Source organism: Streptomyces sp. NPDC002779, from assembly GCF_042888685.1.
Lineage (GTDB): Bacteria > Actinomycetota > Actinomycetes > Streptomycetales > Streptomycetaceae > Streptomyces.
The window spans coordinates 474,269-529,320 of record NZ_JBIAQC010000005.1 but is presented as its reverse complement, the minus strand read 5'-3'; the positions used below and the strand labels follow the sequence as shown (position 1 = coordinate 529,320).

Annotated in this window: 53 protein-coding genes and 3 pseudogenes (2 of these 56 running past the window's edge); 24 read left to right on the top strand and 32 right to left on the bottom strand. The window is 73.6% G+C overall.

Annotation, left to right across the window (positions count from 1 at the left end):
• Positions 1–1,061: the 3' portion of a serine hydrolase gene (locus ACFYW5_RS17860; protein ID WP_389417936.1), read on the top strand. It extends 703 nt beyond the left edge of the window; 1,061 of the gene's 1,764 nt are visible here — the last part of the coding sequence; its start codon lies beyond the left edge, outside the window; it ends in the stop codon at positions 1,059–1,061.
• A gap of 19 nt (positions 1,062–1,080) precedes the next feature.
• On the opposite strand, the gene ACFYW5_RS17855 is transcribed toward ACFYW5_RS17860, so the two are convergent.
• From ACFYW5_RS17855 to ACFYW5_RS17835, 5 genes are all read right to left on the bottom strand, one after another.
• A complete protein-coding gene (locus tag ACFYW5_RS17855; protein WP_250072661.1) occupies positions 1,081–1,296 on the bottom strand; it encodes a hypothetical protein in 216 nt (71 codons plus the stop codon).
• Between the two features lie 125 nt (positions 1,297–1,421).
• Positions 1,422–2,999, bottom strand: coding sequence for a phytoene desaturase family protein (locus ACFYW5_RS17850; RefSeq protein WP_389417935.1), 1,578 nt, complete (start codon positions 2,997–2,999; stop codon positions 1,422–1,424).
• Between the two features lie 59 nt (positions 3,000–3,058).
• A complete protein-coding gene (locus ACFYW5_RS17845; RefSeq protein WP_389417934.1) occupies positions 3,059–5,293 on the bottom strand; it encodes a tetratricopeptide repeat protein in 2,235 nt (744 codons plus the stop codon).
• Positions 5,294–5,400: 107 nt separating this feature from the next.
• Positions 5,401–6,579, bottom strand: a complete 1,179-nt coding sequence (locus ACFYW5_RS17840; protein ID WP_389417933.1) for an acyl-CoA dehydrogenase family protein — start codon at positions 6,577–6,579, stop codon at positions 5,401–5,403.
• Between the two features lie 115 nt (positions 6,580–6,694).
• The gene (locus tag ACFYW5_RS17835) at positions 6,695–7,069 is read right to left on the bottom strand and encodes a ferredoxin (protein WP_389417932.1); all 375 of its coding nucleotides are present in this window, start codon (positions 7,067–7,069) and stop codon (positions 6,695–6,697) included.
• Positions 7,070–7,140: 71 nt separating this feature from the next.
• Here ACFYW5_RS17835 and ACFYW5_RS17830 point away from each other — a divergent pair, with 71 nt between their 5' ends.
• Positions 7,141–7,506 carry a DUF6479 family protein gene (locus tag ACFYW5_RS17830; RefSeq protein WP_389417931.1) on the top strand — a complete coding sequence of 122 codons (366 nt, stop codon included), beginning with the start codon at positions 7,141–7,143 and terminating at the stop codon, positions 7,504–7,506.
• Positions 7,507–7,580: 74 nt separating this feature from the next.
• On the opposite strand, the gene ACFYW5_RS17825 is transcribed toward ACFYW5_RS17830, so the two are convergent.
• Positions 7,581–9,962 (bottom strand): phosphoketolase, encoded by a 2,382-nt coding sequence (locus ACFYW5_RS17825; RefSeq protein ID WP_389417930.1) that lies wholly within the window; start codon positions 9,960–9,962, stop codon positions 7,581–7,583.
• 48 nt (positions 9,963–10,010) lie between these two features.
• Between ACFYW5_RS17825 and ppk2 the strand changes: the two genes are divergently transcribed.
• Entirely contained in the window at positions 10,011–10,829 is an 819-nt protein-coding gene (ppk2, locus tag ACFYW5_RS17820; RefSeq protein WP_389417929.1) for a polyphosphate kinase 2, read from the top strand.
• 21 nt (positions 10,830–10,850) lie between these two features.
• Here ppk2 and ACFYW5_RS17815 read toward each other — a convergent pair whose 3' ends face one another.
• The 3 genes from ACFYW5_RS17815 to ACFYW5_RS17805 are packed head-to-tail and all read right to left on the bottom strand — an operon-like array spanning position 10,851 to position 14,860.
• The gene (locus ACFYW5_RS17815) at positions 10,851–11,738 is read right to left on the bottom strand and encodes a universal stress protein (protein ID WP_389417928.1); all 888 of its coding nucleotides are present in this window, start codon (positions 11,736–11,738) and stop codon (positions 10,851–10,853) included.
• A gap of 15 nt (positions 11,739–11,753) precedes the next feature.
• Complete coding sequence (locus tag ACFYW5_RS17810; RefSeq protein WP_389417927.1) at positions 11,754–14,123, bottom strand: glycoside hydrolase family 65 protein; 2,370 nt, start codon at positions 14,121–14,123, stop codon at positions 11,754–11,756.
• Entirely contained in the window at positions 14,120–14,860 is a 741-nt protein-coding gene (locus ACFYW5_RS17805; protein ID WP_389417926.1) for an HAD family hydrolase, read from the bottom strand. Before ACFYW5_RS17805 ends, ACFYW5_RS17810 begins: the two co-directional genes overlap by 4 nt.
• A gap of 255 nt (positions 14,861–15,115) precedes the next feature.
• Here ACFYW5_RS17805 and ACFYW5_RS17800 point away from each other — a divergent pair, with 255 nt between their 5' ends.
• Entirely contained in the window at positions 15,116–15,865 is a 750-nt protein-coding gene (locus ACFYW5_RS17800) for a hypothetical protein (protein WP_389417925.1), read from the top strand.
• Positions 15,866–15,872: 7 nt separating this feature from the next.
• Here the strand turns inward: ACFYW5_RS17800 and ACFYW5_RS17795 are convergent, their stop codons facing one another.
• Entirely contained in the window at positions 15,873–16,727 is an 855-nt protein-coding gene (locus ACFYW5_RS17795; RefSeq protein WP_389417924.1) for a LysR substrate-binding domain-containing protein, read from the bottom strand.
• 68 nt (positions 16,728–16,795) lie between these two features.
• Here ACFYW5_RS17795 and ACFYW5_RS17790 point away from each other — a divergent pair, with 68 nt between their 5' ends.
• Positions 16,796–17,701 carry a DMT family transporter gene (locus ACFYW5_RS17790; RefSeq protein WP_389417923.1) on the top strand — a complete coding sequence of 302 codons (906 nt, stop codon included), beginning with the start codon at positions 16,796–16,798 and terminating at the stop codon, positions 17,699–17,701.
• Here ACFYW5_RS17790 and ACFYW5_RS17785 read toward each other — a convergent pair.
• The 3 genes from ACFYW5_RS17785 to ACFYW5_RS17775 all read right to left on the bottom strand — a co-directional run bounded on the left by ACFYW5_RS17785 (position 17,686) and on the right by ACFYW5_RS17775 (position 19,453).
• The gene (locus tag ACFYW5_RS17785) at positions 17,686–18,108 is read right to left on the bottom strand and encodes a PPOX class F420-dependent oxidoreductase (protein WP_389417922.1); all 423 of its coding nucleotides are present in this window, start codon (positions 18,106–18,108) and stop codon (positions 17,686–17,688) included. The two genes, ACFYW5_RS17790 and ACFYW5_RS17785, sit on opposite strands and share 16 nt — an antisense overlap.
• 66 nt (positions 18,109–18,174) lie before the next feature.
• Positions 18,175–19,071, bottom strand: coding sequence for an NAD(P)-dependent oxidoreductase (locus tag ACFYW5_RS17780; protein ID WP_389417921.1), 897 nt, complete (start codon positions 19,069–19,071; stop codon positions 18,175–18,177).
• A gap of 49 nt (positions 19,072–19,120) precedes the next feature.
• Positions 19,121–19,453, bottom strand: a complete 333-nt coding sequence (locus ACFYW5_RS17775; RefSeq protein ID WP_389417920.1) for an ArsR/SmtB family transcription factor — start codon at positions 19,451–19,453, stop codon at positions 19,121–19,123.
• A 122-nt stretch (positions 19,454–19,575) separates the two neighbouring features.
• On the opposite strand from ACFYW5_RS17775, the gene ACFYW5_RS17770 reads away from it, so the two are divergent.
• The 5 genes and pseudogenes from ACFYW5_RS17770 to ACFYW5_RS17750 all read left to right on the top strand — a co-directional run.
• Entirely contained in the window at positions 19,576–20,553 is a 978-nt protein-coding gene (locus ACFYW5_RS17770; protein WP_389417919.1) for a zinc-binding alcohol dehydrogenase family protein, read from the top strand.
• A gap of 116 nt (positions 20,554–20,669) precedes the next feature.
• Positions 20,670–21,662 (top strand): dihydroxyacetone kinase subunit DhaK, encoded by a 993-nt coding sequence (dhaK, locus tag ACFYW5_RS17765; RefSeq protein WP_389417918.1) that lies wholly within the window; start codon positions 20,670–20,672, stop codon positions 21,660–21,662.
• Positions 21,663–21,709: 47 nt separating this feature from the next.
• Positions 21,710–22,309, top strand: coding sequence for a dihydroxyacetone kinase subunit DhaL (gene dhaL / locus ACFYW5_RS17760; RefSeq protein WP_389417917.1), 600 nt, complete (start codon positions 21,710–21,712; stop codon positions 22,307–22,309).
• A complete protein-coding gene (gene dhaM, locus ACFYW5_RS17755; protein ID WP_389417916.1) occupies positions 22,302–22,712 on the top strand; it encodes a dihydroxyacetone kinase phosphoryl donor subunit DhaM in 411 nt (136 codons plus the stop codon). The genes dhaL and dhaM overlap by 8 nt, the downstream gene beginning before the upstream one ends.
• 59 nt (positions 22,713–22,771) lie before the next feature.
• A pseudogene (locus ACFYW5_RS17750) lies at positions 22,772–22,864 on the top strand (3-ketoacyl-ACP reductase); the annotation flags it as partial.
• Between the two features lie 7 nt (positions 22,865–22,871).
• On the opposite strand, the gene ACFYW5_RS17745 reads toward ACFYW5_RS17750, so the two are convergent.
• Entirely contained in the window at positions 22,872–23,582 is a 711-nt protein-coding gene (locus ACFYW5_RS17745) for a glycoside hydrolase family 75 protein (RefSeq protein WP_389417915.1), read from the bottom strand.
• A gap of 418 nt (positions 23,583–24,000) precedes the next feature.
• On the opposite strand from ACFYW5_RS17745, the gene ACFYW5_RS17740 reads away from it, so the two are divergent.
• Together ACFYW5_RS17740 and ACFYW5_RS17735 are read left to right on the top strand one after the other, a co-directional pair.
• Positions 24,001–24,999: a fibronectin type III domain-containing protein gene (locus ACFYW5_RS17740; protein WP_389417914.1), complete on the top strand. Its 999-nt coding sequence runs from the start codon at positions 24,001–24,003 to the stop codon at positions 24,997–24,999.
• 242 nt (positions 25,000–25,241) lie between these two features.
• Positions 25,242–25,787 carry a hypothetical protein gene (locus ACFYW5_RS17735; RefSeq protein WP_389417913.1) on the top strand — a complete coding sequence of 182 codons (546 nt, stop codon included), beginning with the start codon at positions 25,242–25,244 and terminating at the stop codon, positions 25,785–25,787.
• Here the strand turns inward: ACFYW5_RS17735 and ACFYW5_RS17730 are convergent.
• The 4 genes from ACFYW5_RS17730 to ACFYW5_RS17715 all read right to left on the bottom strand — a co-directional run bounded on the left by ACFYW5_RS17730 (position 25,775) and on the right by ACFYW5_RS17715 (position 29,835).
• Positions 25,775–26,332, bottom strand: a complete 558-nt coding sequence (locus tag ACFYW5_RS17730; RefSeq protein ID WP_389417912.1) for a PadR family transcriptional regulator — start codon at positions 26,330–26,332, stop codon at positions 25,775–25,777. The two genes, ACFYW5_RS17735 and ACFYW5_RS17730, sit on opposite strands and share 13 nt — an antisense overlap.
• A 32-nt stretch (positions 26,333–26,364) precedes the next feature.
• Complete coding sequence (locus ACFYW5_RS17725) at positions 26,365–28,380, bottom strand: FAD-dependent oxidoreductase (RefSeq protein ID WP_389417911.1); 2,016 nt, start codon at positions 28,378–28,380, stop codon at positions 26,365–26,367.
• An 89-nt stretch (positions 28,381–28,469) separates the two neighbouring features.
• Positions 28,470–28,844, bottom strand: a complete 375-nt coding sequence (locus ACFYW5_RS17720; protein ID WP_389417910.1) for a hypothetical protein — start codon at positions 28,842–28,844, stop codon at positions 28,470–28,472.
• Positions 28,845–28,959: 115 nt separating this feature from the next.
• The gene (locus tag ACFYW5_RS17715) at positions 28,960–29,835 is read right to left on the bottom strand and encodes a hypothetical protein (RefSeq protein ID WP_389417909.1); all 876 of its coding nucleotides are present in this window, start codon (positions 29,833–29,835) and stop codon (positions 28,960–28,962) included.
• 853 nt (positions 29,836–30,688) lie between these two features.
• Between ACFYW5_RS17715 and ACFYW5_RS17710 the strand changes: the two genes are divergently transcribed.
• Positions 30,689–32,680: a SpoIIE family protein phosphatase gene (locus tag ACFYW5_RS17710; RefSeq protein ID WP_389417985.1), complete on the top strand. Its 1,992-nt coding sequence runs from the start codon at positions 30,689–30,691 to the stop codon at positions 32,678–32,680.
• Here the strand turns inward: ACFYW5_RS17710 and ACFYW5_RS17705 are convergent.
• A complete protein-coding gene (locus tag ACFYW5_RS17705) occupies positions 32,677–33,495 on the bottom strand; it encodes a putative protein N(5)-glutamine methyltransferase (protein WP_389417908.1) in 819 nt (272 codons plus the stop codon). The genes ACFYW5_RS17710 and ACFYW5_RS17705 overlap by 4 nt on opposite strands.
• Before the next feature lie 194 nt (positions 33,496–33,689).
• Here ACFYW5_RS17705 and ACFYW5_RS17700 point away from each other — a divergent pair.
• Positions 33,690–33,971 (top strand): annotated as a pseudogene (locus ACFYW5_RS17700) (MarR family winged helix-turn-helix transcriptional regulator); the annotation flags it as partial.
• Here ACFYW5_RS17700 and ACFYW5_RS17695 read toward each other — a convergent pair.
• Positions 33,956–34,678, bottom strand: coding sequence for a GNAT family N-acetyltransferase (locus ACFYW5_RS17695; RefSeq protein ID WP_389417907.1), 723 nt, complete (start codon positions 34,676–34,678; stop codon positions 33,956–33,958). The pseudogene ACFYW5_RS17700 and the gene ACFYW5_RS17695 sit on opposite strands and share 16 nt — an antisense overlap.
• 136 nt (positions 34,679–34,814) lie before the next feature.
• Here ACFYW5_RS17695 and ACFYW5_RS17690 point away from each other — a divergent pair, with 136 nt between their 5' ends.
• From ACFYW5_RS17690 to ACFYW5_RS17670, 5 genes are all read left to right on the top strand, one after another.
• Entirely contained in the window at positions 34,815–35,420 is a 606-nt protein-coding gene (locus ACFYW5_RS17690; RefSeq protein ID WP_389417906.1) for a sulfite oxidase-like oxidoreductase, read from the top strand.
• A complete protein-coding gene (locus tag ACFYW5_RS17685; protein WP_389417905.1) occupies positions 35,413–36,168 on the top strand; it encodes a ferredoxin reductase in 756 nt (251 codons plus the stop codon). The genes ACFYW5_RS17690 and ACFYW5_RS17685 overlap by 8 nt, the downstream gene beginning before the upstream one ends.
• Before the next feature lie 32 nt (positions 36,169–36,200).
• The gene (locus ACFYW5_RS17680) at positions 36,201–36,788 is read left to right on the top strand and encodes a hypothetical protein (RefSeq protein ID WP_389417904.1); all 588 of its coding nucleotides are present in this window, start codon (positions 36,201–36,203) and stop codon (positions 36,786–36,788) included.
• Positions 36,789–37,028: 240 nt separating this feature from the next.
• Complete coding sequence (locus tag ACFYW5_RS17675; protein ID WP_389417903.1) at positions 37,029–37,997, top strand: acetylxylan esterase; 969 nt, start codon at positions 37,029–37,031, stop codon at positions 37,995–37,997.
• Between the two features lie 134 nt (positions 37,998–38,131).
• Positions 38,132–38,875, top strand: coding sequence for a GntR family transcriptional regulator (locus tag ACFYW5_RS17670; RefSeq protein ID WP_389417902.1), 744 nt, complete (start codon positions 38,132–38,134; stop codon positions 38,873–38,875).
• 13 nt (positions 38,876–38,888) lie between these two features.
• Here the strand turns inward: ACFYW5_RS17670 and ACFYW5_RS17665 are convergent, their stop codons facing one another.
• Positions 38,889–39,617 carry a class I SAM-dependent methyltransferase gene (locus ACFYW5_RS17665; RefSeq protein ID WP_389417901.1) on the bottom strand — a complete coding sequence of 243 codons (729 nt, stop codon included), beginning with the start codon at positions 39,615–39,617 and terminating at the stop codon, positions 38,889–38,891.
• 5 nt (positions 39,618–39,622) lie between these two features.
• Entirely contained in the window at positions 39,623–40,186 is a 564-nt protein-coding gene (locus tag ACFYW5_RS17660; RefSeq protein WP_389417900.1) for a PadR family transcriptional regulator, read from the bottom strand.
• 70 nt (positions 40,187–40,256) lie between these two features.
• On the opposite strand from ACFYW5_RS17660, the gene ACFYW5_RS17655 reads away from it, so the two are divergent.
• From ACFYW5_RS17655 to ACFYW5_RS17645, 3 genes and pseudogenes are all read left to right on the top strand, one after another.
• Positions 40,257–40,655 (top strand): nuclear transport factor 2 family protein, encoded by a 399-nt coding sequence (locus ACFYW5_RS17655; RefSeq protein WP_389417899.1) that lies wholly within the window; start codon positions 40,257–40,259, stop codon positions 40,653–40,655.
• Between the two features lie 397 nt (positions 40,656–41,052).
• On the top strand, positions 41,053–42,180 hold the full coding sequence (rho, locus tag ACFYW5_RS17650; protein ID WP_389417898.1) for a transcription termination factor Rho: 1,128 nt from the start codon (positions 41,053–41,055) through the stop codon (positions 42,178–42,180).
• Between the two features lie 93 nt (positions 42,181–42,273).
• A pseudogene (locus ACFYW5_RS17645) lies at positions 42,274–43,191 on the top strand (D-alanyl-D-alanine carboxypeptidase family protein); the annotation flags it as partial.
• A gap of 38 nt (positions 43,192–43,229) precedes the next feature.
• Here ACFYW5_RS17645 and ACFYW5_RS17640 read toward each other — a convergent pair.
• Entirely contained in the window at positions 43,230–44,585 is a 1,356-nt protein-coding gene (locus ACFYW5_RS17640) for a glycosyltransferase 87 family protein (protein ID WP_389417897.1), read from the bottom strand.
• Complete coding sequence (gene mptB, locus ACFYW5_RS17635; protein WP_389417896.1) at positions 44,582–45,985, bottom strand: polyprenol phosphomannose-dependent alpha 1,6 mannosyltransferase MptB; 1,404 nt, start codon at positions 45,983–45,985, stop codon at positions 44,582–44,584. Before mptB ends, ACFYW5_RS17640 begins: the two co-directional genes overlap by 4 nt.
• A gap of 112 nt (positions 45,986–46,097) precedes the next feature.
• Here mptB and ACFYW5_RS17630 point away from each other — a divergent pair, with 112 nt between their 5' ends.
• A complete protein-coding gene (locus tag ACFYW5_RS17630) occupies positions 46,098–46,919 on the top strand; it encodes an MOSC domain-containing protein (RefSeq protein ID WP_389417895.1) in 822 nt (273 codons plus the stop codon).
• A gap of 7 nt (positions 46,920–46,926) precedes the next feature.
• On the opposite strand, the gene ACFYW5_RS17625 is transcribed toward ACFYW5_RS17630, so the two are convergent.
• Positions 46,927–48,231 (bottom strand): hypothetical protein, encoded by a 1,305-nt coding sequence (locus tag ACFYW5_RS17625; RefSeq protein ID WP_389417894.1) that lies wholly within the window; start codon positions 48,229–48,231, stop codon positions 46,927–46,929.
• A 261-nt stretch (positions 48,232–48,492) separates the two neighbouring features.
• Positions 48,493–49,146: a DNA-binding response regulator gene (locus tag ACFYW5_RS17620; protein ID WP_389417893.1), complete on the bottom strand. Its 654-nt coding sequence runs from the start codon at positions 49,144–49,146 to the stop codon at positions 48,493–48,495.
• A gap of 74 nt (positions 49,147–49,220) precedes the next feature.
• Between ACFYW5_RS17620 and ACFYW5_RS17615 the strand changes: the two genes are divergently transcribed.
• Entirely contained in the window at positions 49,221–50,126 is a 906-nt protein-coding gene (locus ACFYW5_RS17615) for an oxidoreductase (RefSeq protein WP_389417892.1), read from the top strand.
• Here ACFYW5_RS17615 and ACFYW5_RS17610 read toward each other — a convergent pair.
• The 6 genes from ACFYW5_RS17610 to ACFYW5_RS17585 all read right to left on the bottom strand — a co-directional run.
• Entirely contained in the window at positions 50,095–51,036 is a 942-nt protein-coding gene (locus ACFYW5_RS17610) for a glutaminase (protein ID WP_389417891.1), read from the bottom strand. The genes ACFYW5_RS17615 and ACFYW5_RS17610 overlap by 32 nt on opposite strands.
• A gap of 311 nt (positions 51,037–51,347) precedes the next feature.
• Complete coding sequence (locus ACFYW5_RS17605) at positions 51,348–52,364, bottom strand: asparaginase (RefSeq protein WP_389417890.1); 1,017 nt, start codon at positions 52,362–52,364, stop codon at positions 51,348–51,350.
• Between the two features lie 44 nt (positions 52,365–52,408).
• On the bottom strand, positions 52,409–53,077 hold the full coding sequence (locus tag ACFYW5_RS17600; RefSeq protein ID WP_389417984.1) for a FadR/GntR family transcriptional regulator: 669 nt from the start codon (positions 53,075–53,077) through the stop codon (positions 52,409–52,411).
• A 113-nt stretch (positions 53,078–53,190) separates the two neighbouring features.
• Positions 53,191–53,550 (bottom strand): fluoride efflux transporter CrcB, encoded by a 360-nt coding sequence (gene crcB, locus ACFYW5_RS17595; protein ID WP_389417889.1) that lies wholly within the window; start codon positions 53,548–53,550, stop codon positions 53,191–53,193.
• Complete coding sequence (crcB, locus tag ACFYW5_RS17590; RefSeq protein ID WP_389417888.1) at positions 53,547–54,059, bottom strand: fluoride efflux transporter CrcB; 513 nt, start codon at positions 54,057–54,059, stop codon at positions 53,547–53,549. Before crcB (ACFYW5_RS17590) ends, crcB (ACFYW5_RS17595) begins: the two co-directional genes overlap by 4 nt.
• 60 nt (positions 54,060–54,119) lie before the next feature.
• Positions 54,120–55,052, bottom strand: partial view of an SMP-30/gluconolactonase/LRE family protein gene (locus tag ACFYW5_RS17585; protein WP_389417887.1) — the 3' portion only. The gene runs 30 nt beyond the window's last position; the window shows 933 of its 963 coding nt (coding positions 31–963); the start codon falls outside the window, past its right edge; its stop codon occupies positions 54,120–54,122.

Sequence of the window (55,052 nt, the reverse complement as noted above, 5' to 3'; positions counted from 1 at the left end):
TCACCGGCCGCCCGCTGGACGTCCTGCTCCACGACGACATCACCGGTCCGCTCGGCATGGACCGCACCCGCTACAACCCACCCGCCTCCTGGAAACCCGGGATCGCCGCCACGGAGGACGCCCGCAAGCCCTGGTCGGGGCTGGACCGGGGCCTGGTGTGGGGAGAGGTGCACGACGAGAACGCCTTCGGCCTCGGCGGGGTCGCCGGGCACGCGGGCGTCTTCTCCTGCGCCTGGGACCTGGCGGTGCTCGGCCGGACGCTGCTCAACGGCGGCACCTACGGCCGGACGCGGATCCTCGACCCGGAGTCGGTGGAGCTGATGTTCACCGACTTCAACACCGCCTTCCCCGGCGACGAGCACGGTCTCGGCTTCGAGCTCTACCAGCACTGGTACATGGGCGCGATGGCCACGCCGCGCACCGCGGGCCACACCGGGTTCACCGGCACCTCGCTGGTCCTCGACCCGACGACCGACTCGTTCCTGGTGGTGCTCGGCAACTCGGTGCACCCGGTGCGCAGTTGGCGGTCCGGGTCGGCGCCCCGGGTGGCCGCCGCCAACAACCTGGCGCGGGCCGTCCCGGTCCGCCCACGCCATGGCCGTACCGCCTGGTTCTCCGGCATGACCGCCTCCGCCACCGCCACCCTCGCGCTGCCCGCGCTGGACACCTCGGCGGGCGGGGCCCGGCTGCGCTGCGCCCTGTGGTGGGACACCGAGCCGCAGGCGGACGCCCTCGTCCTGGAGGCCAGCGCGGACGGCGGGGCGACCTGGCAGCCGGTGCCCTTCACCACCGCACTCCCCGGCGGGGAACCCCAGGAGCGCCCGGCGGGAACGGTCACCGGCTGGTCCGGCCGCGTCTGGCACCGCCTGACCGCGGACCTCCCGGCCGCACGGCAACTGGCCCTGCGCTGGCGGTACGCCACGGACCGGCTGTACGTGGGCCGGGGCGCCTATGTGGACGGCCTGCGGGTCGCGGACCCGGACGGCGTCCTGTTCGACGAGGCCCGCCCGGCGGACGCGACCCGCATCACGGCATCCGGCTGGACGGCGTCAGGGGACTGACGGGCCGGTGAACGCCGTATCAGCCCTCCCACACCTCGGGACCGCCGCCCTGCCAGTCGATCAGCGAGGACTGCACGACGTCCATCTCGTCCCAGTCCTGCAACCCGGCCTCCTGGAGGAACGCCGTGACGTCGAGCAGCCGGTAGGCGATGCCGACGTACCGGCCGTCGATGCGGACGCGCCGACCACCGTCCGCGGTGGGCGGGAGGACTGCGACGGGGTGATCGGTGGCCATGAGGCCAGCGTGCCGGTAGGGCGGCCGGGGCGCACGAGGTGCTGCTCCGATCGCCGGTTCAGCGGGACGCGCGGGCGCCCGGCGTCATCGACCACCTCAGGTCCTGGGGCAGGGCGGCCTGACGCTCAGGCGCCGCCCTGTTCCAGCACCGCCATCGCCGCGTTGTGTCCGGGCACCCCGCTCACTCCCCCGCCGCGCACCGCGCCCGCTCCGCAGAGCAGGACGTTCGGATGCTCCGTCGCCACGCCCCAGCGGCCGGTGCCGTCCTGGGTGTGGGGCCAGGACAGGTCGCGGTGGAAGATGTTGCCGCCCGGCAGGCGCAGGTCGCGCTCCAGGTCGAGCGGGGTCTTCGCCTCGATACAGGGCCGTCCCTCGGCATCCGTCGCCAGCAGCTCGGCGAGCGGTTCGGCCAGGTGCGCGTCGAGCTGCGCCAGCGTCGACTTGAGCAGTTCCTCGCGTACGGCGTCGTTGTCCCGCGCGAAGAGCCGGGCCGGGGTGTGCAGGCCGAAGAGGGTGAGCGTGTGGTAGCCGCGGTCGACGAGACCCGGGCCGAGGATCGTGGGGTCGGTGAGGGAGTGGCAGTAGATCTCCGAGGGCGGGGCGGCGGGCAGTTCACCCGCGGCGGCCTGCGCGTGGGCGGCGGCCAACTGCTCGTAGCCCTCGGCGATGTGGAAGGTGCCGGAGAACGCCTCGCGCGGGTCGACGGAGCTGTCCTTGAGCCTGGGCAGCCGCTTGAGCAGCATGTTCACCTTGAGTTGGGCGCCCTCGGCGGGCTCCGGTGAGGTGCCGCCGGTCAGCTCGGCCAGGTCCCGCGGGGAGGCGTTCACCAGGACATGCCGGGCGGCGACGACGCCCTCCCCTCCGGCGGTGCGGTACCTGACCTCGGCGGTTGCGCCGTCCGTGTCGATGCGTACGGCCTCGTGGCCGGTGGCGAGGACGGCGCCGGCCGCCCGCGCCGCCGCCGCGATGGCGTCGGTGAGGGCGCCCATGCCGCCGACGGGCACGTCCCAGGCGCCGGTGCCGCCGCCGATGACGTGGTAGAGGAAGCAGCGGTTCTGCTTCAGGGACGTGTCGTGGGCGTCGGCGAAGGTGCCGATCAGGGCGTCGGTGAGGACGACGCCGCGCACCAGGTCGTCCGAGAAGCGGTCCTCGATCGCGGCGCCGATGGGCTCCTCGAACAGGATCCGCCAGGCCTCCTCGTCGTCCACCCGGCGGCGCAGCTCCTCGCGGGTGGGCAGCGGTTCGGTGAGCGTGGGGAAGACCCGCTTGGCGACCTCGCCGGTCAGGCCGTAGAAGCGCTGCCAGGCGGCGTACTCGCGCTCGTCGCCGGTGAGCTTCGCGAACGCCTCCCGGGTGCGCCGCTCGCCGCCGCCGACCAGCAGACCGGTGGCCTGTCCGGCGCGTTCGGCCGGGGTGTACGAGGAGATCGTGCGGGCGCGGACCCGGAAGGTCAGGTTGAGGTCCCGCACGATCTTCTTGGGCAGCAGGCTGACCAGGTACGAGTAGCGGGACAGCCGGGCGTCGACGCCCGCGAAGGGACGGCTGGAGACGGCGGCGCCGCCGGTGCGGTCCAGCCGCTCCAGCACCAGCACGGACCGGCCGGCCCGGGCCAGATAAGCGGCGGCGACCAGGCCGTTGTGCCCGCCTCCGACGATGACGGCGTCGTACGCGCGATGTCCCGGGTGTCCCTCGTGTGCAGGCATGGTTCTTGGTAACACGGGCTGATCCAGGTCGGCCAGGGCTGGGCAGCGCTCTGGACCGGTCAGGGGCCGCCGGTCGCTCCCCGCTGCCGCAGCGCCGCGACCTGACGGTACAGCTCGACCGCCTCGGCCATTCGGCCGAGCTGTTCCAGGCAGTGGGCCTCGTCGTCGCGGCCGGCCAGGGTGTCGGGGTGGGCGGGGCCCAGGACGCGTTCGCGGGCCGCGGCCACCTTGCGGTACTCGGTGAGCGCGTCGGACCAGCGGCCCAGCCAGCCGAGGCCGACGGCGACCTCGCGGCGGCTGACGAGGGTGTCCGGATGGTCGGGGCCGAGGACCCGCTCGCGGATCGCGCACACGTCACGGGACTCGGCAAGGGCCTCCTCCCAGCGGCCCAGGCGGCCGAGGTTGACGCCGAGGCCGTGGCGGGCGCGCAGGGTCTCGGGGTGGGTGGGGCCGTGCACCCGGGTGCGGTCGGTGATCAGTTCGCGGTACAGCCGGCGGGCCTCTTCGCTGCGGCCGAGCCGGCCGAGGCTGATGCCGACCTCGTAGCGGGCGGCGAGGGTGTCGGCGTGGTCGGGGCCAAGCGCCCGGGCGCGGGCCTCGGCGACCTCCCGGTAGGTGTGCAGGGCCTCCGCCCAGCGGCCCGACCGGCCGAGCGCGTAGGCGACTTCGTAGCGGGTGACCAGGGTTTCCGGATGGTCGGGGCCCAGCACCCGGGCGCGGGCCTCGGCCACCTCGCGGGCCATGCGGTACGAGTCCTCCAGGCGGCCGAGGCGGCTGAGGTTGAAGGCGAGGTTGTGGCGGCAGCGCAGGGTGTCGGGGTGCTCGGCGCCCATGGTCCGCTCGCGGGCGGCGAGCACCGAGTTGTAGACCTGGTGGGCGTCGAAGTGGCGGCCCAACTGGCCCAGTACGTACGCCATTTCCTGGCGGGCGGCGAGCGTCTCGGGGTGGTCCGGGCCGAGGGCGAGGCTTCTGGCGCGGGCGACGTGCTTGTACGCGCGCAGGGCGTCGGCCGCGCGGCCGGTGCGGCTGAGGGTGAAGGCGACCTCGTAGCGGCTGGCGAGGGTGTCGGGGTGCTCGGGTCCGAGCAGGTGCTCCCGTTCGGCGGCGACCGCCCGGTGCACCTCCCCGGCCTCCGCCCAGCGGCCGAGCCGGCCGAGGCTGAGCCCGGCGTTGTGCCGGCCGGCCAGTGCGGTGAGCACCGCCGGGTCGGGGACGGGCGGATCCTCGGGGGCGGGGTCGGGCCGGCCCGGGGCGGGGCGCGGGATCCACTCGCCGGTGAGTCCGGCTCCGGCGTCCGGGGGCGTGGTGCGCAGTCCGGCGCCGGTGGCCTTGTGGCCGGTGGTCATGCCCCGGGTCCAGGACGGCAGCCGGACCTCGCGGCCGGTGTGCTCGGGTGGCCGGAGCGCCGGGCGCGGGCTGAGGACGGTCGGCACGTACGTCGGCGTGCCGCGGCCCAGGACGATGCGGCGGCCCACCTCGCGTGCGTCGCGCGGCCGGTCCTCGGGGCCTTTGGCCAGCAGGTCCAGGACGATCCGCTCCATGAACTCGGGGAGGTCGGGGCGGTGTTCGCGGGGCGGGCGCGGCGGGGTGTCGCGGTGCCCGACGAGGACCGCCCAGGCGTCGTCGAGGTCGAAGGGCGGTGCGCCGGTGGCGATCTCGTAGAGGACACAGCCCAGCGAGTACAGGTCGCTGCGCCGGTCGACCTCCGCGCCGCCGATCTGTTCGGGGGACATGTAGTGCGGGGTGCCCATGGCGATGCCGGTGCCGGTGAGCCGGGAGGTGAAGCCGATGTCGGCGCCGAGGCGGGCGATGCCGAAGTCGCAGATCTTCACGGTGCCTTCGGTCAGGCGCACGATGTTCGCGGGCTTCAGGTCGCGGTGCACGATGCCCTGCTGGTGGGTGTAGGCGAGAGCGGCGGTGACCTGGTCGGCGATGTCCACGACGGCGGGCACCGGCAGCGGACGGTGGTCGTTGTCCTCCAGGAGCTGACTGAGGTTGCGGCCCTCCAGCAGTTCCATGACGAGGTAGAGGACGCCGTCGGACTCCCCGAAGTCGTGGACGACGGTGACGCCGCGGTGCTGGAGGGCCGCGGCCACCCGGGCCTCCCGGCGGAACCGTTCCCTGAGCACGCGGGTGAACTGCTGGTCGTGGTGCGGGCCCAGCGGTTTGAGGCACTTCACGGCGACCTGACGGCCGAGCGACTCGTCGCGCGCCCGCCACACCTCGCCCATGCCGCCGCGTCCGATCAGGTCCAGGAGCCGGTACCGGCCCTGGATCAGCCTGCTGTCCCCCATCTCCCGCGCCCGCCCCCGTCGCTGTGGTCCCCCGCCGGCCCCTGGCTCGTCCAGTATGGCGAGCTGTCGTCCGACTTTGTACGGTGCCGAGCGGGGGGGTGAGAGGGCTAGCGCCGCACGCGTGGCATGCCCAGGCCGATCCAGGAGATGATCTCGCGCTGGATCTCGTTGTTGCCGCCGCCGAAGGTGAAGATGACGGCGGAGCGGTAGCCGCGCTCCAGTTCGCCGTGGAGGACCGCGCCCGCCGAGCCCTCCTTCAGGGCGCCGGGTGCGGCGACGATCTCCATCAGCCAGGCGTAGGCGTCGCGGCGCGCCTCGGAGCCGTAGACCTTGACGGCGGAGGCGTCCTGCGGGGTGAGGGTGCCATCCTGGACGGCCTGCACCATCTGCCAGTTGAGGAGTTTCAGGGCGTCGAGGCGGACATGGGTCCGCGCGAGCAGGCGCCGCACCCAGGGCAGGTCGACGACGCGGCTGCCGTCGGCGAGCTTGGTCTGCGTCGCCCAGCGCTGGACGTCGTGCAGGGCGCGGATCGCCATGGTGCCGTGGGCGGCGAGGGTGACGCGCTCGTGGTTGAGCTGGTTGGTGATCAGCCGCCAGCCCTGGTTCTCGGCGCCGACGCGCCGGGAGACGGGGACGCGGACGTTCTCGTAGTAACTGGCGGTGGTGTCGTGGCCGGCGAGGGTGTTGATCAGGGTGCAGGAGTAGCCGGGGTCACTGGTCGGTACCAGGAGCATGGTGATGCCCTTGTGCGGCGGGGCGGCCGGGTCGGTGCGCACGGCGAGCCACACCCAGTCCGCGGTGTCGCCGTTGGTCGTCCAGATCTTCTGCCCGTTGACGACGTACTCGTCGCCGTCGCGCACGGCGCGGGTGCGCAGCGAGGCGAGGTCGGTACCGGCGTCGGGCTCGCTGTAGCCGATCGCGAAGTCGAGTTCGCCGGAGAGGATCCGCGGCAGGAAGTACGCCTTCTGCTCGTCGGTGCCGAACTGCATGATCGTCGGGCCGACGGTGTTCAGCGCCATCAGGGGCAGCGGTACGCCCGCCTGGGCGGCCTCGTCGAAGAAGATGAACTGGTCCATCGCGCCCAGGCCGCGGCCACCGTACTCCTCGGGCCAGCCCACGCCGAGCCAGCCGTCGGCGCCGAGGCGCCGGATGGTCTCGCGGTAGAAGCGTTTGTGGGCGGCGGGGTCCGCGTGGCGGGCGTGGGCCGTGTCCGGCACCAGCTCGGCGAAGTAGGCGCGCAGGTCGGTGCGCAGCCGTTGCTGCTCGGGCGTGTAGTCGAGATGCACGGCGCCTCCAGGGTTGCCCTTGGCCGGTCCTGACGGCGCACACCGTAGAACGTGTTACAGAAATAGGGAATGCCGGGGACGCCTCACCTGCGTCTCGCCCGCGCGTGGGGGTGTCTCACGTCAGCGTCTCCAAGAAGTCCGTGCACGCCTGGGCGCACTCGCGGCACGCCTTCGCGCCGTCCTCCGCGCCCAGCCAGTCGTCGAACACCTGCGCGGTCTCCAGGCACACCGTGCGGCACCACTCCAACTGGACGCGGACGCTCTCCTCGTCCGTCAGGCCCTGCTCGGAGAGCATGCGGCAGGTCGCGTCGCACACCTCCGCGCACATGATGCCCTTACGCCGTACGCGTTCTTCTTCCGCCGTCCCGTCGGGTTCCGCCAGGCTCGCGCGCAGCGCGCAGGCCCGCGCACACTCGGTGCACGCCTGGGCGCACGCGAAGCGGTCCTCCAGGTACTGGAAGAGCTCCTGCTGCGAAGTAGTCGAGGTCACAGGGTGCGGGTAGCCGCCGCTCGGGGGGTCAAACCCGGTTGAATTCGAGCGCCAGGGGTACTCGCGAGCTCATGAATACGACCTGGCTGGACTTGGCCGCCGAGAGCGGCGCCCTCGGAATCGGACTGATCGTCGCTGGCGTGGTCGTCGTGGCGCTGCTCCTCGGCGCCTTTGTGCTGGGCTCCCGGATCAGGCGCCGGGAGCCCGGGCCGCCGAGCCCCGAGGAGCAGCCGCGGATGCCCGCCGACGGCCCGGTGCGCGAGGTACGGGAGACCCGCGAGCCGAACGAGATGCCCCGCAGCGACCACCGCCTGACCCCGCACGAGATGCCCGGGCACGGCAACATGCCCTCCCGCTCGAACCCTGAGAAGGAGCGCCCGCGCTGGAACCAGGACAGTGGCGGCTCCTTCGGCAGCGGCGGCCCGGGCGGCACCTGACGCCCGTAGACCAGGGCTGGGCGGAACGCCTCCCCCTCAGGGCCGATGGGCCCTGAGGGGGAGGTTCTGTTTTCTCAGGCGCTCCAGCTCCACTCCGCGATCTCCGGCATGTCACTGCCGTGCTCCCGGATCCAGGCGTGGTGGCGGGTGCGGGCGTCGGCCATCTCCTGGCGTACGGCCGCGGCGCGCACCGCGAGACCGGGGACGCGGTCGATGACGTCCATGACCAGGCGGTAGCGGTCGAGGTCGTTGCGGACGACCATGTCGAACGGTGTGGTCGTGGTGCCGTACTCCTTGTAGCCGCGCACGTGCAGGTGCTGGTGGCCGTTGCGGCGGTAGGCGAGGCGGTGGATCAGCCACGGGTAGCCGTGGTAGGCGAAGATCACCGGCTTGTCGGCGGTGAACAGGCCGTCGTACTCGCGGTCGCCCATGCCGTGCGGGTGCTCCTCCTCGGGCATCAGCCGGGCGATGTCGACGACGTTGACCACGCGGACCGCGAGCTGGGGCAGATGGCGGCGCAGCAGCTGGGCGGCGGCCAGGACCTCCTGGGTGGGGACGTCACCGGCGCAGGCGAGGACCACGTCCGGCTCGCCGCCGTTCTCGCTGCCCGCCCAGTCCCAGATGCCGGCGCCCCGGGCGCAGTGGGCGCGGGCCTCGTCCATCGAGAGCCAGTCGAAGCAGGGCTGTTTTCCGGCGACGATGACGTTGACGTAGTCGCGGCTGCGCAGCACGTGGTCGGCCACCGAGAGCAGGGTGTTGGCGTCCGGCGGGAGGTAGACCCGGACAACCTCGGGGCTCTTGTTCAGGACGTGGTCGACGAAGCCGGGGTCCTGGTGCGAGAAGCCGTTGTGGTCCTGGCGCCACACATGGGAGGTCAGCAGGTAGTTGAGGGAGGCGATGGGCGCCCGCCACGGCAGTTCCCGCGAGGTCTTCAGCCACTTGATGTGCTGGTTGACCATCGAGTCGACGATGTGCACGAACGCCTCGTAGCAGGAGAACAGCCCGTGCCTGCCGGTCAGCAGGTACCCCTCCAGCCAGCCCTGGCAGGTGTGCTCGGAGAGGATCTCCAGGACCCGGCCGTGCCGGTCGAGGTGCTCGTCGACGGGCAGGATGCCGGCCTGCCATGCCTTGCCGCTGCTGTCGAAGACGGCCTGCAGCCGGTTGGAGGCGGTCTCGTCCGGGCCGACGACCCGGAAGTCCCGGCGCTCCGCGGTGTCCTTCATGATCTGGGCGAGGAGGTCGCCGAGGACCCGGGTGGGTTCGTGCAGGGTGGTGCCGGGCTTGTCGACGGGCACGGCGAACCGGTCGGGTGAGCCGATCGGCAGCTCCCGCACCAGCAGGCCGCCGTTGGCGCGTGGGGTGGAGCCCAGCCGGCGGGTGCCCTCCGGCAGACAGGCCAGGACGTCCGGGACGGGCCGCCCGTCGTCGTCGAACAGTTCCTCGGGCCGGTAGGAACGCAGCCACTGCTCCAGCCGGCGCAGGTGCTCGGGGTTCTCGCGGACGCCGGAGAGCGGGACCTGGTGAGCGCGCCAGGTGCCCTCGACCGGGAGACCGTCGACCTCGGCGGGCCCGGTCCAGCCCTTGGGGGTGCGCAGCACGATGACGGGCCACCGCGGGCGCTCGGTCGCCCCATCCTCGCGGGCGCCGCGCTGGAGTCCGGCGATGCGGTCCAGGGCGGTGTCCAGAGCCTGGGCCATGGCGCGGTGCACGGCGGCGGGGTCGTCGCCGGAGACGTACAGCGGGTCGTGGCCGTAGCCGCGCAGCAGCTCGTCGAGTTCCGGCTCGGGCAGCCGGGCGAGCACGGCGGGGTTGGCGATCTTGTAGCCGTTGAGGTGCAGGATCGGCAGGACGGCGCCGTCGTGGACCGGGTCGAGGAACTTGTTGGAGTGCCAGGAGGCGGCCAGCGGGCCGGTCTCCGCCTCGCCGTCGCCGATCACGCAGGCGACGACCAGACCGGGGTTGTCGAAGGCGGCGCCGTAGGCGTGGGAGAGCGCGTAGCCCAGCTCGCCGCCCTCGTGGAGGGAGCCGGGGGTCTCGGGCGCCACATGGCTGGGCACCCCGCCCGGGAAGGAGAACTGCCGGAACAGCCGGCGCATGCCCTCCGCGTCGCGGCCGATGTCGGGGTACGTCTCGCTGTAGCTCCCCTCCAGCCAGGAGTTGGCGACCACCGACGGCCCGCCGTGTCCGGGGCCCCACACGCACAGCGCGTCGAGGCCGCGGGCCTTGATCACCCGGTTGAGGTGGGTGTACACGAGGTTCAGACCGGGCGAGGTGCCCCAGTGCCCGAGCAGACGTGGCTTGATGTGCTCGGGGCTCAGCGGCTCGCGCAGCAGCGGGTTGGCGAGCAGGTAGATCTGTCCGGCGGCCAGATAGTTGGCCGCCCGCCAGTGGGCGTCCAGGGTGCGCAGCTCGTCGTCGGTCAGTACGGTGCTGTTCTGGTGTTCGACCGTGGACATACGGTGACTCCTGGGTCATCGACAGGGTGACGGGCGGTGGGAGGCGGCATGGCCGGTGACAAGGCGAAGAAGCTGCCGCGCAAGGCGTACGAGCAGGAACTGCTGCGGCTGCAGACCGACTTGGTGCAGATGCAGGAGTGGGTGCGTGCGCAGGGCGCCCGTCTTGTCGTCATCTTCGAGGGACGGGACGCGGCGGGCAAGGGCGGCACCATCAAACGAGTCACGGAGCACCTCAATCCCCGCGTGGCGCGGATCGCGGCCCTGCCCAGGCCGACCGAGCGGCAGCGCACCCAGTGGTACTTCCAGCGGTACGTGGAACAGCTCCCCGCCGCCGGGGAGATCGTGCTGTTCGACCGCAGCTGGTACAACCGGGCCGGCGTCGAGCATGTGATGGGCTTCTGCACCAAGGCGGAGTACCAGATCTTCCTGAGGCAATGCCCCATTTTCGAGCGGATGCTCGTGGAGGACGGGATCCTGCTGCGCAAGTACTGGTTCTCGGTCAGCGACGCCGAGCAGCAGGACCGCCTCCGGCGCCGACTGGCGGATCCGCTGCGGCGTTGGAAGCTGTCGCCGATGGACCTGGAGTCGATCACCCACTGGGAGGACTACTCCCGGGCCAAGGACGACATGCTGGTCCACACCGACATCGTCGAGGCGCCCTGGTTCGTGGTGGAGAGCGACGACAAGCGCCGCGCCCGGCTGAGCATGATCGCCCATCTGCTGGACTCGGTCCCCTACCAGGACGTACCGCCCCAGGTGCTCGAACTGCCGGAACGGCCGCCGTCGACCGGCTACGAGCGCCCGCCGCGCGACCTCCAGAACTACGTGCCGGACCACGCGGCGAGCCTGGGACCGGACCTCGCGTGACCCGGTGACGTACGGCGCCGGCTACTTTTCCGCGGCGCGTACGACGGCGACCGGGCAGTCCGCGTGGTGCAGCACGGCCTGGCTCACCGAGCCGAGCAGCAGCCCGGTGAAGCCGCCCCGGCCGCGCGCCCCGACCACGACGAGCCCGGCGTCCGCGCTGGCCTCGATCAGCGTGTGCCGGACCCGGCCGCGCACGAGGCGGCGCCGCACCTCGACGTCCGGGTACTTCTTGCCCGGCCCGACGAGCGCTTCGGCGAGCACCCGCTCCTCCTCGTGGCGCAGCCGCTCCTCGTCGTAGGTGACGAAGGGCGGGTCGCCCGGGGCGTCGTAGACCCGCTCGGTGTGGGTGTTCCAGGCGTGCAGCGCCACCAGGTCCGTGCCGTGCCGCGAGGCGTGCGCGAAGGCGAACTCGACGGCGGGCTCGGCATGGGGCGAGCCGTCCACGGCCAGCAGGACCGGTCCCGCGGGATCCGGCCGGCCGCGCACGACCAGAACCGGACAGCCCGCGTGGGCGGCCAGGTGCGCGGCCGTGGACCCGAGCAGCAGGCTGCCGAAGCGGCTCAGGCCCCGGCTGCCGACGACCGCCAGGGACGCGGTCCTCGTCTCCAGCTCCAGCACCATCACCGGCTCGCCGACGACGACGTCACGGGAGATCTCCAGGTGCGGTGCGGCCGTGCGCGCCCGGCGTTCCGCCTCGGCGAGGGTGCCGTCGACCAGTTCGCGCACCCCGGCACTGGCCGGACTCCAGGGCGGCACATGGACCGACGGCCCCCCGAAGGCGTGCACCAGCCGCAGCCCCACGCCGCGCAGCGCGGCCTCCCGCGCGGCGACCCGCACCGCGGTCAGGCTCGCCTCCGAGCCGTCCACGCCCACGACGACCGGACCGTTCACGACGCCAGGACCGTTCATCTCCGGTCTCCCTTCTCAGTCCGGCAGCTTCAGCCGCGTCGACTCCCCCGGTTCCAGGACGACCGTGCGGTCCGGCAGCCGCAGGTCGATCGGGGGCGCGTCGGAGAACGGCACGGAGATGTCCAGCTGGCCCTGCTCCAGATGCAGCCGCACGCCCCAGTGCCCCTGGTAGCGCAGGCCGAAGCCGTACGCGGACACCTCCGGCAGCGGCACCGGGTCCAGCCACAGCGCCCCGTCACGCGTCTCCAGGCCGGTCAGCCCGCGCTGCACCAGGTCGAGGGTGCCCGCCATGGCGCCGAGGTGGATGCCCTCGCCGGTGGTCCCGCCCTGGACGTCCGCGATGTCACCCTGCAGGGCCTCCTGGCAGAACGTCCACGCCTCCGCGCGGCGGGCCCGGGCCAGCACCCAGCCGTGCACCAGGCCGCTGAGGGTGGACCCGTGGCTGGTGCGGTGCAGGTAGTAGTCGACGGTACGGTGCCAGATCTCGTCGTCGAGCCGCAGACCCAGCCGGCGGAACAGGCCCCGCAGTTCGGCCGGGGCGAAGAGGTAGCCGAGCATCAGCACGTCCGCCTGCTTGGAGGCCTGGTAGCGGTTGACGCTGTCGCCCTCCGCCTCCAGGATCCGGTCCAGGCGGCGGATGTCGCCGTACCGCTGCCGGTAGTCGTTCCAGGGCAGCTCGGCCAGCTCGCCGTAGCCGTCGAACTGGCTGATGACACCGGCGTGAAAGGGCACGTGAAGCGTGCGCGAGACCTCCTGCCACAGCTCCAGTTCGGTTCCGTCCAGGCCCGTGCGCTCGGCGAGCTCGCGGCGTCTCGGTTCCGGCAGGGCGTCGATCAGTTCCAGGGCGCGCATGAGCACCCAGGCGGCCGTGACGTTGGTGTAGGCGTTGTCGTCGAGGCCGGGGGCGCTCGCGCCGGGGTAGGCGTCGTGGTACTCGTCGGGGCCGACCACACCCGTGATGCGGTACCGGCCGAGGCCGTCGTCGTACTCGGCGGCGTCCGCCCAGAAGCGGGCGATCTGGAGCATCATCTCGGCGCCCTTGGTGTGCTGGAACTCCATGTCGCCGCTGGCCTCGCAGTACTGCCACACGTTGTACGCGATGGCCGAACCGACGTGGTACTGCAGATGCGAGTGGTCGGGCAGCCAGCGCCCCGAGCGCGGGTTGAGATGCAGCTGCTGGGTCTCCTCGCGGCCGTCACTGCCGCTCTGCCACGGGAACAGGGCGCCCCGCCGGCCGACGGCCCGCGCCGAGGTGCAGGCTCTCGCCAGGCGGCGGTGGCGGTAGCGCAGCAGGGCCCGGGAGACCTCGGGGAAGTGCAGATTGAGGAACGGCAGCACGAACAGCTCGTCCCAGAAGACATGCCCCCGGTAGGCCTCGCCGTGCAGTCCCCGCGCGGGCACGCCCACGTCGAGGTCGGCGGTGTGCGGGGAGAGCGTCTGCAGCACATGGAACAGGTGCAGCCGCAGGATGCGGCCGGACTCCCCGGCGACCTCCAGGGCGGCCCGCCGCCAGAGCTGGTCCCAGGCCGTGAAGTGCGAGGTGAGCAGGTCGTCGAAACCGGGCGCACGGCCGACCCGGTCGACGGCGGCGTGCAGCGGATCGCTGATGGCCGGGTCGCGCGAGGTGTACAGGGCGACGATCTTGTCGACGGTGCGGGCGCGGCCGTCGGTGAGCGCCAGGACGGTGTGCTGGGTGGTGCGGCGGTTCTTGTTGCGGACGGCGACCAGCCCGTCGGAGGTCAGCCGGGCGGCCATGCCGATGCGGACGTCCGAGGTGCGGGTGCGGCAGCGCAGCCACACGGTCTCCGGGGTGGCGGTGCCCGTCTGCGCATGGATGAGGTGGTGGCCGTCCAGGTCCCGGTAGCGCGGTACGCCGGAGTTGGTGACGCCGCCGTCGAGGGACGCCTCCACCTCCAGTTCGCCGGAGAAGCCCTCGGCGGTGAACTCGGTGCGCAGCGCGGCCAGATGCGGGTCCGCCATGTGCACGATCCGCTGCTGGTGGACCGCCAGGACGCGTCCCGCACCGAGGTCGTAGCGGGTGCGCCGCTCCAGCATCCCGGAAGCCAGGAGCAGCCCCATGCGGTGCTCCACCAGCGGGGCGGTGTCGGGGGTGAGCCAGGGCCCGCCGCGCAGCCGGAAGCGCAGCGGCAGCCAGTTGGGGACGTTGACCATGTCCTCGTTCTCGACCTGGCGTCCCGCCACGCCGGAGGTGAGCCGGTTGTAGCAGCCCGCGACGTACGTGCCCGGGTAGTGGATGTCGTCGGCCGTGCACTCCGGCAGCGCGCCCCGGGTGGCGAAGTAGCCGTTGCCCAGGGTGCACAGGGACTCGCGCAGCCGCTCGTCCGTGGGCTCGTAGCCCTCGTACTCCCAGGTCCATCCCGTCACGTCGGCTCCTCACCGAGCAGTTCCGCGAGATCTCGTACGACGATGTCGGCACCGTGGCTGCGCAGTCTGTCCGCCGAGTCCCCCGAGGCGGTCCGGTCCACGCCCACCACCAGGGCGAACCCGCCCCGTCTGCCCGCCTCCACGCCCGCCAGGGCGTCCTCCACGACGGCGCAGCGGCCGGTGGGGACGCCGAGCCGGCCGGCGGCGGTGCGGAACAGATCGGGCTCGGGCTTGCCCGGCAGGCCGAGGCGGGCCGCCTCGCCGCCGTCCACCAGGACGTCGAACAGGTCGCGCACACCGGCCCCGGTGAGCAGTTCTCCGGCGTGCCGGGAGGCCGAGGCCGCCGCGACGGGGATCCCTGCCCGGCGCAGGGCGCGCACCAGTCGCACGGTGCCGGGGTAGGCCGCCACGCCGTGCTCGCGCAGGCGCCGGGTGAACAGTTCCTCCTTGTGGGCGGCGACGGCGTGCACGGTGTCGTCCGAGGCCTCGACGGCGCGGGAGGCGAGGAAGGCGGCGGCCCCGTCGAGGCGGGACCTGCCGTCCACGAACCGCAGGTAGTCGTCCTGCACGTCGAAGGGCCGCCGCTGCCCGGGATCCTCGGGCGGATGCGCGTCGAGGAAGGCGTCGAACGCCTCCTTCCAGGCCGCCGCGTGCACCCGCGCGGAGTCCGTGATCACCCCGTCGGTGTCGAAGACGACGGCTCGGACGCCGGTCAGCGTGGGGGCGAGGCGCTCCATGGTCACTCCCGCTGGGGTACGACGGCGACGGGGCGGACGGCACGGTGCGGCCGGGGCGGGGCAGCGCCGTGCCGCGCTGCTCCGTCTCCACGGTCGCACGGGTGCCCGGGAAACCGCAGGCGGGCGGGTCGGCCACGGCCGGTGCACGACTTCTGTGCAGGAGCGGCACACAGGCTGCACACGGCCTCTGGAAAGGCTCGCTACGGTTCTGGCCGATCGATCCCCCGTGCGAACGCCGAGTCAGAAAGACCGCGGATGGACTACTGCTCCACATGCCGTCGGCATCTCAACGGTGCCCTGGTGTGCCCCGGGTGCGGCGCCTACGCCCCGGACATCGCTCCCCCGATCGCGCAGGCTCCCTCGGCGGCCCGCTCCGACACCATCTGGCCCGCCGTGGAGACCCCCGCCGTGGAAACCCCCGCGGAGGACCAGGACCCGCACGAGGAGCCGCAGCCCCTGCCCGACGCGCCCTCGGGCCGGGCGGCGCGCCGACGCCGACGGGCGCGCTGGAAGAAGAACCAGCGCAAGGCCGTGGTGGCCACCGCGGTGGCGCTGGTCGGCGGCGGGCTGACCCTCGCCTCGCTGGGCCAGCAGTCCGGGGACCGGGCTCAGGCGGCCACGGCGCCCGACACCACCGCCATGGGCACCGGCGAGGAGCAGGCCGGTGCGGCCGATGAGCCGGCCCCGGCGGCGTCGACACCGCCGGACGCGCCCCGTTCCCGGCCCGACACCCCGCCCGCGCGGCCCTCGGCCACCCACGCCCCGCGCGAGCAGGACGTCGCCACCGCCCCGGCCACGGCCCAGCCGCACACCCCCGCCGCTCCGCCCGCCACGGCGCCCCCGGCCGCCCAGTCCCAGGCACTCCCCGCCGCCACCGACCCGGCCCCCGAACCGACGGCCACGCCCACGCCCACGCCCACCGAGAGCACGCCCGCACCGACGGCCCCCTCACCCTCGGCGACCTCCCCGTCGGGGCTCTGCCTGCTGGTGCTGTGCGTCAGCTGATCGCGGTTCACTCGTCGCGGTACAGGCCCGTCATGAGTTCGATCACCGCCTGGGTCGCCGGATGCGGGTCCTCCCGCCACCAGCCGAGCCGTACGGCGATGGGTTCGGCGTCCCGCACCGGGCGGTAGACCACGCCGGGGCGCGGGTACTGGTTGGCGGTCGCCTCGGCGGTCACGCCGACGCAGCGGCCGGTGGCGATCACGGTGAGCCAGTCGTCGACGTCGTGGGTCTCCTCCGTCGCCGGGCGGGCGTCCGGGGGCCACAGGTCCGCGGTGGTCGTGCCCGTGCGCCGGTCGACGAGCAGGGTGCGCCCGCCCAGGTCGGCGAGCCGGACCGAACGGCGGCGGGCCAGCGGATCGTCGGCGGCCACCGCGCACAGCCGCCGCTCCAGACCGACGATCGCGGAGTCGAACCTGCGGTCGTCCAGCACCCTGCGGACGACGGCCAGGTCCGAGGCGCCCTCCGCGAGACCGGCGGTGGCCGAGTTGACGCGCACCAGCTGCAGGTCGGTTCCGGGGTGCGCGGCGGCCCAGCGGCGCAGAAACGGCGGGGTGTGCCGGCCGAGCGCCGCCCAGGCGTAGCCGATCCGCAGCCGCGCGTGGCCGGAGGTGGCCTCCCGGACCAGGTCGTCGACCTCCCCCAGCACGCGGCGGGCGTGCGCCAGTACCCGCAGCCCCGTGCCGGTCGGGGTCACCTCCCGGGAGGTCCGGCGCAACAGCCGTACGCCCAGGCTGCGTTCGAGGGAGGCGAGGGTCCGGGAGACGGCCGCCTGGGAGACGCCGAGCGTCAGGGCGGCGTCGGTGAAGCTGCCCTCGTCGACGATGGCGACCAGGCAGCGCAGCTGGCGGAGTTCCACATCCATGACTCAAGCGTATAGATGGCTCGGCGTACGCATTTTGCGCATACGACGGTCGGCTCCACGCTGTCCGCATGTGCTCCGCCTCCGCCGCCGAAGCCGCCGAAGCCGCCCTCCCCCACGTCGAGTCCGCGCCCGGCAGGCTCGCGGGTGTGGCCACCATGGTCGCCAGCGGGCTGTCGAACCAGACCGGTGCCGCGATCGGTTCGCTCGCCTTCCCCGTGCTCGGTCCGATCGGTGTGGTGGCGGTACGTCAGTACGTCGCCGCCCTCGTCCTGCTGGCCGTCGCCAGGCCCCGGCCGCGTGCCTTCACCCGGCACCAGTGGTGGCCGGTCGCCCTGCTGGCGGTGGTCTTCGGCACCATGAACCTGTCGCTGTACACCGCCATCGACCGGATCGGTCTGGGGCTGGCGGTGACCTTGGAGTTCCTGGGTCCGCTCGCCATCGCGCTGGCTTCGTCCCGGCGGCGGCTGGACGCGCTGTGCGCGGTGATCGCGGCGGCGGGGGTGATCGCGCTGCTGCGTCCGGGCCCGTCCGCCGACTATGTCGGTCTGGGCCTGGGCCTGCTGGCCGCCGTCTGCTGGGCGTCGTACATCCTGCTCAACCGCACCGTGGGACAGCGCCTGCCCGGCGCGCAGGGTGCGGCCGCCGCGGCCGCGCTGTCCGCTCTGCTGTTCCTGCCGGCCGGGGTCGTCCTCGTCGTACGGCAGCCCCCGACGGCCGCGGCCGTGGCCTGCGCCGTGGCCGCCGGGGTGCTGTCGTCGGCCGTCCCCTACCTCGCGGACCTGCTCACCCTGCGCCGGGTCCCGGCCCGGGCGTTCGGGCTGTTCATGAGCGTCAACCCGGTGCTCGCCGCGCTCGTCGGCCTGGTCGGACTCGGGCAGGGCCTCGGGTGGGCGGAGTGGGCGAGCATCGGGGCGATCGTGGCCGCGAACGCGATGAGCATCCTGACCTCGCGCGTGCCTCAGGCGGAGGCCTGATCGCTGTCCTTGTGCGCGCCCCAGCCGTGCCAGCGCTCGACCTCGATCCAGGCGCTGGTGCGGGGGCGGACGCGGTTGGCGTAGGGCTTGCCGGTGTAGTGCGAGGCGATCCGGTCGATGTCGGCGAGCCCTTCGTCGCCGTACGTCTCGACGACGCGTCCGATGAGGGTGACGTGGGTGTACCAGTCCTCGCCGTCGAGCACGGTGAGCGTCACGCGCGGGTCGCGGCCCAGGTGTTTCAGGCGTACGCGGCCGTCGTCCAGGCTGATCAGCACGCGGCCGTCCTCCCACAGGTACCAGGTGGGCGTGGAGACGGGCGTGCCGTCCGAGCGCAGGGTGGCCATCACGGCCGGGTTGGGGCGGCGCAGCAGTTCCTGCGCCTCGTCGGGCAGCGGGGGCTTGGACATCTGGGGTTCCTCCTCGGTTCGGTGCGGTCGGCTCGGGTCGTCGACGGTGTCGAAGGTCCGGTGCGGTCAGCTCTGCTTGCCGACGGTGTCGTCAAAGCTGGCGAAGTAGGCGGCGGCCATGTCCTCGTCGCCGTGGCCGAGGGCGACGGCCCGCTCCAGACGGGCGGCGCCCGCCTCGGCCACGTCCAGACGCACCCCGCCCCGCTCGCCCGCCTCGACGATCAGCCGCGCGTCCTTGGCGGCGGTGGACACCGCGAACTGGGCCGGGGACAGCCGCTCCTCGATGATCAGCCCGGACTTGGCGCGCAGGTACCCCATGTCCAGCGGGCCACCCTCGATCAGGTCGAAGAACGTGCGCGGGTCCACGTCGAGGGCCCGTGCCAGGGCGAGCGTCTCCCCCGCCGCCGCGGTGGCCGCGATGACCCAGCTGTTGGCGACCAGCTTCAGCCGGGTCGCGGTCCCCGCCGCGCCGTCCTCGCCGGTCCACACCGTGCGGGCGCCGATCGCCTCGAAGACCGGTGTGACCTTGTCCCGGCCGTCGGCGGGCCCGGCCGCCAGCACGGTCAGCTGTCCCGCCTCGGCGGGCCCGCGGGTGCCGAGCACGGGGGCGTCGTAGAAGGCCAGCCGGTGCTCACCGGCGAGGTCCGCCAGGGCGGGGAGGCCGTCGAGGCCGACGGTGGTGGACTGCACCCAGGCGGTGCCGGGACCCAGGGCGGGGGCGGCCTGGCGCATCACGTCCAGGGCGGCGGGGCCGTCGTGCAGGACCGTCAGGACGACATCGGCGTCCTGGGCGGCCTCGGCGGGGGTGTCCGCGACGGAAGCGCCGTCGGAGGTGAGCGGCTCGGCCTTGGCGCGGGTGCGGTTCCAGGCGCGGACGGTGTGTCCGGCGCGGGCGAGGTTGCGGGCCATCGCGGCCCCCATGATCCCGGTGCCCAGCACCGCCACGGTGAGCCTGTCGGTCATGGCGTTCGCCTTCCTGTGTCGTCCTCGGGTACGGCCTGGTACTTGCCGTTCAATCCCGCAGTACCAGAGCCAGGAGCCCCGGAAAGCGTGCGTCGAACTCCTCGCGCCGCAGCCGGTTCACCCGCTTCGGCCCCTCGTCGCGCTGCTCGACCAGCCCCGCGCCGCGCAGCACCGAGAAGTGGTGGCTGAGCGCTGCCTTGCCGACCGGCACGTCGAAGCTGCCGCAACTGCGCGTCCAGTCCGCGGAGTCGGCCAGCTCGCGGATGAGCTGCATGCGTACCGGGTCGGCGACCGCGGACAGTGCGGTCTGCACCGAGACGTCCTCGGGATCCGTGTGCACCGGCGCGGCGCGATGACCGCCGCCCGCCACCTGGTTCGCCATGTTCCGCTCCCGTGCCGCTTGCCGAGTGTTCGATCTGTATCTTACAGTCCGAGTGTTCGCTTCCCGTCGAACAGTCAGGTCGGCACGTCACGGTCGACACGTCACAGAAGGGGCCATCCGTCATGCGCGCAGTGGAGTTCGAGGAGTACGGCGATCCCGAGGTGCTGAAGGTCGTGGAGGTTGACGTCCCGGAGCCGGGGCCGGGCCGGGTGACCGTCGAGACCGCCTACGCCGGGGTGAACTTCGCGGACCTCAAGGCGCGGGCCGAGGGGTACCGGGTGGACGCGCTGCCCTACCGCCCGGGTCTGGAGGTCTCCGGGCGTGTCAGGGCCGTCGGCGAGGGTGTCGAGGGCCTGCGGCCCGGGCAGGAGGTCGCCGCGCTGGTCGGCGGCGGCGCCTACGCCGAGGTGGTGGTCGCCGACGCGGCGACCGTCTTCCCGCTCCCCGAGGGCATGGACCTGCGGACGGCGGCCACGCTCCCCACGGTCGTGCCGACGGCGTACGCCCTGCTGCACGAGGTGGGCCGGTTGCGCGCCGGGGAGAGCGTGCTGGTGCACGGCGCGGCGGGCGGCATCGGCACCGTGGCCGGGCAGCTGGCCCGGGCGGCGGGCGCCGGGGCGGTGTACGGCGTCGCCTCCTCGGCGGGCAAGGCCGAGTACGCCCGCGGGCACGGCTACGACGCGGTGTTCACCGCCGAGACCTTCCCCGAGGACGTCCGCCGTGCCACCGGCGGCCGGGGCGTGGACCTGGTCCTGGACCCGTTCGGCGGGGACACCCTGCGCCGCGGCCTGGACGCGCTGGCGGTCTACGGACGCCTGGTGTCCTTCGGCAACGCGAGCGGATCGGAGCCGTGGCAGGTGGGCCAGCCCGAGCTGTACGCGCAGGGCCGCTCGGTCGCGGGCTTCTCCATACTCGCCCTGGCCCAGTCGGCACCGGACGCGCTGCGCTCGCTCGCCGAGCGGGCCTTCCGTACGGTCGCCGACGGCACCGTGCGGCTGCCGGTCACCGCGGAGTTCCCGCTGTCGGACGCGGCCGGGGCGCACCGGCTGATGGGGAGCCGTACGTCGACGGGCAAGCTGGTGCTGCGGGTGGCCGACTGAGCCGGGGCGCCCCGGGCGCCGACGGGTCCTCCCCCGCACGTGACCTTCCTCGTCCCAAGGTCGATACTGCCGACAGCGGTCCGGAAGCTGTCTGCCCACCTCACCAGGAGGCACCCATGAGGATGCTCATCAACGTCCCGGAGACCGTCGTCACCGACGCCCTGCGCGGTATGGCGGCCGCTCACCCCGAACTGACCGTGGATGTCGAGAACCGGGTGATCGTACGGCGGGACGCCCCGGTGCCCGGAAAGGTCGCCCTCGTCTCCGGCGGCGGTTCGGGGCACGAGCCGCTGCACGGCGGGTTCGTGGGGCCCGGGATGCTGTCGGCGGCCTGTCCGGGCGAGGTGTTCACCTCTCCGGTGCCGGACCAGATGGTGCGCGCCGCGGCGGCCGTGGACAGCGGCGCGGGCGTGCTGTTCATCGTGAAGAACTACACCGGCGACGTCCTCAACTTCGACATGGCGGCCGAACTCGCCGAGGACGAGGGCATCCAGGTGGCGAAGGTGCTCGTCGACGACGACGTGGCGGTCACCGACAGCCTCTACACCGCGGGACGCCGCGGCACCGGCGCGACCCTGTTCGTGGAGAAGATCGCGGGTGCGGCGGCCGAGGAGGGCATGCCGCTGGAGCGGGTGGAGGCGATCGCGCGGCAGGTCAATGACAGCGCCCGCAGCTTCGGCGTGGCGCTCAGCGCCTGCACCACCCCCGCCAAGGGCAGCCCCACCTTCGACCTGCCCCCCGGTGAGCTGGAGCTCGGCATCGGCATCCACGGCGAACCGGGCCGGGAGCGGCGGCCCATGATGACCTCGGGCGAGATCGCCGACTTCGCGGTGCACGCGATCCTGGACGACATGGCCCCGCGCAACCCCGTCCTGGTCCTGGTCAACGGCATGGGCTCGACCCCGCTGCTGGAGCTGTACGGCTTCAGCGCCGAGGTCCAGCGGGTGCTCGCCGCCCGCGGGGTGGCCGTGGCCCGCACCCTCGTCGGCAACTACGTCACGTCCCTCGACATGGCCGGCGCCTCGGTCACCCTGTGCCAGATCGACGAGGAACTGCTGCGCCTGTGGGACGCGCCGGTGCGGACGGCCGGACTGCGCTGGGGCATGTGAGCGGGCGGCCCCCGGGTGTCAACGTACCTACCACGCAAGGAGATCTTGTGCTCGACGCCGACTTCTTCCGCCGCTGGATGACCGCGACCGCCGCGTCCGTCGCCCGTGAGGCGGAGCGGCTCACCTCCCTCGACTCGCCGATCGGGGACGCCGATCACGGCAGCAACCTGGTGCGTGGCTTCCACGCCGTGACCGCGGTCCTGGACAAGGAGTCCCCGGACACGCCCGGCGCGGTGCTGACCCTCGCCGGACGGCAGCTGATCTCGACGGTGGGCGGCGCCTCGGGGCCGCTGTACGGGACGCTGCTGCGGCGCACCGGCAAGGCGCTCGGGGAGGCGGCCGAGGTCGACGAGGCACAGTTCGCGGAGGCGTTCCGTGCCGGAGTGGACGCGGTGATGACGCTCGGGGGTGCCGCGCCGGGCGACAAGACGATGATCGACGCGCTGGTGCCGGCCGTGGACGCGCTCGGCTCCGGTTTCGCCGCCGCGCGGGCCGCCGCCGAGGACGGGGCCCGGGCCACGACACCGCTCCAGGCGCGCAAGGGGCGGGCGAGCTATCTCGGCGAGCGCAGCATCGGGCACCAGGATCCCGGTGCCACCTCCTCGGCCCTGCTCGTCGCGGCGCTGGCGGAGGCGAACGGTGAGTGACGACCGGCGGGTCGGGATCGTGCTGGTGTCGCACAGCGCCGAGGTGGCCGCGTCGGTGGCCGAGCTGGCGAAGAGCCTCGCGGGCGGCGGGACGTCGGTGCCGGTGGCGCCGGCGGGCGGCACCGAGGACGGCGGCCTCGGCACCAGTTCCGAGCTGATCGCGGCGGCGGCCGCGGCCGTGGACCAGGGGGCCGGGGTGGCCGTCCTCACCGACCTCGGCAGCGCGGTGCTGACCGTGAAGGCGCTGCTCGCCGAGGGCGACGAACTCCCCGACGGCACGCGGCTGGTGGACGCGCCCTTCGTCGAGGGCGCGATCGCCGCGGTCGTCACGGCGGCCACCGGCGCCGACCTCGCGGCGGTACAGGCGGCCGCGGAGGAGGCGTACACCTACCGCAAGGTGTGAACCTCCCGCACGGTGCGACCGGCGACGGGGTCTAGGCGATGCCCCGGGAGGCCACCTCCAGTGCCGGGGCCATCGTGTTCCTCGCCTCGGACGCGGCGAGCAACATCAACGGCGTGGTGCTGCCCGTGGACGACGGCTGGTCGGCGGTCTGACAGGCGGTCAGCCGCCGCGCGCGAACGTGCGCGCCAGCCGCTCCCCCACCGCCACGGCGGCCTCACGGTCCTCGATCGGGTCCACCCGGGTGTCCTTGAAGAGGATGTAGGTGACCTCGGAGTCCGTGCCGCCGCCGTGCGGGTCGGCGGGGATGCCGAGGGCCTCGGCGGCGGCGTAGGACGCCTCGCCGATGATGTCCCGCGGACCCACGTCGCCGACGACCGCGTACCGCACACGGTCCCGGTGCACGAGGGCGACCACCGAGCCGCCGCGGATCCCGTGGTCCCGGTAGTCCCAGATGCGGCTCGGCGTGGGCACGACGACGTACGGGAGGCGTTCGGCGTCCAGGTAACGGCCGTCGGACTGGGTGAAGGCGGTGGCGTCACTGAACCAGGGGTCGGTGCGGCCGTTGCAGCGGGGGCCCGGGCGGCCGTCGCAGTCGATGTCCAGGTCGGCCTTCCAGAAGACGGCGTCCGGGGTTCCGCAGACGGGGACCGTCGGGAAGCGGCCGTCGTCCGTGCGGTAGCGACCGCGGGAGATCTGGGCGCAGCGGCGCGTCTGGGCCAGCAGTTCGGCGGCGCGGACGTCGCCCTGGGGCCCCATCGCGGGCCGCACCGCCGGCCTCTCCTCGGCGCGCGGCGGGGTGGTGGTGGGCGAGGTGGTCGGGGCGAGCAGGGCGGCGCTTGCCGCGACCAGCGTCAGCGACTGGACACGCATGGATAAGGGACCCTCTCCGGGGGGACACTGACGAACACTCAGCCCAATCTGGTACCTGGCCGATCAAGGAGCCACCATTCGAGGGCCAGACGGGGTGTCCCGGCGCGCCCTTCGGCGACGGGTGGACCGAATCTCCGGCAGCGGCCGGGAGTCTGAGCCTGGGTCGGCCCGTCCTCCCGGCCGCGCACGGCCGGCGCGGCATCAGCGACGACAGCGGTCCGCGCCCCCGGCGTGAACTCCCGATTCCCCCGGGGGAGTTCAGCCGTCGAGGGGCCAGCATATGTAACTGCCGCGAACGGTCACCCCCACCGCCCTCTTGATGTGATCGCGTCAGTCACGCCATATTGGTCCGGACCATTGCCGTGCCGGCGCCGGGAGTGCCGCCGCGGCCCCGGTTCCCCCCACAGGAGGCTCAGCCGTGCGACGCGCTCCGGTCCCCGCCCGCCCGCACCGACGCGCCCTGTTCTGCGGCGCCCTCGCCCTGGTCGCCTCCTGCGGCGGGCAGGGGCAGGCCGAGCAGGTCCCGCTGCCCGGCGCGCCGAGGGGCGTCACGGCCGAGGCGGGCAGCGCGACCAGCGTGCACGTGATGTGGAACGCGGTGGCGGTGAGCCAGGGCATCGACGGTTACGAGGTGTATCGCGGCCCCACAAAGGTCAAGGACGTGCCGGGTGACGCACACATGGTGGACGTCACCCGGCTCCGCCCGTCCACCACCTACACCTTCACCGTGCGGGCCCGCGACGCCGACGGCCGCCTCGGACCGCCCAGCGAGAAGGTCCGCGCGACGACACCCGCCTCGGCCGCCCCGGACCGCGCGGCCCCGAGCGCGCCGGGCGGCCTCCGGGGCCGCGCGGTGGGCAGCCGGGCCGTCCAGCTGTCCTGGTCCCCGGCGAAGGACGACCAGGAGGTGGTGTCGTACGACATCCATCAGGGCGATACGAAGATCCACAGTGTGGGCGGGAACCAGACCGCGGCCGTCGTGACCGGACTGCGGCCGGGCACCCGCTACACCTTCACCGTCCGTGCCCGGGACGCCGCCGACAACCGCTCCGCGCCGGGCACGCCCGTCCGCCTGACCACCCCCGGCACCGACGACGGCCGCGGCACGGCACCGTCCGGCTTCCGCGCCACCAGCCACCGCGACCAGGAGGACGGGGCCTACTACATCGACCTGAGCTGGGTCCCGCCGCGCGCCGACGGCCGGATCACGGAGTACCAGGTGCACCTGGACGGCAAGCCCGCCACCTCGGTGGTGTTCGGTGGCGACGAACCGCTCGAGAAGGCCACGTACAGCTTCTACGCGGGCGAGGAGGCGGGCGTGCGCCACCGGGTACGGCTGCGGGCGCGGCTGCCCGACGGGACGTGGGGCGGCTTCTCGGTCGAGCGCACGGTCACCACGGGCGACGCGGCACGGTGAGCAAGGCCCGGCAATGGGCCGGACCCGGCACGGTGAGCGAGGCCCGGGCACCGGCCGGACCCGGCACCGTGAGCGAGGCCTCGCCATGGGCCGGACGATGGACCGCGTCACCTGCCCGGGTGCCGTCCGCATGCGCGTCGGGCCCAGAGGACGTTGGCTGACCCCGAGGCAGCACGGGCCTTTCCCGACCCTCGGCGGCGCAAGGGATGTACCGCCAACCGTGCCGCTGGAGGGCAGTCCACATGCGCAACACATCGCCAATCGTCCGCTCGGGGCTGACCGTGGCGGCCGTCGCCGCGCTTCCGCTCGCCCTGACCACCCCGACGGCCGGCGCGCAGTCCGGGATCTCCGTGAGCACCAGCGGCAACACGGTCTCGGTCACCACCAGCGCGTGCAGCCAGACCAGCTCCACCGGCAGCTGGGGCACCGCCTCGCTGCTCACCAGCAGCCAGGCCGACTTCGCCCAGGGCCGTCAGGTGGCGCTCTCGGGCACGACCACCCAGCAGTCGGCGGCCTGGTCGAGCGTCAGCCCGGGCACGTACACCGTCGTGGTGCAGTGCACGTTCAACAACCAGACCGCGGGCACCCAGGCCGTCGTCGTCTCCTCGGCCCCCACGCCCACCGTCTCCGCGACGGCCTCCCCGTCCCGCGGGGTCATGGGCGGCGTCGGCGGCGGCACCAAGGACTACGGCACGCTGACCCTCGCCGCGGGCGGCGGACTGCTGGCGATCGGCGCCGCGGCGACCGTCTGGTTCCTGCGCCGCCGCTCCAAGCCCTACCGCCTCTGAGGCTCGGCGCCGGGCAGCTCGGCGAACTCCTCCAGCGCGTGGGTGAGCCACTGGGTCCAGAAGGTCTCCAGATCGATGCCCGCCCGCAGCACCAGATGGCGCAGCCGGTCCTCGGGGCCGTCCTTTCCGGGCGGGAAGTCGCGCTCCTCGATCTCCCGGTACTCGGCCAGCTGCCGGGCGTGCAGGTCGAGATGGCGGCGCAAATCGGCCGCGATGCCCTCGGTGCCGACCACGGCCGCCGCGCGCAGCCGCAGCAGCAGCGTGTCCCGCAGCGGCTTGGGGTCCTGGGGGGCGGCGCTCCAGCGGGCCAGTTCGGCGCGGCCCGCCGGCAGGACCTCGTAGCTCTTCTTCTGGCCGCGGACGGGCTGCTCGGACGCGAGCGCGCGGATCAGCCCGTCCGCCTCCAGCTTTCCCAGCTCGCGATAGATCTGCTGATGCGTCGCCGACCAGAAGTAGCCGATCGACTTGTCGAAGCGACGGGTCAGCTCCAGCCCCGAGGACGGCTTTTCGAGCAGGGCGGTGAGGATCGCGTGCGGGAGTGACATGACGTCATCCTAGGGACGGCCCGGGACGGCCCCTACAGGGCCGCCGCGACCTCCGTGCCCTGCTTGATGGCCCGCTTGGCGTCGAGTTCCGCGGCCACGTCCGCGCCGCCGATCAGGTGCGCGCTGCGGCCCGCGGCCACCAGCTCCCGGTACAGGTCGCGGCGCGGCTCCTGGCCGGTGCACAGGACGATGGTGTCGACCTTCAGGACTGTGCTCTCCTCGCCCACCGTGACATGCAGCCCGGCATCGTCGATCCGGTCGTAGCGCACGCCCGGGACCATGCGCACGCCGCGGTGCTTGAGCTCGGTGCGGTGGATCCAGCCGGTGGTCTTGCCAAGGCCCGCGCCGACCTTGGTGGTCTTGCGCTGGAGCAGGTGGACGGTGCGCGGCGGGGCGGGCCGCTCGGGCGCCGCCAGCCCGCCGGGGCCGGCGTACGCCATGTCGACGCCCCAGTGGCGGAAGTACGTCTCGGGGTCCTCGCTCGCCTTGTCGCCGCCGTCGGTGAGGAACTCGGCGACGTCGAAGCCGATGCCGCCCGCGCCGAGGATCGCGACCCGCTCGCCGACCGGCACCCGGTCGCGCAGGACGTCGAGGTAGCCGACGACGCTGGGGTGGTCGACGCCGGGGATGTCCGGGGTGCGCGGGGTGACGCCGGTGGCGACGACGACCTCGTCGTAGCCCTCCAGATCGGTGGCCTCGACGGACGTGTTCAGGCGTACGTCGACACCCCGCGCGTCGAGCTGGTGTCGGAAGTAGCGCAGGGTCTCGTCGAATTCCTGCTTGCCGGGGACCTGGCGGGCGACGTTGAGCTGGCCGCCGATCTCGCCCCCGGCGTCGTACAGGGTGACCTCGTGGCCGCGCTCGGCGGCCGAGACCGCGCAGGCCAGACCGGCCGGGCCCGCGCCCACGACCGCGACCCGCTTGCGCAGCCGGGCCGGCGCCAGGACCAGCTCCGTCTCGTGGCAGGCACGCGGGTTGACCAGGCAGGAGGTGATCTTGCCGCTGAAGGTGTGGTCGAGGCAGGCCTGGTTGCAGCCGATGCAGGTGTTGATGGCCTCGGGCCGGCCCTCGGCGGCCTTCTTCACGAACTCCGGGTCGGCGAGCATCGGGCGGGCCATGGAGACCATGTCCGCGTATCCCCCGGCGAGCAGTTCCTCGGCGAGTTCGGGGGTGTTGATGCGGTTGGTGGTCACCAGCGGGACCGACACCTCGCCCATCAGCCGCTTGGTGACCCAGGTGTACGCGCCGCGCGGAACGGAGGTGGCGATGGTGGGGATGCGGGCCTCGTGCCAGCCGATGCCGGTGTTGATGAGGGTCGCCCCGGCGGCCTCCACGGCCCGGGCGAGGGTGATCACCTCGTCCAGCGTGGAGCCGCCCGGGATCAGGTCCAGCATGGAGAGCCGGTAGACGATGATGAAGTCCTCGCCGACGGCCTCGCGGACCCGGCGCACGATCTCGACCGGGAACCGCATGCGGTTCTCGTACGAGCCGCCCCAGCGGTCGGTGCGACGGTTGGTCGGGGCGGCGATGAACTCGTTGATGAGGTAGCCCTCGGAGCCCATGATCTCGACGCCGTCGTAACCCGCCCGGCGGGCGAGCCGGGCGGTGCGGGTGTAGTCCTCGATGGTCCGCTCGATGTCGGCGTCGGTGAGCTCGCGCGGCGGGAAGGGGCTGATCGGGGCCTGCAGCGGGCTCGGCGCGACGAGGTCCTGGTGGTAGGCGTAGCGGCCGAAGTGCAGGATCTGCAGCGCGATCCGGCCGCCCTCGCGGTGCACGGCGTCGGTGATCTGCCGGTGCTGCTCGGCCTCCGCCTCGGTGGTGAGCTTCGCGCCGCCCTCGTAGGGGCGGCCCTCGTCGTTGGGCGCGATACCGCCGGTGACGATCAGGCCGACGCCGCCGCGCGCCCGCTCCGCGTAGAAGGCGGCCATCCGCTCGAAGCCGTGCTCGGCCTCTTCCAGGCCGACGTGCATGGAGCCCATGAGGACACGGTTGGGCAGCGTGGTGAAGCCCAGGTCGAGCGGGTTCAGCAGATGCGGGTAACGGCTCATCGGGCCCCTCCGTGCGCGGCGTCGTCACCCCTGTTGTAGAGGACCGCGCACGGCTTATGCAACTAGTTGCACAATAGAAGAGACCCAGGTCACCGACTTTCCAGCCGTACGTGCAGCTCGCGCTCCTGATCACCGGAGGAGGTGCTGAGGTCATGCACCGTGAACAGGTCGTCCAAGGTGGAGCGGAAGCGCTCGATCGCCCAGTAGCCGCCCTGCACATCGGCCTCCACGGACGAGGACAGCCGCCCGTCGGGCCGCCGCTCGGCCGGGCGCGGGTCGGAGACGTCGAACGTGCCCAGCCACACCGTCGGCCGGGACTCGTGCCAGTCCTGCGGTACGTCGTCGGAGCACCGGTCCGAGTCGAAGTGCGCGCACAGGGCGTCGAACACGATCCGGGCATCCTCCTTGCTGCATCCGCTCAGTTCCACGGAAACGGATTCCGGGTGCTGTCGCTCAGTGTCCATCGTGGTCACTCCTCTCGAGGCCGTGCAGCGTCACAGCGCGGGTTCCCCCGCGACACCGTGTCGCACTCCCAGAAAAGCACCACATTCCGGGATGCACAGCCCCGAGAGGCCCGGCTCAGCCGCGGGTGAAGCGGTAGGTCTTGCTGTCGGTCAGGATGCAGAAGCCCGGCGACAGGACGATCACCCGCAGGCTGCCGGTACGGCGGTCGTAGTCGACGCCCTCCGTCTCGAAGGTGCCCGAGCAGCGGCTGCGCAGGGGGAGCTGGCGCAGGGCGGTGACCTGGCCGGTGACGTCGGTACTGCCCGGCTGGGCGGACAGGTCGATCCGGAGCAGCGGCTTGGTCACGCCGAACAGGGTCCCGGCCGGGTCGTCCGAGGAGCACAGCAGGGTGGTCGGACCGGAGAAGTCGCAGCCCTGCACGTCCCGTACGGGCCGGTCCAGGCGGACGGTGGAGACCTGCGGGAGGTTGACCGACGGGGAGGTGCTCGGGTTGGCGCCCGGGGTCGGGAAGACGAGCAGCCGGTTCATGGTGCCGTACTCGCCGGCCAGCATCCACTGGCCGGAGGGCGCGACGGCGACCCAGGAGTTGTTCAGCGCCTCTCCGGGGCCGAGCGTGTGCACGTACTCCGACCAGGCGCCGCCCGGTGCCTGCACCCGGAACATCTTCGCGGTGCCGGAGTCGGCCTGGTACGGCTCGATGTAATAGCCGTCGCGGGTGGCGTCCGGGTCGCCGACGTGGTTCCAGCCCCGGCTGCTCACGCCCAAGGGGATGGTGCCGATACCGGTGTAGCGGTTGGGACTGCCGGCCGGGACCTCCACGGAGGCCAGACCCTGGCTCTCGGTCAGCGGGTCGGCGCGGTCGGAGCCGACCTCGGTCCAGGTCTCGGCGGCGGACGCGGGCGGGGCGGCGGACAGGACGGCGGCGGCACTGGCGAGGGCGACGAGTCCGGTCAGGACGGCGTGACAACGTTGCCGGGCATGCAGGGGCATGGGCCGACTCCTCGATCGGGGGGGTGGGGTGCGGGTGCTCGGCGGACAGTGTGGCGCGCCGAGATGGTCATGTACAGACCAACAGCGGAACGGCAGTGGTCGTCTTCGTGGCGCTCGCCCGGACGCCCGGCCCCGTGTTGAGGGATGGTGGAGGTGAGCGACGCGAGAGGTCGCGGAGACGGTTGAGCGCGGTACAACTGGCGGAGTCGGCACGGGGGACGGCGTGCCGCGTGAAAGGGCGAAGGCGGTGCGTGGGATGACTGCAGCCGGATCTCCCGTGGCCCGGGACGACGAACCGCCACCGGGCGAGGAGCCCACGCGCGCCGCGGTGCCCCTGGCCGGGGGTGACGAGGCGGTGCGGGCCGTTACGCCATCCCTGGCAGGGGGTGACGAGGCGGTACGGGCCCCTGCGCCACCCGCGGGCGGGAGCGACGAGCCGGTGGGCGCCGCGCGACCCGGGGACCGCGGCGACGAGCCGGTGCCGGATGACGAGCCCGTGCCCGCACCCACGCCGCCCCTGGCCGGAGGCGACAAGCCCGCGCACGCGCCCACGCCAACCGCGGCCGGGGGTGACGAACCGGTACCGGATGACGAGCCCGTGCGCGCCGCCGCGCGACTCATGGGGCGCGGCGGCGAGCCGGTAGCGGGTGACCAGCCCGCGCACACCCCCACGCCACCCCCGGCCGGAGGCGACAAGCCCGTGCACACCCCCACACCACCCCCGGCCCGGGGCGACCAGCCCGCGCACGCCGCCGACCCACCCCCGGCCGGAGGCGACAAGCCCGCTCCCCCGGCCGGCGATGAACCCGTGCGGGGACCCGTGCGGCCCACCGGGCTGCTCGATGTGCTGGGCGTGGCCTCCGTCGTCCTGGACACCGACGGCCGGATCGTGCTGTGGAGTCCCCAGGCCGAGCAGCTCTTCGGCTACTCCGCACAGGAGGCGCTGGGCCGGTCCGCCGCCCGGCTGATGATCCACGAACAGCACTACGACCTGGTGGTGAAGCTGTTCGCCGATGTCCTGGAGACCGGCGAGAGCTGGGCCGGGGCCTTTCCGATCCGGCACAAGGACGGCAGCACCCGGCTGGTGGAGTTCCGCAACCAGCGGCTGCTGGACGACCTGGGTGACGTCTACGCGCTCGGTCTGGCCGCCGACCAGTCGACCGTGCGGCGACTGGAGCGGGACGTCGCGCTGTCCACCCGGATGGTCGCGCAGTCGCCGACCGGACTCGCCGTCCTCGACACCGATCTGCGGTTCGTCTCCGTCAATCCCGCGCTGGAGCGGATCAACGGCATGCCGGCCGAGGCGCATCTGGGCCGTACCGTCCCCGAGGTCCTGCCCGACCTGGACACCGACGCCCTGGAGTCCGCGGTGCGGCGGGTGCTGGACAGCGGGGCGGCGCTGGTCGACCAGGCCCTCGTAGGACGCACTCCGGCCGATCCTGACGAGGAGCACGCCTGGTCGGTGTCGCTGTACCGGCTCGAGGACGCGCTCGGCACCGTGCTGGGCGTGACCTGCATGGTCGTGGACATCACCGAGCAGCACCGGGCGCAGACCGAGGCCGAGGCGGCACGCCGGCGCCTCGCGGTGATCGCCGACGCGTCCACCCGTATCGGCACCACCCTCGACCTGGACCGCACGGCACGCGAACTGGCCGATGTCGCCGTCCCCGAGCTCGCCGACATCGCGGCCGTGGACCTGCTGGAGGCGGTGGTGGAGGGCAGACGCAGCATCCTCGGCCCCACCGAACCGGCCGTGATCCGCGCCCTGGCCGTCCAGGCGGAGCATCCGTCGGAGGCGCTCGATGCCGCCGATCCGCCCGGCCAGATCGCGCGGTACGCACCCGACCGGCTGGTCACCGAGTGCGTGCGCACCGGCAGCCCGGTGATGCTGGCCGAGGTCGAGCCCGCGGACCTGCCCCGCATCGCCCGTTCCCCCGAGGCCGCCGAGCAGCTGGCCCGCGCGGGGGTGCACTCCTATCTGGCCGTGCCGCTGATCGCCCGCGGCGAGGTGCTGGGCGCCCTCGACCTGAAGCGGATGACCAACCCCCTGCCCTTCGGGGACGACGACCTGCTGCTGGCCCGGGAGTTGGCGGCCCGCGCTGCCGTACAGATCGACAACGCCCGCTGGTACCAGAACGCCCGCAACACCGCCCTCACCCTCCAGCGCAGTCTGCTGCCGAGCCATCCGCCGATGACGGGCGGCCTGGAGGTCGCCTCCCGCTACCAGCCCGCGGGCGCCACGGCGGAGGTCGGCGGCGACTGGTTCGACGTGATCCCGCTGGACGGCGGCAAGACCGCGCTGGTCGTCGGTGACGTGATGGGCAGCGGGGTGAACGCCGCCGCGACCATGGGCCGGCTGCGGACCGCGACCAACACCCTCGCCTCCCTCGACCTCGACCCCGCCCGGCTGCTGGAACACCTGGACAGGACCACGGAGGGCCTGGACCAGGCCATCGCCACCTGTGTGTACGCGGTCCACGACCCGCAGCTGCGGCAGTGCAGGATCGCCAACGCCGGGCACCTGCCACCGGTCCGCCTGCGCGACGGCCACGCCCCGGAACTGCTCGAACTGCCCACCGGGGCACCACTGGGGGTGGGCGGAGTGGCCTTCTCCACCACCACCGTGTCGCTGGAGCCCGGCGACCGGCTGGTGTTCTACACCGACGGCCTCGTCGAGACCCGCCAACACCCGCTGGACGAACGCCTCGACGCCCTGCTGCGCCTCCTCGACGGCCCCGACCGCCCCCTGGAGGAGGTCTGCGACCTCCTGCTGCGCACACTGCACCAGCCCGACAACTCCGACGACGTCGCCCTGCTCATCGCACGGGTGGCGACGCCGGGTTAGGCCCCGGGCGGCCCTGGGACGGCCAAAGACACCGTGCCGAGCACGACTTGGGCGTACCGCTCCTCGCACACCGCCGGGCGGGCTGTCAGGCCGCCGCGGGTGAAGGCCTCGACGGCGGCCGCGGTCTGCCGCTCGCTCGTCTCGACGAGCAGGCAGCCGCCCGGCGCCAGCCAGCGCGCCGCCTCACCGGCGACCCTGCGCAGCAGGTCCAGGCCGTCGGCGCCGCCGTCGAGGGCGGTCAGCGGCTCGTGGTCACGTGCCTCGGCGGGCAGCAGGGCGACCTCGCCGGTGGGCACGTAGGGGACGTTGGCGGCGAGGATGTCGACACGGCCGCGCAGGGCCGGGGGCAGCGCCCCGAACAGGTCACCGGTGTGGACCTGGCCGCCGTACGCGGCGACGTTACGGCGGGCGCAGCGCACCGCGGCCGGGTCGATGTCGGCGGCGTGCAGGGCGACCGGGCCCAGCGCCGCGGCGAGCACGGCCCCGACGGCGCCTGAGCCGCAGCACAGGTCCACCACCACACGGGCCTCCGGGACTTGGGCGAGGGCCTGCTCGACCAGGAACTCGGTACGGCGGCGGGGGACGAAGACGCCGGGTTCGACGGCGATGCGCAGTCCGCGGAACTCGGCCCAGCCGAGGACCAGTTCGAGGGGTTGGCCGGCCGCACGCCGGTCCACCAGGGCGGCGAGCTCGGGCCCGGAGCCGGCGGTGGTCAGCAGCAACCGTGCCTCGTCCTCGGCGAAGACACAGCCCGCGGCGCGCAACGTGGCGACGACGGCGTCACGGGAGAGGGAAAGGGGAGACAGGAAAGACAAAGGGGGCCTCTCGGAATCCGAAGGGCGCTCCTCGGGTCACCGGCGAACGGCGACGGCACCGACGCGCGGGGAGAGCACCCGACCTGACACTGCGGTAATGGGTCTCACCCCCTCGGTGCGACACGTCCGGGACGCTCCGCGGACGGCCGTCAGCCTACCCAGTGATCTCCGCCGATGTCTGCCGAGTTGTGATGAACGGCGGCTGCCGGGCCACCGACCTCGCGGCGCGCTACGCCCTGGACAAGTCCACCGTGAGCCGCCAGGTGGCCGCCCTGGAGCGCGACGGCCTCATCGGGCGCAGCCTCGACCCGGACGACCACCGGGTGCAGGTGCTGCACCTGGCGGACGCCGGGCGGCGGCTCCTCGCCCAGGTCACCGAGCGGCGGCGGACGGTGGTGCGGGAGCGGCCGGCCGACTGGCCGGACGAGGATCTGGAGCGGTTCGCCGAGTACCTGGTGCGCTACAACGCCGGTTGAGCCGCCGGTTCCAGAAGGTCCTCCGGGACGCGGGTGCCGAGGAAGACGGTGCTGCGGTGCAGACGGAAGCCCAGCGCCTCGTACAGCCGGATCGCGCCGGTGTTGTCCGCGGCTGCCTGCAGGAAGGGCGTCTCGCCGCGCTCCTGGATGCCGTGGGCGACGGCGAGCACCAGCCGTCCGGCCAGGCCCTGGCCCCGGACGGAAGGGTCGGTGCACACCGCGCTGATCTCCGTCCAGCCCGGCGGCCGCAGCCGCTCCCCCGCCATGGCGACCAGGGCACCGTCCCGGCGTATGCCGAGGTAGGTGCCGAGTTCGAGGGTGCGGGCCCGGAACGGTCCCGGGCGGGTGCGGGCGACCAGGTCGAGCATCTCGGGCACGTCGGCCGGGCCGAGGCGGACCGCCTCGGGGTCCGGTGCGCCCGCCACGTCCGGGCCGACGAGCTGCACGCCCTCGGCGCGGAAGACGGTCTCCCAGCCCTCGGGCGCCGGGCCCCGGAAGCCGATCAGCAGGGCCTCGTTGCCGGGACCGGCGAGAGCGGCGATGTCGGCCCAGTCGGCGGGCTCCGGGTCCTCGGGAAGCGCCACCCAGGGCGCCACCTCGGCGGGGTAGCGCAGGACCCGGCCCCGCTGCTCGGCGAGCCGGGCCTGCGGGCCGGTCAGCGCGGTCCAGGCCGGGTTGTCGAGGACCTGCTCGTACGCCTTGGACATCTGCTCCCTCTCTCCTTCGCCGCCACAGAAACCAAGCAAGATCGGCGGGCGGCTATTCCCGCCCGGCCGGACCAGTACGGTTGAATGAGCAACGTACTGATCACGGCCGTCCCGGCGGTCTGGAGGCACCTCCCGCATGAACGTCACCCGAGGCTTCACCGGACGCCCACGCGTCCCCGACCCCGGACTGCCACCCGGCCAGTACGACGCCGGCGACGACTGGCCCGTCCTGTCCGCCGAGGTCACGCCCGATCTCGCGCCCGCAGAGTGGACGTTCCGCGTCGACGGCCTGGTCGACGAACCCCGCACCTGGACCTGGGACGAGGCCCACGCGCTGCCCGGATCGGTCTACGAGGGCGACATCCACTGCGTGACGAGCTGGTCGAAGTTCGGGGTGCGGTTCGGGGGCGTCTCCCTGGACGCCTTCCTCAGTGTGGTCCGGCCCCATGCCTGCGCCACCCATGCCGTGGCCTACTCACACACCGGGTACACCACGAACCTCCCGCTCGCGGACCTCACCGGCGGGCGCGCCTGGATCGCCTGGGAGTACGACGGCCGGCCCCTCGCCCCGGAGCACGGCGGCCCGGCGCGGCTGCTGGTGCCGCATCTGTACTTCTGGAAGAGCGCCAAGTGGATCGCGGGCCTGCGGATCCTCGACCACGACGAGCCGGGCTTCTGGGAGCAGAACGGCTACCACGAGCGGGGCAACCCGTGGGAGGAGCAGCGGTACTCCGGTGACTGAGACCTTCACTCCCCCGACCCGCTTCGCCGTGCCGGGACGTATCGCGGTGAGTCAGCAGACGGCGACGGTGTGGCAGACCGCCACCATCGCCGAGATCCGGCGCGAGACCCCGCGCGCGGCCACCGTCCGGCTCGCGGTGCCCGCCTGGGCGGGGCATCTGCCCGGCCAGCATCTGATGCTGCGGCTGACCGCCGAGGACGGCTACGCGGCCCAGCGCCACTATTCGATCGCGTCCGCGCCCGACGACTCCGGGCGCATCGAGCTGACCCTGGACCATGTCGAGGGCGGCGAGGTCTCCGGCTGGTTCCACACCGTCGCCCGGCCCGGCGACCGGGTCGAGGTCCGCGGACCGGTCAGCGGCTTCTTCGCCTGGCCCGGTGACCGGCCGGCGCTGCTGATCGGCGCCGGATCCGGGGTCGTCCCGCTGATGTCGATGGTCCGCCACCACCGGGCGCGCGGCCTGGACGTGCCGCTGCGGCTGCTGGTGTCGGCGCGCAGCCCCGAGGAGCTGATCTACGCGCGGGAGTACGGCGCGGAGACGACGCCCGTGTTCACGCGGAGCGCGCCGGAGGGCGTGCCGGTCGGACGTGTGTCGGCCGCACATGTGGCGCCGCTCCTGGCCGAGCGGCCGCCTGGTGGGTGGGAGGCCTATGTGTGCGGCTCCAACGGGTTCGCCGAGCACGCCTCGCGGCTGCTCGTGGAGGCGGGCCAGCCGGTCGACCGGATCCGCATCGAGCGCTTCGGCTGACTTCCGCGCGCCTCGGCGGGTACCCGGCCGGCGTGACGAGGACGCGAGCACCCGGCCGGCGCCGCCGGGACAACCCGCTGCGGCTCCGGTCCGATGTCATGGAGGCGTGGGCGCTAGTGGTGGTGGCCGTCCTGCTGTTCCTGGCCGCGCCGCTGGCCGGGGTGGTGGCGGGCTGGTGGGCCCATGACGACGCCCGGGCCACGGCGGCGGCCCAGCGCGCCGACCGCCACCGGATCCGCGCGCAGGTGACCGGCGCGGCGGCCTCGGGATCCCTCCCCACCGTGCAGAGCACCGAGCGCAAGCAACGGGTGACGGTGCGCTGGACGGACCCGGACGGCACGCGCCGCACGGACACGGCCCTGGTCCCGGCCGGCGCCCTCCGCGGTGAGCGGGTCGACGTGTGGCTCGACTCCGCTGGCCGCAGCGTCTCCCCACCGACGACCGGGGCGACGATCTGGCAGCACACCGTGACGATCGGCGTCTGCGCGACGGCCGGTACTGCGGGCCTCGTCCTTCTCGGACACGCCCTGTTCCGCCGCGTCACGACCGCGCACCGGCTCACGGAGTGGGAGCGGGAGTGGGCCCGCGTCGAGCCGCAGTGGAGCCGACGGGACGCCTGAAGAGCGGGCGGTGACCCGACCACCAGGGAGGATGGGCCCGTCGCCGGCGATCTCCCGCCCGGCATGCCCGGCTGCCAACTCGGCCGCCCCGACCAGCACTTCTGCCCTGCGGCCGGGCCGCCGACCGGACTCGCCACGGCGTCGGCACGGGACGCGGACCCCGGGATGATCTGGCGAAAGGTCCGATCACCCCCGTACCGTGTGATCATCCGCAGGCCCTCCTCCCAAAGGCGGTCTTCCATGGCCCTGTTCGACCTTCCGCTCGACGAACTGCGGGAGTACCGCAGTGACTCCGTCGTGCCCGAGGACTTCGACTCCTTCTGGTCCAAGACACTCCAGGAGGCCCGCGCACACGATCTGGACGCCCGCTTCGAGCCGGTCGACACGGGGCTGGCCACGGTGACGGTGTACGACGTGACGTTCGCGGGGTTCGGCGGTCATCCGGTGAAGGGCTGGCTGACGCTGCCCGCGGCTGCTGAGGAACCGGTGCCGCTGGTGGTGGAGTTCGTCGGGTACGGGGGCGGGCGCGGGCTGCCGCACGAGCATCTGCTGTGGGCGTCCACCGGGCGCGCGCACTTCGTGATGGACACCCGCGGCCAGGGCAGCGCCTGGGGCGGTGGCGGCGGTACGGCGGACCCGGTGGGCGGGGCGCCCGCCTACCCCGGCTTCATGACGCGCGGTGTCGACGCACCCGAGAACTACTACTACCGGCGGGTGTTCACGGACGCGGTGCGCGCGGTGGAGGCGGCCCGTTCGCATCCGCTGACGGATGCCTCGCGGACCGTGGCGGTGGGCGCCAGCCAGGGTGGCGGGATCACGATCGCCGTGGGCGGTCTGGTGCCGGACCTGACGGCCGTCGCCCCGGACGTGCCGTTCCTGTGCGACTACCCGCGCGCCGCGACGCTGACCGACCGGCACCCGTACCGCGAGATCGGCCTCTACCTCAAGACGCACCGCGGCCGCGGCGAGGACGTGCTGCGCACGCTCTCCTACTTCGACGGCGTCCACTTCGCCGCCCGCGGCACGGCCCCCGCCCTGTTCTCGGCCGCCCTGGAGGACCAGACCTGCCCGCCCTCAACCGTCTTCGCGGCCTACAACGCCTGGGCGCACGACGACAAGGCGATCGAGGTGTACGAGTTCAACGACCACGAGGGCGGCGGGCCGTATCACGAGGCGGCCAAGATGCGCTGGCTGGGGTCGTACGTCTGACGCGTGCGGTGATCCGTGGGCCGGTTTCGGCCGAACCGGCCCGACGGCCTTCCCTGCTGGTTTAGACCAATGGTAGATCTGGTGGCGCAATGAGTCGGCATGGCTACGGCACGTCACCAACAGGAGGGCGCGGCATGGCCCGCACCGCCCCGCACGACCACTCGCTCACCGAGGCACAGCCCCTCTACTGGCGGATCGCGACGCAGTTGCTCGGCGAGCTGCGCGACGGCACGATCCCGCCCGGCGAACGGCTGCCGGGCGAGCGGCACTTGGCCCGGCACTTCGGGGTCAGCAGGGAGACCGTACGGCAGGCGCTGGAGGTGCTGCGGCACGACGGCCTGGTCGCCACCGACCGGCGCGGCAGCCACGCCACACTGCCCGGTCTGCCGGTCGAGAATCCCGCGGCGCTCACCTTCCCGGTCGGCGCCCGGGCGGCCGATCCGGGCGCCGTCGACCGGGCGACGGTGGCGTGGGAGACGCCCCCGCCGGGCCACGCCGAGGCCCTGGGCCTGGCCCCGCACCGCCGGACCCTCGTGCACCGCTACGAGTCCGCGGGCGCCGACGGGGGCGGCCGCCGCATGGCCGTCACGTCCTTCTCCGACGTGGCCGTGGCCGAGGTGGCGGAACTGGCCCGCTACCGGGACCGCGCCGACGGCTCCACCTCGGCCCAACTGCACCGCGCCTACGACTGGATGCGCAAGGCGGGCCTGGACCTTCACCACCGGGACTCCATCACCCCGCTCGCGGGCGCGGCGTCGGTACGGGTCACGCGACGCGTGCACGACCAGTACGCCCGTCCGCTGGAGATCACCGAACTGGTCGTGGACGCCCGACAGGACGCGCTGGTCTACGAGTTCACGCTGCCGGCGGCCGTCTGAGCAGGATCGCCCGTCACGTCGGCCGGCGCGCCACGATCATTCGGACCCTCGGGCTCCCGTCCCGCCGCCGGCCGAACTCGGGCAGGGGCTCCAGGGTGACGGAGAATCCGGCGCGCCCCAGCTCCGGGACCACCTCGCCCAGCCGGAACGCCCGGTAGTACATGACGAACGGCGGGCGCCACACGGCGTTGCGGACCCGCATCACCGCGTCGAAGCCGAGCAGCGTCCAGTACGCCCGCGATCCGGGGCCGGGCGGGGCGACGACCGGGAAGACGAACGCCCCGCCGGGCCGCAGGACGGAGCGCACCTGGGCGAACAGGCCCGGCAGTTCGCGGGGCAGGAAGTGTCCGAAGGCGCCGAAGCTCACCGCGAGGTCGAAGGCGGGCGCGAACGGCAGGGCGCGGGCGTCGGCGCGGACGTAGGACACCGGCGGCGCGGCGGCGGGGCGGGGGCGCTCGCGGGCGACGGTGAGCATGCCCGCGCTGAAGTCGAGGCCGACGACTGCGCGGCGGCACACGCGCGTGAGGACGTCGGTCCCGGCGCCGGTGCCGCAGCACAGGTCGAGCCCGGTGCCGAAGGGCCCTTTGCGCTCCAGTGCCGCGGCGACGGCGTCGAGCACCGAGTCCGGGGTGCGGAAGGGGGTGTGGTCGAACTTCGGGGCGAGCAGGTCGTAGCCGCGTTCGACGGACGACAGCGCCTGGACGGCGAGTTCGCGCAGGGAGGGGCCTTCGGGGCTGAACATCCGCGTCAGCCTAGAGGACTCCGCTGCTTCAGTACGGCGAGAACGCGCTCGCACCAGCCCACGTTGCCGCGCTCGTAGTCGATGCCGGCGAGCAGGGTGAGATAGGGCCCGACGCGGTCGCTCACGCGCAGGTACTCCTCCTCGGACCGCCCGGCCAGCAGCCGTTCGCGCACCCGCTCGTAGCGGGCGAGTTTGCCCTGGGACCAGCTCATCCGCTCCTCGATCAGCGCGCGGGCGGGGCCGGGGTCCGCGTCGTCCAGGGCCTGGATCTTGATCATGAGTTCGTCGCGCAGGGCCGCCGGGCGGCGCACCGGCTCGGCGGCGAAGGAGCCCAGCTCCTCCCGGCCCGCCTCGGTGAGGGTGAACATCCGTTTGTTGGGCCGCCGTTCCTGCTGCACCACCCGGGCCTCGATCAGGCCGTCCTGTGTCAGGCGCTCCAGCTCCCGGTAGAGCTGCTGGGGGGTCGAGGCCCAGAAGTTCGCGAAGGACACGTCGAACACCTTGGACAGCTCGTATCCCGACGCCTCCCCCTCCAGGAGGGCGGCGAGGACGGCGTACTTCAGCGACATATGGACAACGCTAGCAGGGGGTGACTAATCTCTTCTGCACCTACTCAAAAAATTGACCATGGAGGCCGCGATGAAGGCGTTCCGCGAGGCGATCGAGGCATGGGACCTCGACGCCGCCGAGGCACTGCTGGCCGAGGACGTCGTCTTCACCAGCCCGGTGGTGTTCAAGCCGTACCCCGGCAAGGCGCTCACGGCCGCGATCCTGCGCGGGGTGGCGCGGGTCTTCGAGGACTTCCGCTACATCCGGGAGATCGACGACGCGGGCGGCCGGGACCACGCGCTGGTCTTCACCGCGCGCGTGGGCGACCGCGAGATCCAGGGCTGCGACTTCCTCCACGTCAACGAGGACGGCCTGATCGACGAGTTCACCGTCATGGTCCGCCCCCTGTCGGCCGCCCAGGCGCTCCAGGCCGCCATGGCCGCGCAGTTCGAGCAGATCGCCAAGGACGCGGAGGCACGTTCCGTCTGAGCCTCAGCCCTGGGGCCGACCGGCTTTTCCGCCGCCCTCGCCGTCCGCCACGCGCGGAACAGGCGAGGGCGGCGCCGCGTTGACGCAAGCAGGAGTGGCCGCCCCGCGGCTTGCTGGTTCGGCCGCGCCTCCCCCTGCTCCACGCAACCCTCGCCAGGCGCTGAACCGGCGTGGTACCGTCCCGTCAGCACTTGTGCACGCCCTGTCCAGGGCGCCGGTGCCAGTTCTCCTTCAGCCGGCCGGTGTCGTACCGGCCTCCTCGCCACCTCGTGACCAGCGGTTCCGTCGTACCCGAGGTGCTGTTTCCCGCCGCCCGGAGGCGCTTCGTCCGCCCCGTTCTCGCGGCTCCCCCTTCCTCGCATGTCCCATGCCGTACGTCCGTGAAAGGACACCCATCATGACCACCACACTCGAACCCCCCGTACAGCAGACCGCCCCGCAGACCGTCACCGGTGTGCTCGACATCGACGCAGGCGGGAAGGGGTTTCTGCGCGCCGGAAGCCTGCTCGCCGCCTCCTCCGACCTCCAGGTCTCCCCCGCCCTGATCCGCCGTCACGGCCTGCGCAAGGGCGACCTCGTCGAAGGCGTACGGGGCGACCGGCGGACCCTCACCGAGGTCGCCCGCGTCAACGGCCGCGCCCCCGAACGCGACCGCCGGAACTTCGGCGACCTGACGCCGCTGCACCCGAGCGAGCGGCTCCGGCTCGAACACCCGGCGGCCGGGCTCACCGGGCGCGTCGCCGACCTGATCGCCCCCGTCGGCAAGGGCCAGCGCGGGCTGATCGTCGCCCCGCCCAAGACCGGCAAGACGGTCCTGCTCCAGCAGATCGCCGCCGCGGTCGCCGGCAACCACCCCGAGGCCCGCCTGATGGTGGTGCTGCTCGACGAACGCCCCGAGGAAGTCACCGACATGCGGCGCTCCGTGCGCGGCGAGGTGTACGCCTCGACGTTCGACCGGGCGCCCAAGGACCACATCGCGCTCGCCGACCTCGTCATCGAGCGGGCCAAGCGGCTCGTCGAGGCGGGCGAGGACGTGGTGATCCTGCTCGACTCGCTGACCCGGCTGTGCCGGGCGCACAACAACGCGGCCGCCGCCGGTGGCCGCACCCTCAGCGGCGGCGTCGACGCTTCCGCGCTGATCGGCCCCAAGCGCTTCTTCGGCGCCGCCCGCGCGGCCGAGGAGGGCGGCTCGCTCACCATCCTCGCCACCGCCCTGGTCGAGACCGGCTCACGCGCCGACGACTACTTCTTCGAGGAGCTCAAGGGCACCGGCAACATGGAGCTGCGGCTCAGCCGCGACCTCGCCTTCCGCCGCGTCTTCCCGGCCGTCGACCTCAACCCCTCCGGCACCCGCCGCGAGGAACTGCTCCTGAGCCCGGCCGAGTTGACCGCCGTGCGCGGTCTGCGCCGGGTCCTCCAGGGCAAGGACGCCCTGGACACCCTCCTGCAGCGGATGCGCGAGACCCCGGACAACGCGACCTTCCTGCGCCGGATCCAGCCGACGCTGCCCGCGGATCCCGCCTGACCGACCCGGACCGCGTGCGGCATCCGGGTGCTCGCGGGCGACGCTCCGTCCGGGCAGCGCGGTGTGTCGCCGAGCGCTTTCTACGTTGATCATATGAAGATCGGATTCTCTTACCGGGTGACCGTCTCGGCCTGCGTGCTCTGTGTGGCGGGCCTGTGGGGGCTCACGCCCACCGCGGCGGCCGACCGGGGCGACACGGGCCCCGCCGCGGCGGCCGACCGGGGCGACGCCGGCCCCGGTGGGACGGAGCGGGGTCGGGGGGTGGCGGTTCCGCCGGCGTCGTTGCTGCACCGTCCCGGTACGCAGGTGCGGCTGCGCGCGGGGGCGCCCCGGGTGCCCCGGGTCTCGGCGCTGTCGTGGGTGGTCGCCGACGCCGGTACCGGTGAGGTGCTCGCCGCGCACGACGCGCACCGCAGACTGCCGCCCGCCAGCACCCTCAAGGCGCTCTTCGCCCTCACCCTGCTGCCCGCCCTGCCCGGCGGGATCCGGCACACGGTCGACGAGGAGGAGCTGGCGGGCGTCGGTGCGGGCAGCAGCCTGGTCGGGGTCGCCGAGGGGCGCACCTACCGGGTCACCGATCTGTGGAACGGGGTGTTCCTCAACTCCGGGAACGACGCCGTGCACGTCCTTGCGCGGCTGACCGGCGGCTGGCGCGCCACGGCCGCCCGGATGCAGGCCAAGGCCCGGGCGCTCGGCGCCCTCGACACCCGGGTGCTGTCGCCGGACGGCTACGACACACCGGGCCAGGTGTCCTCGGCGTACGACCTCGCGGTGTTCGGCCGGGCGGGGCTGCGCAACAAGGACTTCGCGCGGTACTGCGCCACAGTCGAGGCCAGGTTCCCGGGCCGCGGCGGATGGTCGTACCCCATCCGCAACACCAACCGGCTGCTGACCGGCGCCGACGGCGTCGCCCCCTACCCCGGCCTGATCGGCGTCAAGAACGGCTACACCAGCCGGGCCGGCCACACGCTGGTGTCGGCCGCCCGGAAGGGGAACCGGACCCTCGTCGTCACGGTGATGAACCCTCAGTACGGCGGCGGACTGGCCGTCTACGAGGAGGCCCGGGAGCTGCTGGACTGGGGTTTCGCCGCGGCGGGCCGGGTGGAACCGGTGGGCTCGCTGGACGCGCTGCGGGCCAGGCCCCGGCCGGGGCCCGAGCCGGTGTCCGCAGGGGCCGTCGCGGCGCCGGCGGAGGCGGGCCCGGGCTGGGCCGAGGCCGGACTGGTGGCGGCCGCCGCCGTGCTCGGCGCCGGGGCCGTCGCGGTCGCCCTGCGGCTAAGGAAGGGCCGAACTGCGGGGAGTTGACCCACCGGCAGCCACAGCAGCAGCCCCAGCGTGATCCAGACGTAGGCGTTGGAGCCGAGGAAACCGTCGATGCCGGAGGCGTCGTCGAACCACAGCCACACCACGCTCGTGCACAGCACCGCGTACAGGGTGCCCGCGATGCGCGGGTGCCCGGCGCGGATCAGCACGGCGAACGAGGGCAGCAGCCACACCAGATGGTGCACCCAGGTGATGGGGCTGACCAGACACGCCGTCAGGCCCGTCAGGGCGAAGGCCGCGATCCACTCCCCCGCGGCGACCGCCCGGCTCGCCCGCCACGCCCACACGCACAGCACCAGCAGCACGGCGACCGCCCACAGCGCGCGGTCCGGTGCGCCGAGCCGGGCCAGGACACCTTGCAGGGACTGGTTGGAGACGTACTCCAGGCGGCCGATACGGGTGGTGTCCCACAGGGCCCGGGTCCAGTAGAAGCGCGAGGCGTCCGGGGCCACCCAGGCCGCCAGGGCCGTCGCTCCGAGGGCCACGGCCGTGGCGACCGCGGCCGCCCGCCACCGGCGGGCCAGCAGGAGCAGGCCGATGAAGACGGCGGGCGTGAGTTTGATCGCGGCGGCCAGCCCGATGCCGTAGCCCGCCCGGCGCCCCCGTCCGGTGGCCAGGAGCCAGGCGTCCGTCAGCACCAGGGCGAGCAGCACCACGTTGACCTGGCCGAAGCTGAACGTGTCGCGCAGCGGCTCGAACAGGGCGAGCGCGCAGACGCCGAGCACGCAGCCGAACCAGCCGTGCCGCCGCCAGTCCCGTCCGGCCAGGATGCGCACCACCACGGCCAGCGCCGCAAGGTTGAGCAGCAGAGTGACGACGACGGCGGCGGGCAGGTCCAGCAGGGCCATGGGCAGCATGACGACGGCGGCGAACGGCGGGTAGGTGAAGCCGTACGTCGTGCCGGGGACCAGGTAGTCGTAGATGCGTCCGCCGTGGTGGATCCAGCTGTCCACGGTGCCGTGGTAGACGCGCAGGTCGAACCAGTCGCGCAACAGCGGCACGGTCGCGGTGAACACCGTCACGGCGGCGACGAGGAGCAGCGCGAGCGGCAGCCGTCCGCGGTCGGAGCGGGGCAGTCTCATGCGGTACGCCCCCGGCCCGGCGCGAGTTCCGCCTGGTGGGCCTGGAACAGCACGACCACCGCGAGCACCCCGCCGGAGACGGCCAGCACCAACTGGCCGGTGTCCGCCGGGCCCCCGCTGGGCAGGGTGGCGAGCGCCAGTACGCCCGTCACGGCCGCCACCCGGTGCCGCACCGAGGCGCTGGGCGCCGCGGCAGCGATGAGGAACAGGCCCCACAGGGCGTACCAGGGGCGGATCGCGGGACCGAGGGCGGCCACGGCGGCGAGGCTCAGGCCGAGCGCGTACACCGGGCGCGGTCTCAGCCGCAGCCAGATGACCGCGACGGCGACCACGGCCGCGGCGACCCCGAGCGCGTGCCACGCGGGCACGGCCAGGGGTGCCAGGTCGCTGCCGAGCCCTTCCAGGAGAGCGCGGGTGGCGCGGCCGAGGAGGCTGGTGAGCGCCCAGTTGTGCGGCGAGACCGGGGTGTCGAGGGCGCCGATCCAGCCGTATCCGGTACCGGCGACGGCGGTCGCTGCGACCGTCGTGGCGGCGGTGGCCGCCGCGGTCGTCAGCACGGCCCGGGCCGGCGGGCGGCCCGCCCGCACCTGGAGGACGACGACGGCGGCCAGGCCGAGCACCGCGGGCGCCTTGACCAGGGCGGCGAGGGTGACGAGTACGGCGCCCAGGACCGGCCACCGGCCGAGCGCGGCGACCAGGCCGAGCCCGAGCAGGCCGAGCATGACGGCGTCGTTGTGGGCCCCGGCGATCAGGTGCAGCAGGACCAGCGGGTTGAGCGCGCCGAGCCACAGGGCGGCGGCCGGATCGGCGCCGCTGTGCCGGGCCAGAGGGGGCAGGGCGGCCGCCATCAGGGCCACCCCGAGGAGGGCGACGAGCCGCATCCCGAAGAGCCCCGCGGGGAGTTCACCGCTGGTCAGCGCCGACAGCCCGGAGGCCAGGGCGAGGAAGACCGGGCCGTACGGCGCTCCCGTGTGCTGCCACAGCGGGGCGACCTCGTCGGCGAGCGGACCGCCGAGCCGGGACGGCCCGTGGGTGTAGACGTCGAGGTGGGCTTCCACCATGGCGCCCTGCGCGAGATAGCTGTACACGTCCCGGCTGAACAGCGGCGGGGCGAGCAGCAGCGGGGCCGCCCACACGGCGAGGGTGACCAGCAGGGCGCGGGGTGCCGGCGGTCCGTCGCCGAGCAGGAGACGGCCCAGCAGTGCCCAGGCCGCTATCAGCAGGACGACGCCGAAGTACACACCGATCAGGCCGAGGGCGGCCTCGGCGGAGGAAGGGGCGAGGAGGTCCCGGACGGGCAGTGCTCCGGCGGTGCCGCCGCCTGCCGCGAGGAAGGCGGTACCGGCCAGTCCGAGCACCTGGCAGCGGCGGAGATCGACGGGAAAAGCCGTGGCCAACACGCGGTCAGCGTGTCAACGTCGGGTGGCCGGAAATCGACGCGGTTCCCTCCGGTGGGAAGCCGACGTGTGTCCGGCGCGTGGCAGCCTGGCCACCGACCGGAGGAGGCGGCGCATGGCCGATGTCCTGGAACTCTTCTGCTACCCCGTCAAGGGCTGCGCGGGTACGTCGGTGAGTGACGCGCTCCTCACCCCGGCGGGGCCGGCGCACGACCGCAGCTTCATGGTCATCGGCGAGGACGGTGTCCACCGCACCCAGCGCCGCCATCCCCGCCTCGCTCTGATCCGGCCCTCCGTCAGCGCCGACGGCAGCCGGCTCACCCTCGACGCGCGCGGCTCGACCGTGCACATCGACGTCACCACCTCCGCGCCGCGACGCGACGTCGACCTGTTCGGCGAGGCCTTCCAAGGGATCGACCAGGGCGACGAAGTCGCCGACTGGCTCTCGGAGGTGCTCGGCACCCCCAGCCGTCTGGTCCGGGTGCCTCCGGAACATGACCGGATCGCCGACGGCTGGACGCCGGGCCCGTCGGGCTACGCCGACAGCAGCGCCGTGCACCTGCTGACCCGGTCCTCCCTCGCCCTGCTCGACCAGCGGCTGCCCGAGCCGCTGCCGATGAACCGCTTCCGGCCGAACATCGTCGTCGGCGGCGACGGTTGGGCGGCCGATCCTCATGCCGAGGACCGCGCGCGCCGCATCACGATCGGCGGGACCGAACTCGGTTACGCCAAGCTCGCGGTGCGCTGCGCGGTCACCCTCGTCGACCAGGAGACCGGCGCCCGGCAGGGCAAGGAACCGCTGCGCACGCTCGCGGCCTACCGGCGCGCGGCGAGCGGAGGAGTGGTGTTCGGCGCCAAGTTCTCCGTGCTGCGGCCGGGAAAGCTGTCCGTCGGCGACGAGGTGGTCGTCCAGGAGTGGGGCGACGCCGAACGGTAGGCCCCGCTCACCGGAAGCGGGAGCTGGGTACCGGGCCCGAGGACGGCAGGTGGGCGCGGTCGCCCTGGAGCCAGGTGTCGCGTACGGCCGTCACGAACCGCGTGAACCGTTCGTCCGGGTCCGCGGGCGACTCGCCGTCCCCCTCGTCCGGGGCCGGGTCGGCGGCGACGATGTCCGCGGCGATCTCGGACTCGGGGCGGGCGTCGGCGGCGGTGCGCTCCACTCCGCCGTCCTGCGCCTGCTGGAGCACTCCGTCCCAGGGTGCTGTCGCCGACTGGTGGAGCAGGGTGACGCTGTCGGCGGTGACGGCCGGCGGGTCGGTCCAGCAACTGGCGTGCTCGTGCAGGATCTGGCCGGGCGTCCGCTCGAAGAGATGGCCGATGATCTCGGGGCGCACCTCGTTCAGGTCGTACGCCACGACCACGGTGTCCGCCCGCTCGGGGGCGAAGGGCAGTGCCGGAAGTCCGAGCACCTCGGCCACGGCCAGGCCCAGGATCCGGCTGCCGCGGTCGGGCAGCAGGGACACCGACGTGGGCCGTGCGCCGGCGGCGGCCAGCACCGTCCTCAGCCGGAGCAGGCCGTGCAGGCACTGGTCGTAGGTGTCCTGGAGCCAGGCGTACCGCCCCGTCATGCCCGCGTCGAAACCGTAGGGGGACAGCGTGCCGAGGACGGTGCCGCCCAGGACGTACTGCCAGCCCCGCAGATCCGAGCGGTCCAGCGCGCCGCCCGTCTCCACGCTCGCCGCGCGCTCCAGCATGCGGCGCTGACGGGCCTGCGCGGACAGCCACTGCTCGTCCTCCGGGTCCGTGAGCAGCGCGTGCTGACGGCGGGCCAGGGCGAGGTCGCCGGACATGAGGGCGTTGTGGACCAGGAGATAGCGGTCCGGCCAGGCGTCGAGGGTGCTTTCGTGCGCGGCCAGTACCTGTACGGCCTCGCCGTGCCGCTCCTCGCCCTCGTAGGCGGAGACCAGCTCGCGCAGCGCCGCCTTGGAGTCCGGCACCAGGCGCAGGGCCTCGCGCAGGGCGGGTATCGCCAGATGGGCGACGCCGCGCTCCACGCACGCGTACCCGAAGTCGTAGAGCTCCTGCGGCCGGTCGGGACGGGAGGCGAGGGCCTCGGCCGCTTGCCGGAGGTCGTCGAACCCGGCGGAACCGGCCGCCCGGGCGATGACGAGGGCCAGCTCGCCGAGGGGCAGTTCGTCCGTGCCGGACCGCAGGTGGCGCAGGGCGCCGGGGACGTCCCCGGCGTCCAGGGACTCCCAGGCCTTGAGGAGTTCGGGGGACTTCGGGCGACGAGACTTGCGCGAGAACATGAGGGCGATCTTCGCCCGGGGCGGGGCAGGGTCTCAACCGGATTAGGCGCCGCGCGCCCGCTCAGCGGTTCAGACCCTGCTCCCCCGTGCGACCGCGTGCTCCGCGATACGAGCCCGGCTCACCCACGCGCCCGCCCGCCCGCTACAGCGATCCCCACCCCGCCCACCCACGCACCCGCCCGCTCAGCGGTTCAAACCCAGCCCACCCACGCACCCGCCCGCTCAGCGGTTCAAACCCAGCCCACCCACGCACCCGCCCGCTCAGCGGTTCAAGCCGAGTTCGCCCGCGCGCATCCCGGCCTGGAAGCGGGACCCGGCGTCGAGGGTGTCGAGCAGTTCGGCGACCCGGCGTCGGTAGGTGCGCAGGGACATACCGAGTTCGCGCGCCGCGGTCACGTCGGTGACGCCCGAGCCCAGCGCGCGCAGGACCGTCCGGCTCCCCGCGTCGAGCCGGGGCCGCTCCGCGCGCAGGAACTCCTCAAGACCGGTGGCGGCCTCCCAGGCGGCCTCGTACAGCGCGTGGACGCCGCCGACCAGCGTGGGCGCGCTGGTCACGGTGTACTCACGGCCGCCGGGGGTGCCGGCCCCGGCGAGGATCGCGTACTGCCGGTCGATGATGATCGTCTCGTGCGGCAGAGCGGCGGCGGCGATCCGTACCTGGCCGCCCTCGGCGACGATGTCGCCCAGGTGCGCGCGGCTGTGCTCGTCGGCCAGCGCGGCGGGGCTGTACAGCTTGCGCACCCGCAGGGTGCCGCTGCGTCGGACCCGGTCCCGGGCCGCCTGCCGGGCGCCGTGGTGCGGCCAGGTGCCGAGGTCGCGGGCGGCGCAGACGAACTCCTCGCGAACCGCGGAGAACAGGTGCGCGGTGCGGGCGAGCAGCTCCAGGTCGCCGTGGATCGTCACGATCTCTGCCACGCGCTCATTCTGCCCGATGGCAGCAAGCTGCCACGGGCTCGCGGCACCGACGCCCCGCCTCCCAAGCTGGGTTCATGAGCGATGACTTCCGCCTCGGCGGCGACCTGTTGATCAACCGGATGGGCTTCGGAGCCATGCGCCTGCCCACGAACTCCTTCCACGGCCCGGCCCGCGATCCCGAAGCCGGCCGGGCCGTCCTGCGCCGAGCAGTCGAACTCGGCGTCGACCACATCGACACCGCCGCCTTCTACACCAGCGGCGACGGCACGGTCCGGGCCAACACCCTGATCCGTGAAGCCCTTCACCCCTACCCCGGCGGCCTGGTCATCGCGACCAAGGTCGGCCCCGTCTTCACCGCCGACGGGGGCCTGGCCGCCACGTCCGACCCTGGTGCCCTGCGCGCACTGGTCGAGGAGAATGTCACCGGACTCGGCCTGGACCGCCTCGACTTGGTCTATCTGCGCATCGGCGGCCTCGCACCCCCGCCGCGCGGTGAGTCGGTCGCCGCGCGCTTCACCGCGCTGGCCGCGCTGCGGGAGGAAGGGCTGATCCGCCACCTCGGCCTGAGCCATGTGGACGCCGCCCATCTCGCCGAGGCCCGAGCCATCGCGCCCGTCGCCGCGGTGCAGAACCACTTCCACGCCGCCCGGCGCGACGACACCGAGGTGCTGGCCGCCTGCGAGCGGGCGGGCATCGCCTATGTGCCGTTCTTCCCCCTGGGTGGTGGCGTGAGCGACCTCAACGGGGAGCGCATGGCCAGGGTCGCCGGCCGGCACGGGGCCACGGTTCCGCAGATCGCCCTGGCCTGGCTGCTCGCCCGCTCCCCCGTCACCCTGGCCATCCCCGGCACCGGCTCCCTCGCCCACCTGGAGGAGAACACCGCGGCCGGATCGATCGTCCTCGCCGAGGAAGACCTGGCCGACCTGGCGGCACAGCGGACCGCGCCGGTCAGAACACCGACAGCCCCGTCAGCGTCGTGAAGCGGTCCAGCGCCGCGACGCCCGCCACCGAGTTGCCGCGCTCGTCGAGGCCCGGGCTCCATACGCACAGCGTGCAGCGCCCGGGCACGACGGCGATGATGCCGCCGCCCACCCCGCTCTTGCCGGGCAGGCCCACGCGGTAGGCGAAGTCGCCCGCCGCGTCGTACGTCCCGCAGGTCAGCATCACGGCGTTGACCTGCTTGGCCTGGCTGCGGGTCAGCAGCCGGGAGCCGTCGGCGCGGACGCCGTGCCGGGCGAGGAAGCCGGTGGCCAGGGCAAGGGCGGCGCAGGAGGCGCGGATCGAGCACTGGCGGAAGTACTGGTCGAGCAGGGCCGGTACGGGGTTGTCGATGTTGCCGTAGGAGGCCATGAAGTGGGCCAGGGCGGCGTTGCGGTCGCCGTGCGCGGCCTCGGAGGCGGCGACGTCCGTGTCGAAGTCCAGCGTCGGGTCGCCGCTCTCCGCGCGCAGGAAGGACAGGAGTTCGCCCGCCGCGTCGCCGGTACGGGTCTGGAGGCGATCGGTGACGACGAGGGCGCCGGCGTTGATGAACGGGTTGCGCGGGATGCCGTTCTCGTACTCCAGCTGCACCAGCGAGTTGAAGGGGTTGCCGGAGGGCTCTCGGCCCACGTGCTCCCACAGTTCGTCACCCTCGCGGGCCAGGTCCAGGGCGAGGGTGAAGACCTTGGTGATGGACTGGGTGGAGAAGGGTCGGCGCCACTCCCCCACCCCGTACACCGTGCCGTCGAGTTCGGCGACGGCCATGCCGAAACTGCGCGGGTCGCAGGCCGCGAGCGCCGGGATGTAGTCGGCGGCGCGGCCGCGGCCCGGGGTGCGCCCGATCTCGTCGGCGATGCGCTCCAGGACCGGCTGGAAGGTCTGGGACGAGGGTGCAACGCTCATGATCACCATTGTGCCTCCGGGTCGGTCGACGAGGCCGGGGCGGCCGTACCGGACGTCAGTCAGCCGGCCGCGGCGGGCAGGGGGCGCCGGCCGGGGGGCGCAGCGAGTTCGGACTGACGCCGAAGCTCGCGGCCCGGGCAGGCCGACCGCGGTCTCCTGCGACACCGGCTCGGGGAGCCGCCCGACCGGCCGCACACGGCCCGCACCCACACGCCCCCAGAGGCGACGGCCACACACGGCCCGCACCCGCACGCCCCAGAAGCGACGGCCACACACGGCCCGCACACCTCACCCGCACGCCCCAGAAGCGAGCCGCGTCCCTAGGCGCACGGCGCGACAGCGACCGGCTCCAGGGACCGCACCGGCCGCACACACCCCACCGCCCGGCCGCCCCCGAGAAGCGCCTCGCCCTGGAACTCGGTGAGGAGCGACGGATCGACCCCGGCCCGCGCGAGCGCCGCCGCCGCGACCGGGACCCGCGCCCGGTTCGCCCCGTCGGAGATCTTCACGGCGACCGCCCGCCCGTCGGGCAGTGCGGCGACCTGCACGCCCTCGAAGCCGTCCTTCGCCAGCAGCCCCGGCACGGCCCGCATCAGCGCCGCCACGTCCCGCCCGCTGCCGGAGGCCATCTCCGCGTGCTCCCGCATGGCGTCGGCGACCCGTGCCTCGGGCGTACCCGGCGCGGCGGCCGTGATCCGGGCCGCGGCCCGGGCCAGCCCGTGCAGCGAGACGGAGAACAGCGGAGCCCCGCAGCCGTCCACCGTCACCTGCGCGATGCGCTGGCCGGTGAGGTCCTCGACGATCTCGGCGATCGCCTGCTGAAGCGGGTGCCCAGGGTCGAGGTATCCCTCCAGCGGCCACCCGTTCAACCGGCAGGTGTACAGCATCGCCGCGTGCTTGCCGGAGCAGTTCTGGGCCAGGCGCGAGGGCAGCCGCCCCTCCCGTACCCAGGCGTCGCGGACCACCGGGTCGAACGGCATGTCCGGCACGTTGCGCAGGGCGCTCTCGGAGACACCGGCCAGCTCGAGGATCCGCCGGGTACCGGCGAGGTGCCGCTCCTCGCCCGAGTGGCTGGCCGCGGCGAGCGAGAGCAGCTCGCCGTCGAGCGGCAGCCCGGCGCGGACCATGGCGACGGCCTGCACGGGCTTGAGCGCCGAGCGGGGGTAGAACGCGGCCTCGATGTCGCCGACCTGGAAGCGGACCTCGCCCCCGGTGCCGAGCACGACGACCGAGCCGTAGTGGATGCCTTCCACGACTCCGCCGCGTATGAGGTGGGCGACGGGGGCGTGCAAGGGCTCACGGAGAAGGGGTGCGTCCGGGAGGGAGGTGCTGTACATCACTGCCTGTTTCCTGGGGTGGTGGGCGGCGGCCGGGGCGCGGGTCACGCGTCGGCCTGCCGGGATGCCGTGCGCGCCGGGCGCACGATGTCCGTGAGGGTGGTCGCGACGCGGTCGAGGTGATGCGCCATCGCCTCGGTGGCGTCCTGCTCCGAACCGGCGATGAGTGCCTCGACGATCGCCCGGTGCTCACGGTTGGACTGCTCGCGACGGCCGCCGAGTTCGTTGAGGAAGGCCGACTGGCGTGCCAGGGCGTCCCGGATCTCCTCGATGACCCGGCGGAAGACCGGGTTCTGGGCGGCCTCGGCCACGGCGAGGTGGAAGAGGGTGTCCATCGCGACCCACGCGGTGGTGTCCGTCTCGCGTTCCATACGGTCGAGCAGATGGGCCAGGTGGTCGAGGTTGTCCGGGGTGCGGCGCCGGGCCGCGTATCCGGCGACCGGGATCTCGACGTGCCGGCGCACCTCCAGCAGATCGCTGGCCGCGTAGTCGCCGAAGGTCGGGTCCTCGACGGCGGAGGCGACGACGAAGGTGCCCTTGCCGGTCTTGGAGACGGTCAGGCCCATGGTCTGCAGTGCCCGGAGGGCCTCGCGCAGCACGGGTCGGCTGATCTCCAGGGTGCGGCACAGCTCCACCTCGGAGGGGAGCTTGTCGCCCACGGCGTACTCGCCGCGTTCGATGGCGGCGCGCAGATGCGCGAGCACCGCCTCCATGGCGCTGACGCGCCGGGGAGGCTGTCCGGCTGTCCGGCTGTCTGACAGGTTCACGGATGTGATGGTCCGGATGGCGGAGGGTGCTGTCAAGGCGCCCCCGCCCCCACTGCGGGTCAACCCCACAGCGCCCCGGCGAGCCATACGCCCGTGAAGGCGGCGCCGAGGCCGAGGACCAGGCTCCCGGCGACGTTGCCCAGCGCGTACAGCCCGGCCCCCGTCTCGGCCAGCCGCAGGGTGTCGTAGGAGAAGGTCGAGTACGTGGTCAGCGCCCCGCACAGACCGGTGCCGAGCAGCAGCTGGAGGTGAGGGCTCGCGGCGCCGGTGAGCAGGCCGAGGGCCAGGCAGCCGGTGATGTTGACCGCGAAGGTGCCCCAGGGGAACACCGAGTCGTGCCGGGACCGCACCGCGCGGTCGGTGAGGTAGCGCAGCGGGGCGCCGACCATGGCGCCCGCGACGACGAGCAGCCAGTTCACGAGGGGTTCCCCCCTTCGGTGCGGCCGGCCTCGTCCTCCCTGGTCGACCCCTCGCGGCCGCTGTGCCGCCGCACGATCCGGCGGGTCGTCGCCGCGCCGAGCCAGACCGCCGTCAGGGCCGCGAGGAGGGTCGCGGCGAGGTAGGCCAGGCCCGTGCCGGGGTGGCCGGAGTCGAGCAGCTTCCGGATGTCGACGGCGTACGTCGAGAAGGTGGTGAAGCCGCCGAGGACGCCGGTGGCGACGAAGGGGCGTACCAGGCGAGGGGCGCTCCACGCCTCGGTGATGATCACCATGAAGGCGCCGATCACGGCGCAGCCGATGACGTTGGTCCAGAAGGTCGCCCAGGGGAATCCGCCGGGGCTCAGTGGCCACCACAGGGAGAGGGCGTACCGGCCGGTGGCCCCGAGGGCGCCGCCGAGCGCGATCACGGCGAGGACGGGTGCCTGGCCGCGCAGAACGGGCGGTCTCGGGGTGCGGGCGGCCCGCGGCTCGGTGTCCGAGGCTGACATGGTCGTACGTCTCCTGCCGGGACGGCCCGGTAGGGGCCGGTCAACAGGGTAACGCCGGGCTCAGGTCGCGGCGGGCGGCTCGCACAGGGCGACTCCGCGCTCCCACAAGCTGCCCAGGACGAGGTGGCCCCCGGCCTCGCAGACGCTGGTCACCATGCGGAAGCGGGAGTGGCGGCGGGCCAGGTGGTGGCGGATCGCGCCGGTGTCGTCGACGGCGAGGACGCCGATCGTGCCGGTGGGACGGAAGGGGGCGCGGACGGCGACCCGGGCGGCGGCGCGGCGGACGGCGGGGGTGGCGCGGTGCAGCAGATCGAGGGGTGGCACGCGCGGGCCGGCGAGGGCGACCCAGAGGGGGCCGTCCGAGGTGCCGCGCCAGAGGTTGTCGGGCATGCCGGGGAGGTGCTCGACGAAGGGTTCGGCGCGGCCCGCCTTCGGTCCGGTGAGCCAGTAGCGGGTCAGGCGGCAGGCGCCGGTCTCGGCGACGACCAGGAAGGACTCATCGGCGCTCGGGGCGAGGCCGTTGGCGAACCGCAGTCCGTCCAGGAGGACTTCGGGGGTGTCCGCGCCGGGTGCCAGGCGCAGGAGGCGGCCGGTTCCGGTGTCTTCGGTCAGGTCGCCGATCCAGTGTTCCAGGGGGTAGCGGCGGCTGGAGACGGTGAAGCAGACGCTGCCGTCGGCGAGCGCCACGGCGTTGCTGGCGAAGCGCAGCCGCTCCCCCGCCACCGAGTCGGCGAGGATGCGGACGGTGCCGTCGGTGAGGTCGACGCGGAGCAGTCCCTGTTCGGCGTCGCACACCAGCAGCGTGTCGTCGGTGAGGAGTTCCAGGCCGAGCGGGCGGCCGCCGGTCTCGGCGAGCACGCGGACGCGGACGTGGCCGGGGTCCGCCAGTCCGTCGAGCCCGAGGATGCGGCCGTCCTCGACGCCGGTGAGGACCCGGCCGCGGGAGTCGGCGACCACGTCCTCGGGGCCACGGCCGCCGATCGCGATGTACCG

Excerpts from the sequence above, each read along its gene's own strand:
- ACFYW5_RS17800 (WP_389417925.1), top strand. The coding sequence starts at position 15,116 with ATGGACTACTGCTCCACATGCCGTCGGCATCTCAACGGTGCCCTGGTG.
- ACFYW5_RS17775 (WP_389417920.1), bottom strand. The coding sequence starts at position 19,453 with ATGGCGAACCAGGTGGCGGGCGGCGGTCATCGCGCCGCGCCGGTGCAC.
- ACFYW5_RS17770 (WP_389417919.1), top strand. The coding sequence starts at position 19,576 with ATGCGCGCAGTGGAGTTCGAGGAGTACGGCGATCCCGAGGTGCTGAAG.
- ACFYW5_RS17735 (WP_389417913.1), top strand. The coding sequence starts at position 25,242 with ATGCGCAACACATCGCCAATCGTCCGCTCGGGGCTGACCGTGGCGGCC.
- ACFYW5_RS17720 (WP_389417910.1), bottom strand. The coding sequence starts at position 28,844 with ATGGACACTGAGCGACAGCACCCGGAATCCGTTTCCGTGGAACTGAGC.
- ACFYW5_RS17830 (WP_389417931.1), top strand. The coding sequence starts at position 7,141 with ATGAATACGACCTGGCTGGACTTGGCCGCCGAGAGCGGCGCCCTCGGA.
- ACFYW5_RS17630 (WP_389417895.1), top strand. The coding sequence starts at position 46,098 with ATGGCCGATGTCCTGGAACTCTTCTGCTACCCCGTCAAGGGCTGCGCG.
- rho (WP_389417898.1), top strand. The coding sequence starts at position 41,053 with ATGACCACCACACTCGAACCCCCCGTACAGCAGACCGCCCCGCAGACC.
- ACFYW5_RS17675 (WP_389417903.1), top strand. The coding sequence starts at position 37,029 with ATGGCCCTGTTCGACCTTCCGCTCGACGAACTGCGGGAGTACCGCAGT.
- dhaK (WP_389417918.1), top strand. The coding sequence starts at position 20,670 with ATGAGGATGCTCATCAACGTCCCGGAGACCGTCGTCACCGACGCCCTG.
- ACFYW5_RS17825 (WP_389417930.1), bottom strand. The coding sequence starts at position 9,962 with ATGTCCACGGTCGAACACCAGAACAGCACCGTACTGACCGACGACGAG.
- ACFYW5_RS17850 (WP_389417935.1), bottom strand. The coding sequence starts at position 2,999 with ATGCCTGCACACGAGGGACACCCGGGACATCGCGCGTACGACGCCGTC.
- ACFYW5_RS17815 (WP_389417928.1), bottom strand. The coding sequence starts at position 11,738 with ATGAACGGTCCTGGCGTCGTGAACGGTCCGGTCGTCGTGGGCGTGGAC.
- ppk2 (WP_389417929.1), top strand. The coding sequence starts at position 10,011 with ATGGCCGGTGACAAGGCGAAGAAGCTGCCGCGCAAGGCGTACGAGCAG.
- crcB (WP_389417888.1), bottom strand. The coding sequence starts at position 54,059 with ATGTCAGCCTCGGACACCGAGCCGCGGGCCGCCCGCACCCCGAGACCG.
- ACFYW5_RS17665 (WP_389417901.1), bottom strand. The coding sequence starts at position 39,617 with ATGTTCAGCCCCGAAGGCCCCTCCCTGCGCGAACTCGCCGTCCAGGCG.
- ACFYW5_RS17625 (WP_389417894.1), bottom strand. The coding sequence starts at position 48,231 with ATGTTCTCGCGCAAGTCTCGTCGCCCGAAGTCCCCCGAACTCCTCAAG.
- ACFYW5_RS17640 (WP_389417897.1), bottom strand. The coding sequence starts at position 44,585 with ATGAGACTGCCCCGCTCCGACCGCGGACGGCTGCCGCTCGCGCTGCTC.
- ACFYW5_RS17690 (WP_389417906.1), top strand. The coding sequence starts at position 34,815 with ATGAACGTCACCCGAGGCTTCACCGGACGCCCACGCGTCCCCGACCCC.
- ACFYW5_RS17855 (WP_250072661.1), bottom strand. The coding sequence starts at position 1,296 with ATGGCCACCGATCACCCCGTCGCAGTCCTCCCGCCCACCGCGGACGGT.
- ACFYW5_RS17785 (WP_389417922.1), bottom strand. The coding sequence starts at position 18,108 with ATGTCCAAGCCCCCGCTGCCCGACGAGGCGCAGGAACTGCTGCGCCGC.
- ACFYW5_RS17655 (WP_389417899.1), top strand. The coding sequence starts at position 40,257 with ATGAAGGCGTTCCGCGAGGCGATCGAGGCATGGGACCTCGACGCCGCC.
- ACFYW5_RS17795 (WP_389417924.1), bottom strand. The coding sequence starts at position 16,727 with ATGGATGTGGAACTCCGCCAGCTGCGCTGCCTGGTCGCCATCGTCGAC.
- ACFYW5_RS17845 (WP_389417934.1), bottom strand. The coding sequence starts at position 5,293 with ATGGGGGACAGCAGGCTGATCCAGGGCCGGTACCGGCTCCTGGACCTG.
- ACFYW5_RS17745 (WP_389417915.1), bottom strand. The coding sequence starts at position 23,582 with ATGCGTGTCCAGTCGCTGACGCTGGTCGCGGCAAGCGCCGCCCTGCTC.
- ACFYW5_RS17615 (WP_389417892.1), top strand. The coding sequence starts at position 49,221 with ATGAGCGATGACTTCCGCCTCGGCGGCGACCTGTTGATCAACCGGATG.
- ACFYW5_RS17600 (WP_389417984.1), bottom strand. The coding sequence starts at position 53,077 with ATGGAGGCGGTGCTCGCGCATCTGCGCGCCGCCATCGAACGCGGCGAG.
- ACFYW5_RS17805 (WP_389417926.1), bottom strand. The coding sequence starts at position 14,860 with ATGGAGCGCCTCGCCCCCACGCTGACCGGCGTCCGAGCCGTCGTCTTC.
- ACFYW5_RS17790 (WP_389417923.1), top strand. The coding sequence starts at position 16,796 with ATGTGCTCCGCCTCCGCCGCCGAAGCCGCCGAAGCCGCCCTCCCCCAC.
- ACFYW5_RS17670 (WP_389417902.1), top strand. The coding sequence starts at position 38,132 with ATGGCCCGCACCGCCCCGCACGACCACTCGCTCACCGAGGCACAGCCC.
- ACFYW5_RS17725 (WP_389417911.1), bottom strand. The coding sequence starts at position 28,380 with ATGAGCCGTTACCCGCATCTGCTGAACCCGCTCGACCTGGGCTTCACC.
- ACFYW5_RS17715 (WP_389417909.1), bottom strand. The coding sequence starts at position 29,835 with ATGCCCCTGCATGCCCGGCAACGTTGTCACGCCGTCCTGACCGGACTC.
- ACFYW5_RS17605 (WP_389417890.1), bottom strand. The coding sequence starts at position 52,364 with ATGTACAGCACCTCCCTCCCGGACGCACCCCTTCTCCGTGAGCCCTTG.
- ACFYW5_RS17660 (WP_389417900.1), bottom strand. The coding sequence starts at position 40,186 with ATGTCGCTGAAGTACGCCGTCCTCGCCGCCCTCCTGGAGGGGGAGGCG.
- ACFYW5_RS17730 (WP_389417912.1), bottom strand. The coding sequence starts at position 26,332 with ATGTCACTCCCGCACGCGATCCTCACCGCCCTGCTCGAAAAGCCGTCC.
- ACFYW5_RS17610 (WP_389417891.1), bottom strand. The coding sequence starts at position 51,036 with ATGGTGATCATGAGCGTTGCACCCTCGTCCCAGACCTTCCAGCCGGTC.
- ACFYW5_RS17780 (WP_389417921.1), bottom strand. The coding sequence starts at position 19,071 with ATGACCGACAGGCTCACCGTGGCGGTGCTGGGCACCGGGATCATGGGG.
- ACFYW5_RS17695 (WP_389417907.1), bottom strand. The coding sequence starts at position 34,678 with ATGTCCAAGGCGTACGAGCAGGTCCTCGACAACCCGGCCTGGACCGCG.